This window comes from Streptomyces atratus (genome assembly GCF_900119365.1).
Classification (GTDB): Bacteria; Actinomycetota; Actinomycetes; order Streptomycetales; family Streptomycetaceae; genus Streptomyces; species Streptomyces atratus_B.
Map to the genome: position 1 here is coordinate 1 of NZ_FPJO01000026.1, position 56,780 is coordinate 56,780.

The window sequence follows — 56,780 nt, forward strand, 5'->3', positions numbered from 1 at the left end:
TTCGCGGCGTTCATCTTCTCCGCGTTGGCCGCCTTGCCCTGCGCCTCCTTGTCATCCGGGGGCGCCACCGCCGCGTCCTGCGCCGACTTCGACTCCGTGGCAGCGGGCGCGTGGTGGGCCAGGCGGAGTTTCTTCGCGGCCACATCGGACTTGACCTTGCGGAAGCCGGGGGCCTGGGCCGGGGACGGCTTCACCGGGGCCGTGTAGCGCTGGGCGACCAGGCGGGAGACGGCCCTGTTGCCCGCCGCGCGTTGCAGGTGTTGCAGGTTGCGGGGGGCGGGGGCTGGGCGATCGCCCGGTGGGCGCGCCGGTGCGGTCGTCGTACGGGAGACGTCCGTACGCGGGCCACCTGTACGAGAGGAAGCGTCGCCGGTACGGCCAGAGGCGGGGTCCTTCTCCGGAACCGCCCTCATCCGCCCTCCCGGCCGCACATGTCCCTGTCGGCGTCCCAGGGTGTGCGCGGGGCCCGCGCGACACACAGCGCAGGAGCACCACGGTCGGGGGCAGTGCCCGGCGGTACGCACGGCGCGGGGGCATTGCCTGATCGGGCAGCGGCCGGTGCACGGGTGGGCGGCCGAGTGTCCGTTCCCGGTGATCGCCGCTCTCGCAAGAATTGCGGGCGTTCCCCGGCCAAGGAGAGACTCACATGCCGTCGTACCTGTCCCCGGGCGTCTACGTCGAAGAGATCGAGTCCGGGTCCCGGCCGATCGAAGGGGTGGGCACCTCGGTCGCCGCCTTCGTCGGCTTCGCCCAGAAGGGCCCGATCGACGAGCCGACGCTGATCACCAACTGGAGCCAGTTCGCTGGCACGTTCGGTGACTTCGTCGACGGTACGTATCTGGCGTCGGCCGTGTACGGGTTCTTCTCCAACGGCGGCGGCGTCTGCTACGTGGTGCGCATCGGTGACGGCACCGAACCGCCGGCCGAAGGGGACGACGAACGGAGCGCCGGGCAGCTGCCCGCGGGGTCGGAGACGCAGCTCGGGCCGTACGCGGTGAAGCCCCGCCCCGGTGTGACGGGAGAGGTCACCGTCGAGGTGACCGAGGTGGAGGGGGACGATCCGCCCTCCGACGTCTTCCAGCTGATCGTGAAGCGGGACGGGCAGGTCGCGGAGACGTACCCGGGCGTCACGACCAAGCGCAGCAAGGAGAATGTCGCCACCCGGGTCAACGCGAAGTCGGAGCTCATCGAGATACGCGAGACGGCCCGCGGCGCCGCCCCGGCCAGGCCCGAGCCGCAGAGCGTGACCCTGGCCCCCGCCGCGCCCGCATCGCCCGAGGCCGGGGCGCTGACCCCCGAGCTGTACGTCGGCGACCCCGACCGACGGACCGGTCTCGGTGGGCTCGAAGCGGTCGAAGAGGTCACGACCATCGCCGTACCGGACCTGATGAGTGCGTACGAACGCGGCCTGCTGGACCTGGAGTCGGTGATCGCCGTGCAGCAGGGGCTGATCAGCCACTGCGAGCTGATGGGGGACCGCGTCGCCATTCTCGACCCGCCGCCCGGACTGAGCCCGCAGCAGATCCGCGCCTGGCGCACCGGCCGCGCCAACTTCGACTCCAAGTACGCCACGCTCTACTACCCCTGGATCCGGGTCGCCGACCCCTCGTCCGGGCGCGCCCGGCTCGTCCCGCCGAGCGGCCACATCGCCGGGGTCTGGGCGCGCAACGACGAGTCGCGCGGTGTGCACAAGGCCCCGGCCAACGAGGTCGTGCGCGGGGCGGTCGCCCTCCAGACCCAGCTGACCAAGGGCGAACACGATCTGCTCAACCCGATCGGGCTGAACTGCATCCGGTCCTTCCCCGGGCGTGGCATCCGGGTCTGGGGCGCGCGCACGCTGGCCTCCGACCCCGCCTGGCGCTATCTGAACGTCCGGCGCCTCTTCAACTACCTGGAGGAGTCGATCCTCGCCGGTACGCAGTGGGTCGTCTTCGAGCCGAACGACGACGCCCTGTGGGCCCGTATCCGGCGCACCGTATCGGCGTTCCTGGTCAACGAGTGGCGCAAAGGGGCGCTGTTCGGGCTCACCCCGGAAGAGGCGTTCTACGTCAAGTGCGACCGCGAGACCAACCCGCCGGAGAGCATCGAAGCGGGTCAGGTCATCTGCGAGATCGGGGTGGCACCGGTCAGGCCGGCCGAGTTCGTCGTCTTCCGCCTCTCCCAGCTGACCGGGGGCACCGGCGGCGTCGACGAGTAGCGCCGCCGGGCGCCGGGCCGTAGCAGCGCGGCCGTCCTGAGGTCCACCAAGCGGTAAAAGCGGTAAAGGAGCCTGTTGTGCCACTTCCCGATCTCGACAGCACCGTCGGGGCCTCCTTCGGCCTCGAATTCGACAGCGTCGTCATCAAGCAGATCACCGAGGTCAGCGGTCTGAAGATGGAGCAGGACGTCATCGAGCTGAAGCAGAACACCGCCGACGGCCGCTACGCCATCAAGAAGCTCCCGGGCAGGCCGAAGGCCGGTGAGGTGACCGTGACCCGCGGTCTCACCGAGGACAACAGCTTCGAACGTTGGATCAAGGACTCCCGGTTCGGCCGGATGACCGCGGCCCGCCGCAACGGTGCGGTGATCGTGTACGACCACGAGGGCATCGCCATCAAGCGCTACAAGCTCATCAACGCCTGGCCGAAGTCCCTGGAGATCGGCACCCTCAAGGCCGGTGACACCTCGGTCCTGACGGAGAAGCTCGCGATCACCTACGAGAGCATGGAACTCGACTGATGCGGCGTACGGCTCCGGCCCAGGCCCCTGAGCGGCCGGACGCGCACCTCCCGGCCGGCGGGAGCGGGCGGTCCGGCCAACGGGAGCCGCTCCGTACCGAGTTCACCTTCGAGCTGCCGCGCGGATACGTCGACGACGCGGGTGTCGTGCACCATACGGGCGTCATGCGGCTCGCGACCGCGCGCGACGAACTCGTGCCGCTGCGGGACGACCGGGTGCGGGAGAACTCCGCGTACCTCTCGGTCGTGCTCATCGCCCGGGTCGTCACCCGGATCGGCACGATCGACGACATCCACCCCGGCATCATCGAGGACCTCTTCGCCTCCGACCTGGCTTTTCTCCAGGACTTCTACCGGCGGATCAACGCCGAGGGACACACCCGCGCCGCCGTCACCTGTCCGTCCTGCCAGGAGGAGTTCGCGGTGAATCTCGCCGGTGGCCGCCTGGGGGAATCGTGACGTACGCGGCCGACCTGCTCTACGAGGAGGTCGCGTACCTCGCCTATCACTTCCACTGGCCGCTCGATGAGCTGCTGGACCTGGAGCACCCGGAACGACTGAGGTTCGTCGCACAGATCGCTCGCCTCAACGGGCAGTAGCGAACAGCGCAGGGAGGGCGGGAAAATCCATGGGCCTGATGTCCTGGCTGCGCGGTGGTGGGCGCACGGAGACGAGTACGGGCGCGGAGGCGGGCAGTGCGGGCGCCGCTCAGCCGGCGTCGCCGCGCGAACGGGCCGACCTGTCCGAACTGCCTCCCATCCAGCGGACCCTGGGCACTCAGGACCTGGTCATCGACCCCTCCGGATTCCAGGGGTCGCTCTCCACCCGGCAGGACGCTTCGCTCGGGACACCCCTGGGGCATCTGGTCAGCCCGGACGCGCCCACCGGGCTGGTGCACGGGATCACCACCCCGGCCGCCCCGGTCACCGCGGACCGTCCGTCGCCGGTGCAGCGGTCCGTGGAGCGTTCGGCGGAGCTGCCGGTCGGGGCCCGGTACGCCCCCCTGTCCGTGCCCATGCAGCGCGCCGTCCCGGGTGATGCGCCCGCGATGACGTCGGCCGGGGAGTCGGCCGTGGCGGAGTTGCCGGTGCGCCAACTGGTGGGCGAGCAGCCCCTTGTGACGGCATCCGAATCGGTTGCGCCCGAGCCCGAGCCCGGGCCCGCGGCGCCGAACCCGAACCCGCTCCCGTCCCCGGCTCCGCCCGTTCAACGCTCGGTGATGCCGCCCGCCCCCGGCTCGGTCCGGCGCGCGCCCGGTCTTGGCGCACCCATGTCCGCGCTGCCGCCGACGGCTCAGCGGCAGGCCGCTGTTGAAGGTCCCGGTGCGGAGGCCGGGGGGATTCCGGTTGCCCGGAGCGTGGCGGACGGTGGGGGCAGTGGGGGCGGTGAGGTTTCCGAGGCCGCTCAGGTGCCCGTGACCCCGGAGGCGGAGCCCGACTCCGGTGGGCCCACCGCGCCGCTGCTCGGCGACTCTCCCCTGCTCCCCGCCGCGTCGGACTCCACGCCGCCGGACTCCACACCGCCGGGCCCCGCGCCGGCGGTGCAGCGGACCCCCGCCGTGGAGCCGCAGGTTCCCCTGGCGCCGCCCCCGAGCACCGCTCCGGTCGCGCCGCTGCTCGCCGACCGGCCCGTGACGCTGCAGAACGTGAGCGGTGGCGGGCCGCGGGCCGTACAGCGTTCCGCGGTGGACGGGGTGGCGCCGTCTCCGCCGGCCGGTGCGGGGCCGATGCCGGTGCCAGGTACAGAACCGGTGTCCCTGGCCGATGCCGTTCCGGTGCGCTGGACGTCCGGTGGGGTGGGGGCGCCGTCGATGGCGGCGACACCGTCCGTACCGGCGGCGCTGCAACGTTCCGTCACGGCTCCGGGGCAGGGGACCGGTGCGCCCTCCCCGCCGCTTCACGCCCTTCAGAGGCAGGCAGCCGGGGGGCCGCCGGTGCCTCGTTCACTACCGGGTTCCGGTAGCCGTACCGCACCGTCCGCCGTCCATGCTCCCTCGGCGTCCGGGCCCTCCTTCACCTCGGCCGGTTCGGTCGCCGTGGCCGCCGGGGTGGCGCAGCGGATGGCCGACGGCAGTGTCGTCTTCGGGTCGCCGCCCCCGCCGTACGCGCCGCCCGTCGTCCAGCGCGAGACCGGGACCGAGGAGCCACCACCACCGGATCCGCCCCAGGAGGCCGCGCCCGAACCCGACGCGGAGCCCCGACCGGAACCCGGACCCGCGACCGAGGGCCACGCCGCACCCGGCGCTCCCGGGCACGGCGCCGCCCCAGGAGGTGCGCCCGTCGTCACCGACGAGCTGGTACGCGCCCTGTACCCACCGCTCAGCAGGCTCTTCAAGGCGGATCTGCGGCTGGAACGCGAACGAGCGGGATTCCTCATCAACACCAGGCACTGAGGTCGACACCCGGCACTGAGAACGGCAGTGACAACAAAGGGAAGTGAGAGGTACGCGCCATGGCCACCGCCCAGGAGAACGATCCCGCCGTCAGTGTCTGCTTCGTCGTCACGATCGACGACATCGAGCTCGGATCGTTCAACACATGCGACGGGCTGGGCTGTGAAGTGGTGCTCGAAACCCGGGAGGAGGGCGGCAACAACGGGCATCTGTGGCAGCTGCCGACCCGCCTGAAGTACTCGAACGTCAAGCTGTCCCGGCCGCTGACCAAGGAGACCGAGAAGGTGGCGCGCTGGTTCGCCACCATGACGACCGGGTTCAGCCGCAAGACGGCGCACATCGAGGCGCGGACCGGGGACGGGCAGAAGGTGGCCCAGTGGGGGCTGCTGGAAGTCGTGCCCGTCCGCTGGACCGGCCCCTCCTTCACCCCCGAATCGCCCAAGGTCGCGATGGAGACGATCGAGATCGCCCATCACGGCTATGTGATGGAGGGCTGAGCGTCGTGAGCGGTGCGGGTCCCATCGCCTTCAGTGCCGCCGGTACGTCGGGGGCATCGGCCGCGAAGGCGGGCAAGGGAGGTTCGGCCAGGCCCAAGCTGGAGCACGCCTACCTGGAACTGCGGACCCCGCCGACCGGCGGCGGCCTCACCCCAGGCGGCCCGTGCGGGCGGATCGACTTCCAGTTCAACCCCAAGGAGCTCAGCCTCACCAAGGCGGCCTCCTGGAAGCGGAGTCCGGCCAAGGGTGCGAAGAGCTCCGGCCCGCCGGAGTACCAGGGCTCGCAGCCCAGCAAGCTCACCGTGGAGATGTTCTTCGACGCCAGCGACACCCAGGACACCCGGGTGGTGACCTCCGTGGAGCAGCTCTTCGCGTGCTGCGTGCCGACCGACGAGACCCGGCAGCAGCAGCGTTCCTCGCCGCCGTGGGTGGTCTTCCACTGGGGCGGGCTGACCGGGTTCCCCGGCTACGTCAGTCAAGTACAGGCGAAATACACCCTGTTCACCACGTCGGGCGTGCCGATCCGGGCCGTCTGCCAGGTGACGATGGAGGAGATCAGCGGCGACACCCCGGGCCAGAACCCGACCTCGGGCGCCCTCGCGGCCCGCCGGGTGCACCGGCTGGGCGCCGGGGACTCGCTGCCCTCGCTCGCCCAGCGCGAGTACGGCGACCCGGCGGCCTGGCGGGTGATCGCGGAGGCGAACGGGATCGACGACCCGATGCGGCTGGCCCCCGGACGGCAGCTGCTGCTCCCCGCGCTCGACGAGCTGAGCCGGCTCGAAGAGGGCCGGGACGGAGGGCGGTCCTGATGGCGCAGCCGGGCGTCGCGACGGCGCTGGTGGTGGAGCTCGGCGGCAGTCCGCTGCCGCCGAAGTTCGTGAACACCCTGGTCGAGGGGTACGTCGACGACAGCCGGACGCTGCCCGACCTGTTCCTGCTGCGCTTCCGCGACCCGGACCGGGTGCTGCTGGGCCAGACCGGGCTGAAGATCGGCAGCGAGGTCAGGCTGCTGGCCCGGGCGGGCGGCGACTCGGCACCGAAACCGCTGCTGAAGGGCGTGGTCACCGCCCTGGAGGTGGAGCTCGACGAGACCGGCACCTTCACCGTCGTACGCGGGCTCGACGAGTCGCACCGGCTGTTCCGCGGCCGCAGGGTCGCCAGCTACCAGAACATGACGCTCGCCGACATCTGCGCCCAGGTCGCCCAGCGCGCCGGACTGAAGCCGGGCAAGGTCGACGTGGCCGGTCCGGTGCTCGAACACATCGCCCAGCCCAACGTCACCGACTGGGAGTTCGTCCGCGACCTGGCCGAGGAGGCGGGCGCCCAGGCGTACGTGCTCGACGGACAGCTGCACATCACCCGGCCCGCGGAGGCGAGCGGTGCACCGGACGGCTCGGCGCGCGCCGACCGCAATCCGCTGGTCCTGGAGATGGGCAGCAACCTGCTGCGCTGCCGGGCCGGGGTGTCGTCCGCCGAGCAGGTCTCCGAGGTCGAGGTTCGCGGCTGGGACGTCAAGACCAAGCAGCCGCTCGTCGGGCGGGCGCCCGCCGGGAAGTCGGCGACCCTGGAGCTGGGGGTGAGCGCGGCCGAGGTGTCCGCCCCGTTCGGCGAGGCGCGCTTCGTGGTCACGGACGCGGCGTACGGGGCACAGGCCCAGGTGGACCAGGCGGCGAAGGCCCTGGCCGAGCGGATCGCCGGGTCGTTCGCGGAGCTGGAGGCGGTGATCCGGGGGAACCCGGAGGTGCGGGCCGGCAGCGCGGTGGCGCTCAACGCGGTGGGGGCGCCGTTCGAGGGGCGGTACACGGTCACGTCGTCGCGGCATGTCTTCGACCCGGTGCGCGGTTACGAGACCTGGCTCACCGTCTCCGGCCAGCAGGAGCGTTCGCTGTTCGGGCTGACCGGCGGGGGCCCGGGCTCCGGCGGGTCCGGCGCGGGAGGCGGGGGCGGGTCGCGCTGCGCGGGGCTGGTCAGCGGGACGGTCACCGACACCCAGGACCCGGAGGGCTCGGGCCGGGTCAAGGTGCGGTTCCCCTGGCTGTCGGACGAGTACGCGAGCGACTGGGCGCGCACGGCCCAGTCGGGCGGGACGAGCGGCGGAGAGGCGTTCATCCCCGAGGTCGGGGACGAGGTGCTGGTGGGGTTCGAGCACGGGCACCTGGACCGCCCGTACGTCCTCGCCGGTCTGTACAACGGGAAGGACCGGCCGTCCCAGGGCAGCAGCAGTGGCGGCAGTGGCGGCGGAGGAGGCGGCGGGGGCCCGGCCGGAGGTGGGCCGGGAGGCGCGGCCGATGCCGTGACCGGCGCACCGTCCACCTCGGAACCCACCTCGGGACCCGCCCCGGAATCCGCCCCGGGAGGCTCGCTGGTCGACCCGACCAGCGGGGCCGTCAACCGGCGTTCGGTCGCCTCCAAGAGCGGCAACCAGCTGGAGATCCTGGACGACGCCAACGGCCCGCAGGGCGTACGCCTGCTCACCGGCGACGGAAAGCTGAAGATCGACCTGGACCGCCGGGGCACCGTGATCGTGATCAACAGCGACGGCAGCGTGAACATCGAGGCCAAGCAGCAGGTGTCCATCAAGGCGGCCCGCGGGGTCGCGCTGGACGGCGGGCAGGGAACGCTCGAACTCAGCGGCGACAGCGTCACGTTGAAGTCCCGCAGCGGAGTGAACGTCGACGGCGGGAACGGCGAGGTCAAGCTCTCCACCGGCGGCACGGTCGACGTCCGGGGCGCCCAGGTAGCGGTCAACGGAACGCAGCGCACCGACATCAAGGGCGGCGGCTCCCTGGCCATCAACGCACCCATGGTGCGGATCAACTGACCGCGCGGACGCGCCGATCGAGAGGAACGGACTTCCATGTCAGCAGCCGCGGCGGCAGCCGCACGGGTCGGCGACCCCACCGGACACCCCGGCACGGTCGGGCCCCCCGGCGTCCCGACCGTGCTGATCGGCGGGCTCCCCGCCGCCACGGTCGGCACCCCGCACCTGTGCGCGATGCCGCCGCCCGCGGTGCACGCCCCGTCCGCGATATCGCCGCCCGGCAGCACCACGGTGCTGATCGGCGGGCAGCCCGCCGCACGCGTCGGGGACCGGGCCGCCTGCGGCGCACCCATCGTGTCCGGGTGCCCGACGGTACTGATCGGAGGCTGAGCGTCCATGGGTCAGGAGTTCATCGGCGCGGGCTGGGCCTTCCCGCCGCGCACCGACGCCACCGGTTCCATCGCCCTGGTGCGCGGGGAGCACGAGCTGGAGGAGTCGATCCGGCTGATCCTGGCGACGTCACCGGGCGAGCGGCCGATGCGGCCCGAGTTCGGCTGCGCCGTCAACGACTACGTGTTCGCCCCGGCGGACGCCGGTACGGCCGGGCAGCTCGCGTACGAGGTGCGCCTCGCGCTGGACCGGTGGGAGCCCCGGATCGAGGTCACCGAGGTCGTCGTCCGGTTCGACGAGGTGGACAACGGCGTCCTGTACATCGACATCGGCTACACCGTCCGGGGCGCCAACGACCCCCGGAACCTGGTCTTTCCGTTCTATGTGATCCCGCAGCACGAGGAGGTGGACGGCGCGTGACGCTGCCCAGCCCGTATCTGGACGACCGCCGCTTCCAGGGCCTGGTCGACGAGGCGAAACGGCTCGTCCAGCAGCGCTGCCCCGAGTGGTCCGACCACAATGTGTCGGACCCGGGCGTGACCCTCATCGAGGCCTTCGCGACCATGGTCGACCAGCTCGTCTACCGGGTGAACCGGGTCCCGGAGAAGAGCTATCTGACCTTCCTCGACCTGATCGGGGTCCGGCTCCACCAGCCCACGGCCGCCCGCACCGATGTGACGTTCCGGCTCTCCGCGCCGCAGCCGGAGCCGGTACGGGTGCGGGCAGGCACGGAGGTCGCGACCGTGCGCACGGAGACCGAGGAGGCGGTGGTCTTCACCACCGTCGGGGAACTGTCCATAGTTCCCTGCGAGTTCGCCCACCTCGCCACCTGGCCGACGTCCGGCGACGCCCTGGACCGTACCGAGGAACTCGCGCTCGGCCGGTCCGTGCCCTGCTTCGGCGCCACGCCCGCGCTCGGCGACGCCCTCTACGTGGGCCTGTCCGCGGCCGTCCCGTCGGGAGTCGTCGTGCTGCGGCTGGACTGCTCGGTCGAGGGCGTCGGCGTGGACCCGCTGCGGCCGCCGCTGGTCTGGGAGGCGTGGGACGGCAGCGCCTGGAAGGCCTGCGAGATCGAGAAGGACGACACCGGCGGCTTCAACCGGTCCGGAGAGCTGATCCTGCACCTGCCTCAGGGCCACACGCCCGCCGTCGTCGTACGCCGGACCGGCGGCTGGCTGCGCTGCCGTCTGGTGGAGGCCGCCCCGGGGCAGCCCACCTACATGGCGCCCCCGGTGGTCCGCCGGATCACCGCGTTCACGATCGGCGCGACCGTCGGCGCCGTGCACGCCGAGACGGTGACCGACGAGGTGCTCGGCCCGGCCGAGGGCGTACCCGGCCAGATCTTCACGGTGAGCCGGCCGCCGGTCGTCCCCGGCGACTTCGTCGTCGAGGTCGCGGATTCGGAGGGAGGCCCGCAGGGCACGGAGTGGACCCGGGTCGACGACTTCGCGCACTCCGGCCCCGAGGACCGGCACATCACCCTCGACCCCAACTCGGGGCGGGTCGAATTCGGTCCGGCGGTACGGGAGCGCGACGGCTCGATCCGCCACTACGGCAAGGTGCCGCCGAAGGGCGCCACCGTACGCGTGCGCTCGTACCGCACCGGCGGCGGGCTGCGCGGCAATGTCGCCACCTCCACGCTCCGGGTGCTGCGCAGCGCCATCCCGTACGTGGCCCGGGTGGAGAACCGCCGGCCCGCGCTCGGCGGGGTCGACGGCGAGACGGTGGAGAACGCCCGGGTGCGCGGTCCGATGACACTGCGGACCCTGCGCCGGGCCGTCGTGCCGCACGACTACGAACTGCTCGCCCGGGAGGTCGCACCCGACGCGTCCCGGGTCCAGTGCATCCCGGCCGGCGGGGACTCGGACGTCGAGGCGGGCGGGGTGCGGCTGCTCGTCGTACCGGCCGGGCGCAGCGACGAGCAGGGCCGGATCCAGTTCGACGAGCTGATCCCGCCGCAGCAGACCCTCGCCCTGATCGCGGGCCATCTGGACGAACGAAGGCCCATCGGGGCCCGGTTGGTGGTCGAGCGGCCCTTCTACCAGGGGGTCACCGTGGTCGCCACGGTCCAGGCCCGCCGGGGCGTCGTGCTGGAGCAGGTGCGCGAGGAGGCGCTGACCGCGCTCTACAGCTACTTCAACCCGCTGAGCGGCGGACCGGGCCGCGACGGCTGGCCGTTCGGCCGGCCGATCCAGTCGGGCGAGGCGTTCGCCGTACTGCAGCAGGTGCCGGGCGTGGACCTGGTGGAGGACGTGCGCCTCTTCCCCGCCGACCCCGTGAACGGGCAGCGCGGCGAACCCACCACCAAGATCGCGCTGGACCGGCACGCGCTGGTCTTCAGCTACGAGCACCAGCTCCGGGTACGGGAGGCCTGACCGCCATGCGCACAGCCGTGACCGGCCTGCCGACCCCGCACCCGCTGATCGAACAGCTCCCGGCGGTCTACCTGGAGCAGGACTTCCTGCGCCGGTTCCTCGCGGCGCTCGACGACGTGCTCGCCCCGGTCCTGCTCTCCATCGACAATCTGCCCGCCCACCTCGACCCCCGCAGCGCGCCCGAGGACTTCCTGGCCTGGCTGGCCCAGTGGGTGGCCGTCGACACCCGCGCGGACCAGCCGGTCGAGCAGCGGCGTGCGACGGTGCGCGGCGCGGTCGAGCGGCACAGCCGGCGAGGCACCCGGCGCGGCCTCGTGGAGGCGGTGTTCCTGGAGACGGGGATCGAGCCGGACGTCGTGGAGAGCGGCGGCACGGCGTGGTCGACGACGCCGCACACCCAGTTCCCGGGCGGCCCGCGGCCGTGGGTCACGGTCCGGGTCCGGGCCGCGCAGCCGTACCAGGTCGACCGGGTGCGGCTGGAGGAGCTGATCCGTACGGAGATCCCGGCGCATGTGGGCTTCGACCTGGAGGTCTCGTGATCTGCGAGACGTGCGGCCAGAACAACGCGCCGGGGACGCAGTTCTGTACGTCGTGCCAGGCGTTCCTGGAGTGGGAGGCGCCGCAGAACGGCACCCCGACACCTCCGGCCACCCCCGTACCTCCCGTCCCCGCACCCTCGGCCCCCGCGCCGCAGCCGACACCCCGCCCGCACCCCACCCCTCAGCCCCAACCGGCCCCCCAGCCCCAGCGCCGGCCGCCCGTTCCCGCGCCCGCCGCCCCGCGTCGCCCCGGTGACGATCCGGACGAGCCGGTGCCGGGGCCCGAGGCGCTGCCCGACGTACCGCCCGGCCCGGCGAACACACCCCCGGGCCCGCCGCCCGTTCCGCCGATCCGCTGCCCCAACTGCCGTACGGAGAACGCCCCGGACCGCACCCTGTGCATCCGCTGCGCGCTGCTCCTGGACCCGGGCCCGCCGCCCGATGTCCGGCCTCCCTGGTGGCGCCGGATCTTCCGGCGGCGACCGCGTCGGGCGCCCACCGCGGGCACCCGGCCGAAGCGCCGGCTGTGGCGCCGCCCCGGTCTGGCACTGCCGATCGTGCTGATCGTGCTGGCGTGCGGGGTCTGGTTCGCCCTGCCGCACCTGTCCGGCTGGTTCGGCTTCGCCAAGGACGAGACGGGGACGCCGGAGGCGGTGCCGCCCACCCGGTTCCGGGCCTCCAGCAGGGCTCCGGGGCATCCGGCGGGTGCGGCGTTCGACGGCTTCAACAACCGCTACTGGGCGCCCTCGGCCGCCGGGCCCGACACCGGGGTGGGCCAGTACCTGGAGTGCGACTTCGAGCAGCCCGTACGGGTGCTGAAGCTGGTCGTCTTCTCGGGTACGTCGGCCAAGATGGACGAGTTCCTCACCCAGGCCCGCCCGGCCAGGATCACCGTCCTGCTCACCTCCGCCGACGGAACCAGCGTCACCAAGAAGCTGCGGGTCAAGGACCAGCCGGGCCAGCAGACCTTCGACCTGCGCGGATCGGAGATCGTCAGGGCCCGGCTCACGACCGACACCACCTACGGAGCGGGCCCCGGCCGCCGGCTCGCCGTCGCCGAGATCGAGTTCTTCGGCCGAAGGCCCTGAGGGAGGGGCCCTGACGAGAACTCATTCCGTACGCAGCGCCACCAGGTTGTCCGCCTGCGCGAGGCCGCTCTCCTCGACCACCCCGCGCACGCTCTGCGCCTCGCGCACCGGCGCGAACCGAACCTGCCCGTCGGCGCCCGTGCGGTAGCCGTACACCGCGGGCCGGGGCAGCGAGTTGTACGAGAAGTGCGAGGAGAAGTAGTACGCCCCGGTGTCGTACAGCGCCACCACGTCGCCGGGTTCGACGGCGGGGAGTTCGCGCGCGCTCGCGGTGAGGTCCCCGGCGAAGCAGCAGGGGCCCGCGATGTCGACGATCTCGGCCGGGCCCTGCTTGGGACGGCCGGAGGCGTCGAAGACCCCGACGCGCAGCGGCCAGGAGCCGGGCATGAACACGGTACGGGTGGCGACCTGGGCCCCCGCGTGCGTGACCGCGATCCGCCGCCCGCCGGCGGACTTCGTGTACTCGACGACCGTGCCGATCGTTCCGCTCTTGGCGAGCAGGGAGCGGCCGAACTCGGTGACGAGGGTGTAGCGGCCGTCGAAGAGACCCGGCGCGGCTTCGCGGAGCTCGGCCACGTAGTCGGCGTACGTGGGACGGTCGTCCTCGTCGGCGAAGTTGACGGGCAGGCCGCCGCCGATGTCGATCCCGGTGATCCGGGCGCGGCCCAGCCGGGTGTTGATCCGCTCGGCCAGCTCGTACGCCGCGCGGATGCCCTCGGCGATGAGCGGCAGCGGGCAGCCCTGGGAACCGACGTGCGCGTGCAGCCGGTTGAGCCAGGGCCGGCGCTCGAAGGCCTCGATCACCGCGTCGACGGCCCCCGGGTCACGCAGCGCGACGCCGAACTTCGAGGTCGCGGTCGCGGTGCTCATCGCGCCGATGGCGCCCGCCCCGACCTGCGGGTTCACCCGGAGGCCGATGGGGCCGGAGGCTTCCCGGCCGGACAGCAGGCGGTCCACCCGGGCCATCTCCTGGAAGTTGTCCAGGTTGATCGCGATGCCGTGGGCGAGCGCGAACTCCAGTTCCTGGACCGTCTTCGCGGGGCTGTCGAAGACCAGCCGGTCGTACGTGAACCCGGCGGCAAGGGCCTGCTCCAGCTCCCCGGGCGAGGCGACCTCGCACCCCATCCCCGCGTCCGCCAGCAGCCGCAGCACCGGCACCAGGCCGCACGCCTTGGCGGCGAACGTGTGCCGCACCGGGGCGGGTCCCCCGAACGCCTTGTGCAGCGCCTCCACCGCCGCCAGCACACCGTCCACGTCGAGGAGTCCGATCACGGGCGCGTGCGGACCGAGCAGTCCGTCCTCGACGGCGCGCGCCAGTGCCGCCGTGCGGCGGTCACCGCGCTGCCGGGCCGCCGAGTCTGAAGTCATGCCAACCACCACAACACCCCTTCGTCTGCCACGCCGCCATGTACGGACAGCTTCGGCGCGCAGGGGACGGCGCGTCTTCGACCGACACGACGACGCCCGCCCGATTCCTTTGCCGTACCGGACAGCCGAAGGATCAACGGGAAGCGTTCCCGGGCGGTCAACGGGCAGCGTTCCCCGGCGGCCGGCGGGCCGCGAGCCGCAGCCCGACCTCCGCGAGCAGCCGCACGGCGGGGTCGGCCGGATCGACGCCGAACAGCTCCCGGGCCCGGCGCAGCCGGTACCGCAGGGTGTTGGGGTGCACATTGAGGCGCCGCGCGGCCGTGCCCGTGTCGCAGGAGGCGTCGAGGTAGGCGGCGACCGAATCGCCGTACGCCGAACCGTGCGCCCGGTCGTGCTCCACCATCGCGTGCACCGGTCCCGACAGCGAACCCCACAACGGCTCCACCCGGTCGAGCAGCCGGAGCACCGTCGTCTCGGCGACCACCTCGTCGTACGCCGCGACCGCCGACACCACCTCCCCGGCCGGCCGGCCCTCGGCCCGCTCCCGCAGCACCCGCACCACCAGCTCCGCCGTCTCTCGCGAGGCGGGCAGCCCCGACAGACCCGCCGCCACCGGCCCGGCGCCCGCGAGGACCACGCTGCGCGGCACCGAGCGCGCCGTCGCCAGCAGGGTGCGGGCCGGGCCGGTCTCCCCGTCCCCGGCCGGGACCAGGACGTACAGCCGCCGCCCGGTCCGCGCGGTCACACACCCCGGCCGGTACGCGGCGGCCTGCAGCGCGAGCACATCCAGCACCCGCTGCCCGGCGGTGGCGGTGGACACGGCCTGCTCGTCGTGCACGTCGTACGCCTCCGCGACCACCACCGCGTACGGCCGGTCCGTGGCGACCCCGGCCTCGTGGGCGGCCCGGACGTCCCCGTTCAAAAGCGCGTGCACCGCTCCTTCCCGGGCCCGGGCCGCGGCCCGGCCCCAGGTCTGGTGGTGGGACAGATGCGGCACCGCGGCCCGCGCCGCCGTGCGCAGCGCGGCCGCCGCGTCCTCGGCGAGCGGTTGCCCGTCGGCGGCGGCCCAGATGGAGCCGAGCACCTCGGACCCGTGGCGCACGGCGATGGCCAGCCGCTCGGCGTACCGGGCGTCGGCGGGCAGCCGCACCACGCCGTCGGTGCTCCACAGGGTCCGGAAGAAGCCGCTCTCGCGGAGCTCGACGACCCGCCAGCGGGGGACCTCCTGGCCCAGGATCGTCAGCCGGCGCATCGGATCGGGTTCGTGGTCCAGGCGTGAGTAGGCCAGGACCCGCGACTGCGGGTCCTCGATGGTGATGGCTCCGCCGACCAGGTCCGCCACCGTATTGGCCAGCCCGGACAGATCACCGAGCCGCAGCCCCGCCACCCCGGCCGCCCCGTCGGCCCCGGCCGGGGCGCTGTGCGCCAGAGCGGTCCGCAGGCCGCCGAGCACCTCCGTCCAGCCCTGCCCCGGCCGCCGGGCCAGCAGCGCCGTACGCCCCCGGCCCGCCGCCTCCACCAGCGCCGCCCGCGGGCCCCGGCCGCCCCGCCGCATCACCACGGCGGCGGCCCCGGCCCGGTCGGCGGCGCGCAGCACATCGACGGCCTCGGGCGAGGCGACCTCCACACCGACCGCGAGCAGGATCAGCCCGGTCGCCGCCCAGGTGCCGTCGTCCCGCTCCTCGCCGGGGTCGTGCAGCGCCACACCGGCCACCGGCACGGCGGTACCGCGCGGGGCCACGACGACATCGAGCATCCCGGGGGCGATCAGGCCGAGGATCTGCTCCAGCGAGGGGCCGGTGTCGCGCCGGCCCGGTTCGTGCGTCGGCATCCGCCCATCATGGTCCGCGTCTGCCCATCAGGGTCGGGATCCACCCATCGTGTTCCGGACGACCGGCTTCAGGAACGGAGTCCGTCGAAGGCGACGTTCAGATGACGGGGTCCGCGCAGCACGGCGTTCTGCCGGTACGGGGGCGGGTCCTCCAGCAGGCGCGGGCCGTCGAGCCTGCGGGCGAGTTCGGTCAGGGCGAGTTTTCGGGTCCCTGTTGCCGGAGGCCAGGACGAGCCAGAGGGAGGCGCCCCTGGGGATGGTGGTGCCGGCGATGTCGATGTCCGCGAGGGTGGTGCGCTGCGGGGGCAGTTGCACGGGGGGCTCGAAGCGCAGGAGTTCCTCGACGAGCGGGACGGCCAGCCGGGCGTCCTCGCGCAGCCGGTGGAGGACCTCGGGGTTGCGCAGCAGGGTGAGCATCCCGTTGGTGATGAGGTTGACCGTGGTCACCCGACAGGCTCTCAGCGTGCGAGGGCCGTTCCGGATCCGCGAGCACAGGCGATCCGATGGAGTTATGGAGTCACCGGCTGCCCGACGGGTTCGCCGCGGTGCGTACGAGGATGTGGATGCCGACGACCAGGGCCCACAGCGGGAACGCCAGCTCGGACCAGGCGACGCTGCCCGTCATGAAGAGCAGCGCCAAACCGACGAGGGCGCCCAGAACCGTCAGCGGGCGCGGCAGTACGCCGAGCCGGTACCCGATGGAGGAGGTCGAGAAGATGAAGACCGCGGCCATGCGCATCGAGTAGGTGGTCAGCAGGCCGTACGTGAAGTGCCCGCCGAACAGCCAGAGTTGGCCCCCGGGTTCGGCCCCGGCCGCGTCGGCCGTCGCCAGCAGGCTTCCGGCCGCCGCCGCGGCCCCGAAGAGGGTCGCCACGAAGACCAGTCCGCTGCCCAGGAAGACGGTCGCGAGGAACTTGTCCTCGGCGTCCCCGATGTGTGCGCGTACGGCGCCCATGAACCACAGGAAGGAGATGCCCGCGAACGGGACGAGTTCGAGCGCGGTGCGCACCTCGCGCCGGCGCGAGGGATCGGTGAGCCACTCACCGGTGCCCTTGCCCGGCTCGGACGGGATCGCCAGCCGGATCATGACGATGGCGGCGGCGAGCAGCAGCGCGAAGACGACCCCGGCTGTTCCCGCGGCCCGCGGTGTGCGCAGAGCCTGACCTCGCGTCTTCATGAGCGGTCGTTCGCCTCCTCCGGCTCCGGGGCGGTCGGCGGCCCGACACACCCCGGGACCAGCAAGCACCCGCGCGGGCCCCGGTGCCACCCGGACCGGGCGGGAGGGTGAGCAGCGGCCGGCCGCAGGCCTCGTCGCCGGATCAGCGCGCGAGGCCGGCCGGGCCGCGCAGCCCCTGGAGCACTTCGGCGGCGGAGGGGACGGAGGCCGGGTCGCCGAGTGGGTCCTGGACCCTGTTCGACCTGGCCCTGTTCCAGGACGTGAAGGCCGGACAGGCCGGGTTCCGCGACCAGCTGATCAGCACCTGGGTGGGCTTCGCCGCATCGGGCCGGACGGACTGGCCCCGCTTCCGCGGCGCGGACGGATATGTGCAGACGCCGGCCTCGGACAGCCGGCAGCGCGCGGACTTCGCACGGGACCACCACTACCGGTTCTGGAAGAACCGGAGCCGACCGGGGCGCTCGCGGTCAGCCGGCCCAGCGGCCGGAGAGGAAGGTGACGGCGAAGACGGTCATCAGCGGGGCGGCGACGACGAGGTACGCGGTCTTGACGTGGGGACTTCGCAGGCTCCAGGCGGCGAGACCGGTCCACAGCGGCCACCACAGGAGGGTCGCGCGGGGAACGGAGGTGTACCAGTACGAGGTGCCCAGGGCCCACAGGCTGAGCGCGATGTACGCGGCCTCCGCCCAGCGCCGCCGCCGGAGCAGCAGGCCGCACAGGACGACGCCGACCAGCATGGCGAGGATTTCGGCCTGGCACATCAGGGCGTACCCGGTGGCCTGGGAGTGCCCGAAGGCGGCGTGCCAGGTGTTCTTCCACGCTTCCCAGGGGGCGTGGAAGTCGCGGTACCAGCCGCGCTCCTCGGCGTGCTTCCAGGCCATCCAGTCGGCGGTGTGCGCGTGCAGGTACCAGCTGTAGAGGAACGGCGGCAGGGCGGGCAGCGCCAGCCAGGGCAGACGGCGCCACTGGGAGGGGGTGCGCGCGGTCACCAGGAAGTGCACCGCGAGGGCCGCCGCGAGGAAGAGCCCGCTGACCCGGACGGTGGTGGCCAGGCACGTCAGTACGGCCGCCAGCGGCCAGTTGAGGCGCTGGGCGGCCAGCCAGGCGGGCAGGGCCAGGGCGAGGAAGAGCGCCTCGGTGTAACCGGCGGCCAGGAAGACCGCACACGGGGAGAGCAGGAAGAACAGGGCCGCGCGCTGCCCGGCGGCCTGCGGCAGGTGCAGCCGGGCGATACGGGCCAGGGCCAGCACGGCGACACCGCCCGCGACGAGGGATATCAGCGCACCGGCGGCCGCCCAGCTCGGCACGACGGTGTGCACGGCCCGCAGCAGGAACGGGAAACCGGGGAAGAAGGCCTCCCTGTTGTCCCAGTCGGGCGTCCAGGGACCGGACCGGCCCGGGAAGTAGCCCTGCTGCGCTATGTGCAGGTAGTGCCACCAGTCCCACCGCTGCCACGACGAGAAGAACGAACCGGCATGATGCGTCCCTTCCACGTCGGGGAACAGCCAGCGGGTGCAGTAGGCGGTGGTCCAGATGCCCACCCGGGTCAGCAGGTAGAGCCAGAGCACCTCGCGGTCGGCGGGCCCGAACCGCAGCGGCAGCCGGGCGAAGGGCTTCCTGCCGGATGCCGGGGCGTCGTGTGGCGCGCAGGGAGCGGCCTCGGCCCCAAGGGACGGATGCTCGTGCGGCGGCCGCGGCCGTGGGGGGGTGGAAAGGCTCACAGCACAATCTCCAGCGTTGGTTCAGCGCACACCGAATGGCCCGGTCGGGAATGCGCGGCAGGTCGGTCGGTCGGGAGGACGGGGCGGTCAGGGAGGCGGGAAGGTGACGCTCCGACTGGGCGCCGCCGGCGATGTCGACAGGCTGCCGGAAGGGGTTCTCGTCGGCGGCAGACTGGTCTGCGGCGAGGAGGGCGTGGAGCTCGTGGAGCTCGGCGAGGCCGGCGAGGTCGGCGAGGGGGAGAGCCGGGGCGAGGGAACGGGCGAGGGCGTGTTGGCGGGGGCGGTCGTGCCCGTACCGTCCGGCACCAGCGAGGCCACGGCCGCGCCCGTACCCGAGAAGACCAGGCAGGCCCCGACGGCCAGCGCGACGATCCGGCGCCTGCGCGCTCGCTCCCCGCGCTCGGTGATGTACGAGGTCGGAGCGGAACGCGCGCTGGACTGCCCGGCGGCGGCGGCTTCCTTGAACAGGGACCTCAACGGGTCATGGGCTTCAGACACAGGGCCCCTCCTCGGTACGCGGATCTTGCAGACGATGAGAGAGCGTGGCCCGGCCCCGGGCCAGGTGCGTCTTGACGGTGCTGGCCGCCAGACCGGTCTCCGAGGCGATCTGTTCGACGGTCAGATCGCAGACGTAGTGCAGCGCCAGCGTGCGCCGCTGCTTGGGCGGCAGTTCCCGCAGCGCTTCCACCAGAGCCACCGACTCCGGCCCGGGCGCCTCCACCTGTGGCGGGGCACCACTGCGTTGCCAGGCATCCGCCGCACGACGCCGCACCCGCCACCGGCTCACCGCCAGCCGCCACGCGACCGTACGGATCCACGCCTCGGGCTGCCCGTCACGATCGAGCTGCCGCCGCCGGCTCCAGCCCTTGACGAAAGCTTCCTGCACCACGTCCTGCGCTTCGTGCTGGTCGCCGAGCATCACAAACAGCTGCCCGGTCAGCCGGGCAGCCGTCTGCGCGTAGAACTCTTCGAACTCCTCGACGGTCAACAAACAACTCCTGGATCTCCTCGGTCTCACCGGGCATACGCCCGGCACCCCGCATCCGGACGACACCGGACCCGAAGAAACGGGGTGACGGTGATCACACACCCTCTCGGAGCCGGATCCGGATCCGGGCATACATGAGAAAGAGGTACCAAACCCCTTGACCAACGAGAAATTGGGAGGAGAATCTTCAATACACCAGAAAACCAGAGCGAGCCGCACCGTCGACGGAGACGTTCGTCGGCCGAGTGACCCCCTCGTCGGCTCTGGCCAGGCCCCCGGCAGCTCCTCCGGGCCCGGAGCTTTCAGCGACGGCTGGAAGTCCCGGAACCGAGAAGGACTACCGGGGACTGCATGTGTGGACGGCCATGCGGCCGCGCCCCCGTTCTTCCCCCGCGAACGCGCTCATCGCACCCCGGGGTACGGGATCACCGGTGTTCTCCGTACGGGTCGGCCCCGGCCGCTTCCGCCGCGATTCGGGCGAGCCTGTCCGATAACGACCGCCGCCCGAGGGCGGGTGCGCGGGGGCGGGCGATCACGTCCCGGAGGCAGGGCGCGGGGTGCCGTGGAAGACCTGCTCGGTGTGCCAGGACCGGTGGCGCTCCGCGACCGGGTTCGTGCCCGGCTGCGGGCCGATCAACGGGCGGCCCGCCAGTGCTGTCACGTGCTCGCGGGCTGCCGGGCTCCGCCCGACGAACCTCTGCGAGACCAGGATGCGGTGGCCCTCGCCGACGCCGAGGGCGCCCTTGTCGAACAGCTTGTGGTGCAGTGCGCACAGGCACAGCCCGTTGTCGATGTCGTCCGGGCCGTCGAACGCCCACCAGCGCACGTGCGCGGCCTCCAGCCCGACCGGCACCGCACCGATCCTGCCGTCGTAACCGCAGAAGGCGCACTGGTACTCGTACGCGGTCAGCACCATCTCCCGCATCCGCCGGTCCCGTTGCCGCCGTCCGGCCGGAAGCGGTTCGGACTCCACCGGCACCTGCTCCAGGCCCACCGCCTCGCGCAGCTCGCCGTGGAGCGATGGCGGGAAGTGCTGATCGAGCAGCACCCCGGCGATCCGGCCGAGCAGCGACGGCTCACGTCGCAGGGCTGCGCGCAGCTCCGGTGCCAACCGGCCCGTCGCGCCGGTCGCCCGTAGCTCCAGCACCCCGCTGCCGGGGCTGCCGGGCCCGCGATCGGTACGTACTTCCCACACCCCGTCGCTGACCAGATGGTGGAAGGGATAGGCAGGCGTCGTCCTGTTGGCCGGCCCGTACTCGGTCAGCAGCCGCTTCAGGTCCTCCTCCACCGCGCTGTACCGCAACTCGCCGTCGGCGTCCTCCTGGAACCGGCCGAGGGCGTACAGGAGCAGCAGAGGCTTGTGCGGGGCCCGTATCCCGTTCCCGGTCCATTGCCTCAGCTTCGCGGCACGCTCGACCCAGTCCATGACCGGCGATCGTAGCGAGGTCATCGGGAGGGGGCCGGGCGGCGGTGAACCGCCGCGGGCCGTTCGTAGGGGGAGGACTCAACAGGCCTGCCCCGCAACGCAGTCCGCCGGATCAGGCGGTGGCGTAGTCGGCGAGGGAGGGTTCCAGCAGGTCGAACGCGTGCTCGGCGGCTGCCGCGACCTCGGTGCGGATCCGTGCGGTGCTCCGTCCGGCGAGGGTGAGCTGCTGGATGCGGTCGAAGAGGACGCGGTGGACCGTGCCGAGCAGTCCGGCGGCGGTGCACACGGTGATGTCGTCGCGGGGTACGCCGGTGGCCTCGGCGAGGGTCTCCGCCAGGGCGGCTTCGCGCAGGTCGTGCAGGTCGCGCAGCCGGGTCGTCAGGGTGGGGCTGTCGGCGGTCATGCGGGCGAAGCCGGGGCCGGAGAACCCGGCGACCGGGTCGGTGGCGGCGAGCGCTTCGGTGAAGGCGCGGCGCAGGGCGGCCAGCGCCGACTCACCCGGTCGGCGACCGGACACCGTACCGGCCAGCGAGGTGATGAAGGCGTCCTGCCGGTCCAGGGCCAGGTCTTCCTTGTGCGGGAAGTAGTTGGTGACCGTCTTCTTCGCCACCCTGGCGGCGGCGGCGATCTCGGCGATGGTGGTCTGCTCGAAGCCCTGGGCGAGGAACAGGCGGGTGGCGGCGTCGGAGATGAGCTGACGGCTCTCCTGCTTCTTCGCCTCGCGCAGACCGAGGGGCGGAGCTGGTGGCGCAGTGTGGGTACCCATGGCGCAATCTTACCCTCGTGGTAAGTTTGCCGGAGTTCTTCACCGCCCCTCCCAGCTGCACCGAACACGCCGCAGCCGACACCGTCCTGCTCGCCCGCGGCACCCAGGTACTGCCGTCCCCCTTGGCGGAACCGTGGAGGAGCGGCTCTTCCAGGGCCCGGGGCGAGGGGGCCGACAGAGGTCTGTCCGCGCATCCCGCCTCGACCATCCCGGTGGGAGCGGCCGAACCGCTGCGCGGGAATCGACATACCCGCCGCCGGGGGATCCCTGCTGCCCGCCCTCGGCCCGGTCGCGGACTACCTGCGCCAAGTCGACTCCGGGGCCTGTCATTGGTGGAGGCGGCCGCACGGATCGCCGACTCGTTGGCCGGCGGCTCCGCAGCCGACGCGGCGCCCGCCCGTCGCGGAACGGGACGCCCTCGGCGCACTGCAATGCCCACATCCACAAGACCCCGATCTTCTTCGACGGCCGGCTCACCGGACTGCCGATGGGGGCAGCACCTCCGGCGTCGCCTCGGCGACCAGTACCTCGCCCTCGCTGACCAGCGTCACCGGAGGAAGCGTCGAGCCGCCGGTCTCTTCGGCGAGTTCACGGCCGGCGGCTTGCAGGAGGGTGTCGTCGCAGGGCTCGATGTGGCCGCCGGGCAGCAGCCATTTGTCGGTGGCGTTGTGGAGGATGTGCAGGACACGGCCGTCGCGGCCGACGAGGATCGCGCCTGCTGTGACGTGTCCCGGCAGGGACTTGCGGCTGGTGAGGTCGTCGCCGTCGTCGAGGAGGCCCTGGACGATGTCGATTTTGCGCTTGTCCTCGGGGTGCTGGTCGAGGTACGTGGTGATGGTGGTGCGGATGTGGTTGGCCGTGATGGGCATGGTGATCACCTGTTGAAGTAGGAGAGCCAGGTCGCCGTGATGGCCTCGCGGTCAGGTGCGGGGACCTCGTGGATGCCAGGGCGGAGGTCTCCGCGGGTAAGCATCCTGATTGCGGCGAGGATCTCGGCCTGGATCAGGAAGATGAACGGCCCAACGCTCGCGCCGTGGATGAAGTTGACGGCATTGCCGCCGTTCGCCAGATAGAAGTGATGGTCGGTGGTCTGGTAGCGGGTGACGTGGTCGCCGACGACCGTGCGGGTGTAGACGTCCGACAGGCCGGCAAGGTCGAGTTCGTCCTCGCTGGAGGTGACGGTGGCGACGTAGGCGCCGTTGCGCAGGTGAGAGAAGTCGTCGCCGCGCAGGGAGACCGCGCCGGTCGCGCAGAGCACCAGGCCGGCGCCGATGAGCGCGGTCTCGCGATCGCGTGCGACGGTGAACCCCTGGGACAGGGCCTGGGTGCGGCGTACTGGGTCGATGTCGAAGACGGTGACCTGTACGCCCTTGGCGTGCAGGAGCCGGGCGATGGAGGAGCCGAGCTTGCCGAAGCCGATCACGAGGGCGGGGCGGCCGTGGAGGATGTCGCCGCGGCCGCGCATGACGGCCTCGGTGGAGAACACGACGGACTGGCCGACGAGGTAGTCCTCGGGGTCCTTGAGTGGGGAGCGTGCCACCGAGATGACGGGGCAGGGCAGTTTGTCGAAGACTTCGTAGCGGCGGTGGCCGTTCTCGGTGTCCTCGACGACACCGACCAGGCGGCCGGTGAAGCGGCTGTGGATGTCGGTGAGGGTGGGGGCGAAGTAGCCGCCGACGTCGAGGAGGGAGACGGGTTCTCCAGCGGCCCGGGATTCGAAGTAGTCCAGAGCGGAGTCCGGGTCGGTGAACATTTCGCGGGTCAGGGGGTCGACGGCGACGGTCCGCTCGGTCTCGCGCTGGGCAGCCGGGTGGACGGACTTCGGCTTGGGCAGCACCGCCGTGAGCCGCGTCATCGCGGCAACGGCGCGGACAAACGCGGGGCGCTCGGCCAGGAGGTGGGTGATCAGGAACGACGAGGTCTGCTCGTCGGGGGCGAACTGGACGGCGATCCGGGCGAAGTATGCGTCCAGCTTGGCGCGTTCGAATGTTTCCACGGCAGTTGCCTCTCATCCGTATAACCGGGGCCGTGCAGGGAGTTCCAGGGAGTCAGCAGCTGCGGACAAGCCCGAACAGCAGCCGGTCGGCCCCGCTTGCGGTATCCAGGTAGGTGTCGAGCTGAGAGGCGCCGGCGGACTGCGACAGCGGTTCCAGACCGAGCAGGAGAACGGCTGTGCCAGTGCGGGCGACCAGTGCCGCCCAGTCGGGGCGGCTGGGCAGCCGCAGCCTGCGGGAGGCGCCTGGGAAGTGCGGACCGGTGCCCGGCCCGCTCCAGGCGGCGAGCGAGACCAGTAGCCGCAGCTCGGGGCCTGTCGGAGTGAGGAGGGCGCTCACGCGGTCGTCCCTCCTGCGGTCTTGAAACAGGACCAAACGATCTTTCCGAGCGGTGTGCGGTCTTGCACTCCCCACTCGTCGGCGAGCGCGGCCACCAGAACCAGACCGCGGCAGAGGCGGATGTCGTCGATCCGTTCCGAAAGGCCCCATACGGCCAGGGTCTCGGAGGCGAATTCCCTTGCCTGTCCCACGGATTCGGGGCGGGCCCCGAAGAAGCGCTGCACCGTCTCGATCATTGCTGTCCTCATGACTCTGTCTCCAGGAGGCTTGTGGTTCCCGGGCTGTGGCGGCGGGCCACCGCGGTGGAGGCGGCCGGCGGGCATGCGGTGTGGGCCCGGCGGACCAGAAGCAGCCGGGAACCGACCGCCTTAATCCGCCGACCGCGTTCAGCAGCTATCGCCTTCGGGCCGAGGTGTGACGCGGCCGGGGCGAGCACGCCGTAGACATCCGGCAGGGCCAACACGTCCAGCAGGCCGGTAAAGGCCGCGGAGCCGGGGCCGGCACTCGCTTCGCGTTCGGTGAAGACGCCGGACAGCTCCAGTTCGTGGCTGCGGCAGTACTCGGCGAGCGAGGCGATCAGCGCCTCCTGCCGGGCTTCGGAGACCCGCACCAGCCGGAGGAAGCCGTAGACGACAGGCCCGCTGACCAGGCGATATTCCGTGAGGGGTTCCATGCGGGGGACCGTCCAAAGGGTCGACACGTGGTGACGATCCTGAGCATGGAGGTCCCCGAACTCCTGGCCAATCACCTGCCGTTCCACTTCCGTTCCACTTTCGTCCCGCCGCCCACACGCGTCTGCTTCGATGACGGTGGAAGGGAGTGAGCGTGGCAACCGTGCACCACTGGACCGGCTTGGAGGCCAGGGCACTGCGTCTCGCCCTGCGCTTGAGTGTGCGGGCCTTTGCCGAGCACCTCGGCGTGGCCGTTGCGACGGTCTCGAAGTGGGAGGGCAAGCGTGCCGAAACCGAGCCCAGACCCGACACCCAGGCCATCCTCGACACCGCCCTCGGACGTGCGGACGCCACCGCCCACCTGCGCTTCGAGACGCTCCTGTCGGAGATGGCCAGCACCGTGCAAGGTGCCGGACGACGCGTCACTGCTGCCGGCCCCCGAGCCTGGGAGTACGAATCGTGGGCGGAGGACCTGGACCGCGTCGTGGTCGCGCTCTCCCGTCAGTACTTCGCCTTCGCTGACAGCCTGCTCAGTCGCTGGTTGGTGCGGTTCAACGCTCAGGAACTGGACGAAAAGGGCCTGTACCTTTTCGCCCGCTCGACCGCGCTTCTCGGTGACCTCAAACGCGACCAAGGCTCTGTGCTCGGCCCACTCTCCGCCCAGCACTCCTATGCCGGGGCTCGTGCCGTCTTCACCCAGCTCGACATCCCGCGTCGTGTCGCCCAGCTCGACCTCTCCCTCGCCGTGGTCACGGAAATGTCCGGCAAGCTGGAGATTGCCGCCCGCCACTACGAAACCCTCGCCGTCGACGACCGGCTCTCCCTCCGGGACCGCGCCAGGGCCCGTCTGTGGGTGGGCACGGCGCTGAGCAAGAACGGTCGGCACGACTATGCGACCCGCGTCATGCAGGCCGCGACCCGCGACTTCGAGGACCTCACCGAACCCGACGACTGGTCGGTGGCCCACCAGAAACTCGCCCTCGCCCGCCGTGGCGCCGGTGATCTCACCCAGGCTCTGCACTTCATCGACATCGCCCGCAGCAGCGGAGCCACCGACTCCCCGATGCAACGCGTACGGCTGGACACTGCCCACGGCCACATCCTGCTCTCCGACGCCGCGACCCGGGATGATGGACTCCACATCCTCGATCAGGCCACCCGCACGGCCGCGCAGTACGGACTCGTGCACCAACTGCGCAGCATCGAGGGCATCAAGGCCATGAACGACGGGCCGACCGGCCCCCGGCGACGGTGACCAGGGAGAGACGCGTGAGCGACAACCAGCAGGCCATCACCGAGGACCAGTGGCGCCGGGCCGCGCTTATCTGGGACTACCACCAGATGCACCACCAGCTGCGGCCCGTCGACGTGGCGATCGGGCTGGGTAGCCACGACCTCGGAGTCGCCACCCACTCCGCCGAGCTGTACCGCGCCGGGCTGTTCCCGACCCTGGTCTTCACCGGCGGCAACAGCCCCACCACCGCCAAGGTCTTCCCGCGCGGCGAGGCCGTCCACTTCCGCGAGCACGCCATCGACCTAGGCGTTCCCGCCGAGGCGATCCTGCTGGAACCGGACGCCGGCAACACCGGGCAGAACATCACCCTCTCCCGAGAGGTCCTCGCCGCCGCCGGCATCACCCCGAAGACGGTGCTGCTGGTCTCCAAGCCCTACATGGAACGGCGGTCGTTCGCGACCGCCCGCGAGCTGTGGCCCGACATCGAGATCCTTTGCGCGTCGGAGCCGCTGGAGTTCGACGACTACGTGAAGTCCATCGGCGACGAGAAGCTCGTCCTGGACATGCTCGTCGGCGATCTCCAGCGGGTCATCGAGTATCCGAAGCTCGGATTCGCCATCGAGCAGGAGGTCCCGGAGGACGTGCATGGAGCCTACGAATCCCTCATCCGTGACGGCTTCACCAGCCGTCTCATCTCTTCCTGACCTGCCGGAGCCGGGCGGGCTGTGCGCAATCCACCAGCCCAACCTGTTCCCGAGACTGACCACGCTGGCCAAGCTGTTCGCGGCGGACTACTGGATCGTCCTGGACGACGTTCAGTTCACCCGCCGCGACTACGAGCACCGAGCCCGCCTCGGGGCCCTCGACGAACCAGATCGTCAGCAGTGGCTCACCATCCCCACACGCCTTCCCTACGGGCGGTCGACTCTCATCCGGGACGCGTTGATCGACGATCCCAGCCGAGCCCGCCGGAAAACCGCAGGGGTGCTGCGGCAAAACTACGGAACGAGTCCACACTGGACGGCCCTCACCCGGGTCCTGGGCGAGGTGCTGGACACCTTCGACACCGGCAGGACCGCCGCCGTCGCCGAAGCCTCCACCCGCCTGCTTCTGGACCTACTCGGCTGGCAGGGCCAGATCCTCGCCAGCAGCGATCTGCCCTCCCGGCCGGGACGCTCCCAGCGGCTCGCGGACCTCTGCGCCGTTACCGGCGCCCGCACGTACGTGTGCGGGACCGGCGGCATGGCCTACCTCGACCCGGCGCCGCTCGCCGTCGAGGGCATCGCCGTCATGCCGTTCCAGCCGCCGACGACCAACTAGTCAGGCAGCTCGGCCAGTCCGTAGACGCGCAAGGCGGCCTCCGTGGCGGCCTTCACATCGCGCTTGTCGAAGGCATCCGCGAGGGCGTCTCGGTCGCTTTCGCTGATCGATGCCGGGTCGGGCACGCGGATCTTGCGGAGGTACTGCGCCTGGAACCGAAGGGTTCCCCCGCGCATCTTGACCGCGTATGCCTCCACGAACGCTTCTGCGACCTTGGACAGCAGCAGACCACCGAGTACGCGCATGTCCCAGACGTCCGAGACGATGAAGTAAAGGTTGTGGTGAGGGTACAGCGCACCTTCATCGAGGACCGGATGGATCGTCAGTTTCATGTCCGGAAACAGCAGCTTAGGGCGCCGCGTCAGACGGTGGTCGACCTTATCGATCGTCTTGTACCAGCGCTGAGGCTGCTTGACCGCGACGTATCGCTTGCGGAGCGCAGCACCGTGCTCCTTGAAGTACGAGGCGAGGTGGGGGTAGGCAGTGAGGTCGACCAGGTCACCTTCGGCTGTCCACGGGTTGATCAGGTAGGTGCCGTTCCAGTTCAAGGTGCCGCTGGTGGTGTCACGGACCATGGCCATAGGCAGTAGCCGGTCGCTCTCGACCAAGGTGTCGTCGTCGGTGAGGAAGACCTTGTCGGCGCCGGTGGCGATGCCGATGCCGACGCGGGTCCCGGTCTGGCTGTCCTCCAGGAGCCGGAAACGTGCGGCGAGTTCTTCAAGGAAGGCCAGCCTCGCCGGTGAGGCGGCCGGCCATGAGTCCTCGCCGGGGAACCAATGCGGCATGCGGGCGGCCTGGAACACCGGGGTAGTGATCGACTCCAACGCGTCCTTCACGTACCAGGCGGCGAAGTCGTTGGCCTGAGCGCTGCCGAATGCCCGAGTGGTGTCCGCTGCCACTGCTTCGCCCTGGGGCCGATTCGAGATGATCGTGATCGCTGGATAGGCCGAAACCTGATCCTCGAAGGCATCTACGTCGTGCATGACCAGAGCCAGGTCCATGCTGAAGTGGCTGGTTACCAGCTGTCGGAGACGACGGCCGTACTGGTTCCGCATCCAGCGATCGGCGCAGATGAAGCCGAGCTGCCCACCAGGGTTGAGGCTTCGCAGCGCAACCTCGTAGAAGCCGATGTAGATGTCCGCCCTGCCACCCATCGTGGAGCAGGCGCTGCGGTAGGCAGCCATCCGGTCGTCGGGGACATCTTCGAGACGGATGTACGGGGGATTGCCGACCACGTAGTCCGCTCGGTGGTCTGCATCGGGTTGGAGCAGGTAGTCGCCTTGTTCGACCCAGGCGGCTGCCACCTGGCGGGCTTCCTCAGCCTGCCACCCTTCGCCTGCCAACTGCCTCTCGATGACCGTTCGGCTCTGCTGGACATTGCGGTCCAACAGGTCCAGGGCGCGCACGGCCGCCGTCGCGTCCCCGAGGGGGCGATGGTGCGTACGGCAGGAGGCGCTGATCCGTGACGCGACAGCGACTAGGAAGGCGCCCGATCCGCAGGCCGGCTCGACGAGCTTCACGTCGCAGAGGTCCTTATCGGCTGTGTACCCGATGAGGTCGAGGATCAGTTCGACCACCCAGCGTCGCGTGAAGACCTCACCGTGCTCCACGGCCTCCGCGGGGACAGCAGGAAGGGTGCGGAGGGCGGTGTCGAAGAACAGGGGAGTGGCCACATCTCGACCCTACTAGGGAGAATTTCGGCCGCGTGAGTTATCCACAGGGGCGTAAGTGCTCAGCTGCCGGGTGTGGATCCGGGTTTGCTCGGCCCTGATGCGGTGGACCCGTATGGTGCTCTCACGGTGGCGCGAACAGGAGTGCCCCGTCCGCTGCCGAAATGCGATGGGCAGTTGCCGCTGCGGCGCACTGCTCCTGAAGCTGGGTTCGGATGGCGACGGGAACGATGTCGCGGAGCGAAGGCGGACGGGAGTCCGCCGAGGAAACCCGGTCTGGCCGGCTAACTGAGACCACCAACGTCGAAGGCCCCCGCAGCGAGCTGCGGGGGCCTTCGACGTATTGCCCGGTGAGAGCAATGGCGGAGGATACGAGATTCGAACTCGTGAGGGGTTGCCCCCAACACGCTTTCCAAGCGTGCGCCCTAGGCCACTAGGCGAATCCTCCGCGGCAAACAATACAAGACGTTGAGGAGTGCTCGCGAACCCGTTCCCCTCGGACCTCCCTCGGACCTCTCTCGGGCTCGTGCGCGGGGTCTCCGGTGGGTGGGGGAGTGGACCGGCAGGGGTGGGGATCGGCTAAGGTGGGCGTCAGCCCCTCACGTGGCGCTATCTGACTGAACTCCCCCAGGGCCGGAAGGCAGCAAGGGTAGGTCGGCTCTGGCGGGTGCGTGAGGGGCCCTTGCGTTTCCGGGGCGGTGCTTCGTACGGTCCGGGGCCGGTTGTCGGTCCGCCCGGATAACCTCGTATGTGTGTCGTCCCTTGCGCTGTACCGCCGCTACCGCCCCGAGTCGTTCGCCGAGGTCATCGGGCAGGAGCATGTCACCGACCCGCTGCAGCAGGCGCTGCGGAACAACCGGGTCAATCACGCGTACCTGTTCAGTGGTCCGCGCGGCTGCGGCAAGACGACCAGCGCGCGCATCCTGGCCCGCTGCCTGAACTGCGAGCAGGGGCCGACGCCCACGCCGTGCGGGGAGTGCCAGTCCTGCCGGGACCTCGCGCGCAACGGGCCGGGGTCGATCGATGTCATCGAGATCGACGCCGCGTCGCACGGTGGCGTGGACGACGCCCGTGATCTGCGGGAGAAGGCGTTCTTCGGGCCCGCGTCGAGTCGTTACAAGATCTACATCATCGACGAGGCGCACATGGTCACGTCGGCGGGGTTCAACGCCCTGCTGAAGGTGGTCGAGGAGCCGCCGGAGCACCTGAAGTTCATCTTCGCGACCACCGAGCCCGAGAAGGTCATCGGCACGATCCGGTCGCGTACGCACCACTACCCGTTCCGTCTCGTGCCGCCGGGGACGCTGCGCGACTACCTCGCCGAGGTCTGCGGCAGGGAGAACAGCCCCGTCGAGGACGGTGTGCTGCCGCTCGTCGTGCGGGCCGGGGCCGGGTCGGTGCGTGACTCGATGTCGGTGATGGACCAGCTGCTGGCCGGCGCGGGCGACGACGGTGTGACATACGCCATGGCGACCTCGCTGCTCGGTTATACGGACGGCTCGCTGCTCGACTCGATCGTGGACGCCTTCGCGGCGGGCGACGGGGCCGCGGCGTTCGAGGTCGTGGACCGGGTGATCGAGGGCGGCAACGACCCGCGCCGCTTCGTCGCCGACCTCCTGGAGCGGCTGCGCGACCTGGTGATCCTGGCCGCCGTGCCGGACGCCGGGGAGAAGGGGCTGATCGATGCCCCCGCCGATGTCGTCGAGCGGATGCAGGCCCAGGCGTCCGTCTTCGGTGCCGCGGAGCTGAGCCGCGCCGCCGACCTGGTCAACGAGGGGCTCACGGAGATGCGCGGGGCCACCTCGCCGCGTCTCCAGGTCGAGCTGATCTGCGCCCGGGTGCTGCTGCCCGCCGCCTTCGACGACGAGCGTTCGCTGCAGGCCCGGCTCGACCGGCTGGAGCGGGGCGCCTCCTTCGCGACCACCGGCCCGGGGCCCGCCATGGGGTACGTACCCGGGCCCGAGGCCCTGTCCCACGCACCCGCGCCCGCCGCGCCACCGGCACCCGTCGTGCAGCCCGGTGCGGGACCCGCCGCCGCGCGTGCCGCGGTACGGGGCGAGGAGCCCGCGCCGGTCCAGGCACCGCCGCCCGCCCCCGCCCCGGCCGTGGCCCCGCCCGCGGCCCCCGTCGCCCCGCAGCCGCCGGCCGTGGCCCCGGCTCCGGCGGGCGGTCAGCGTCCCGGTGCCTGGCCCACCGCGGCCGCGCCGGAATCGGGCCGGCGCCCCGGCGGCTGGCCGACCGCTTCCGCCCCGGGCCAGTCGCCCGTTCCTCAGGCCGCCCCGGCCGCCGCTCCGGCCCAGGCCGCGCCCCCGGGGCCGGCCGCCGCCGAGCCGAGTCCGGGTATGGCGCAGGGCGTCGGCCAGGTGCGGAACATGTGGCCGGACATCCTGGAGGCAGTGAAGAACCGCCGCCGGTTCACCTGGATCCTGCTCAGCCAGAACGCCCAGGTCACCGGCTTCGACGGCAGCACCCTCCAGATCGGCTTCCTCAACGCCGGCGCCCGCGACAACTTCGCGAGCAGCGGCAGCGAAGACGTGCTGAGGCAGGCCCTCGCCGAGCGGTTCAACGCGCAGTGGAAGATCGAGGCCGTCGTCGACCCCTCGGGCGGCGCCGGTGCACCCCCGCAGACCGGCGGCGGCCGCCCCGCCGCCCCGCCCGCGCAGCAGTACCAGACCCCCGCACCCCAGCAGAGCTACGAACCCCGCCCGGCCGCTTCTCCGCAGCAACAGCAGCCGAGCCACCAGCAGCCGGGTCACCAGCCGTCGGGTGCCGCGTCCGCCGCGGAGCCCGCACCGCAGCCGTACTCCGCGCCCGAGCCGCCGCGCGCGGTCGCCCCCGAGGACGACACCCCCGAGGCCGACGACCCGGACCTCGTCGACTCGGCGCTCTCCGGGCACGACCTGATCGTCCGCGAGCTGGGCGCCACGGTCGTCGAGGAGTTCACCAACGAATAGCGGGCGGCGGCCGGGGTGCGCCCCGGCGGCCCGAGGCGTCCGCCGCGGCTCCCCGGGGTGTCCACGGAGCGGCGTCCCGTCAAGGGTGCCGCGCCCCGGCGGCTAGGCTGCACCCCGTGAAGGTCCTCGTCATCGGCGGCGGCGCCCGCGAACACGCCCTGTGCCGCTCTCTGTCCCTCGACCCCGACGTCACCGCTCTGTACTGCGCTCCCGGCAACGCCGGTATCGCGGAGGTGGCCGAACTGCACCCGGTCGACGCCCTCGACGGCGACGCCGTCGCGCGCCTCGCCACCGACCTGGGCGCCGAACTGGTGGTCGTCGGCCCGGAGGCGCCGCTCGTCGCCGGGGTCGCCGACTCCGTGCGCGCCGCGGGCATCCCCTGCTTCGGCCCCTCCGGCGAGGCGGCCCAGCTGGAGGGCTCCAAGGCGTTCGCCAAGGACGTGATGGCCGGGGCCGGCGTCCCGACCGCCCGTAGCTACGTCTGCACCACCCCGGCCGAGATCGACGCCGCCCTCGACGCCTTCGGCGCCCCGTACGTCGTCAAGGACGACGGTCTCGCCGCGGGCAAGGGCGTCGTCGTCACCGACGACGTCGAGGCGGCCCGAGCCCACGCCCTGGCCTGCGACCGCGTGGTCATCGAGGAGTTCCTCGACGGCCCCGAGGTGAGCCTCTTCGCGATCACGGACGGCACCACCGTGCTGCCGCTCCAGCCCGCGCAGGACTTCAAGCGCGCCCTGGACGGCGACGAGGGCCCGAACACCGGCGGCATGGGCGCGTACTCCCCGCTCCCGTGGGCCGACCCCAAGCTGGTCGACGAGGTCATGGACTCGGTGCTCCAGCCGACCGTCGACGAACTCCGCCGCCGCGGCACCCCGTTCTCCGGTCTGCTGTACGCGGGCCTCGCGATCACCTCGCGCGGCGTCCGGGTGATCGAGTTCAACGCCCGCTTCGGTGACCCCGAGACCCAGGTGGTCCTGGCCCGCCTGAAGACCCCGCTGGCCGGTGTCCTGCTCGGCTCCGCCAACGGCACGCTCGACGAGCTGCCCCCGCTCAAGTGGCGCGACGAGGCCGCGGTCACCGTGGTCATCGCCTCGCACAACTACCCGGGTACGCCGCGCACGGGCGACCCGATCGAGGGGCTCGACGAGGTGGCGGCGCAGGATGCCCCGCACGCGTACGTCCTGCACGCGGGCACCAGGCGGGAGGGCGACACGATCGTCAGTGCGGGTGGCCGGGTGCTGTCCGTGACCGCGACCGGCAAGGACCTCGCGAGCGCCAGGGAGCGCGCCTACACGGCGGCGGCCCGGATCCGGCTCGACGGCTCGCAGCTCCGCACGGACATCGCCCGGAAGGCCGCGGAGGGCTGAGACGGGTCGCGGAGGGCCCAGACCGTTCTTCCGCATCCCGTACCCGCATCCCGCCCGCGCCCGCGCCCTCGCCGACCCGCTCCGACGCGCCGCTGCCTCAAGGACGGCGGCGCGTCAGCACCTTTGCCCAAAGCCATTCCATCGAGTGACGGCTGAGCCATCCGGATGACGCCCGCCGAGGCCCCAACTAGGGTGCGGCGCAAGCATTCCGGCACTTGGCCCACTGGCATTGCGATGTCAGTGACGGGTGCCACAGTGGGGGAGTGAACAACACCGCCGCGGGGGCAGAGGGGGTGACGTCCGGCCGTGTCCGGTACCGGTACAAGTGAGGAGCTGGGTGCGCCGAGTGCGCGTGCCCGAGCTCATGCCCTGCTGCGCATCCGCGGCAGGGCGACAGCCGCGGCGATCCTGCCGGCGGCGGTGGCCGTCGTGCTGCTCGTGGCGGGCGCCCAGGGCCTCGCCGTGGGCAGCGGCTGGGACACGGCGCGCTGGGCCGTGTCGGTCTGCGCGGTCGTCGTGCTCCTGCTCGCCGCGGCCGTCGGGGTCGCGATCGTACGGGCGAGGCCGGCGGTCAGCCCGACCGTCCCGCTCCCCGAGAAGGCCGCCCCCGATCTCTATCGCCTGGTCAGGGACCTCGCCGACCGGCTCGGGGTTCCCGCGCCCTCGGCCATAGCCCTGACACCCGACTGCGACAGCTGGCTGGAGGACCGCACCCACCCGTCGGCGCAGCCCGCCGCGGGCCCCGGCGCGGATCAGGCGGCGCATTCCGCGGCCCGGACCCGCCGCCGGGTCCAGGCGGCCCCGGTGCTGGTCATCGGATCCCCGTTCCTGTGGTGGATGCGGGTCGCGGAGCTACGGGCGGTGCTCGCCCCGGTCGTCGCGGGCACGGGCCCGTCCGCGCATCCCGACATAGCCGCGGCCCGCCGCTTCGTGCGGGGGCTCGACGGCGCGGTCGCCGATGCCGCCGCACCCGTGCCGGGACCGCTGGCCGGGGTGCGCAGAGTGCCCCGTGCCTTCGTGGGGTGGATCGCCAGGCTGCTGCTGCGCAGTTGTCGCAGTCATGCGGCGGAGATGGAGCGGAGCGTCGCCGCCGCCGCGTCGGTCCGTGCACAGGGTGTGGACCACGGTCTGCGGATCGTCGCCCAGGAGCAGGTCGGCCTCGCCTACGCGGGCTGGGACCGGCTGCTCACCCGGGTCGCCCTGCCCGCCTGGCGGATGGGCCGCTGGCCGTCCCGGCTGGACGCGGGCGTGGTGTCCGCACTCACCGAGCTGTCCCGGCGCGACCGGCTCGCCGACGGATTCGCCTCCCGGCTCGGCGAGCGCCCCGCCTGCGACCTCCTGGAGGAGCCGGGCGCGGCCGACGAGGCGGCATCGCTGCTGGCGGCCCGGCTGTTCCACGGCGGCCCGGCCCGGCCGGGTCCCGACTGGTCGCCGGTCGACTGGCAGCAGTACCCGGACGAGGTCGTCGACCGGAAGTGGCGCACCGATGCCGCGCGCCTGCACCGCGTCCTCGACTCGATGACCGCCGCGCCCGCCCCGGCGGCGGGGCCCGCCATGGGGGTGCCCACGCTGGCCCGTGTCGTCGAGCATCTGGCGGGCCGGGCCGGGGGAGGCGAGGAGCTCGCCGCCGGGATCAGTGCCGCGGTGGCCTGCGAGGAGGAGTCGGCCCAGCAGCACCGGGCCAGTGGCGCGTCCGGTCCGACGGGCGCCCCGGCCGCTGCGGGCACCGGCGGGAATGCCCCGGATCCCTGGGGTCCCGACCCGCTCCCGCTCTTCCTGCTCCAGCCGCCCCGTACGGGTACGGAGCTGCTCGCCGACCACGTCGTGGCGATGGTCTGCTGCGCGGCGGTGGACACGGCCGGCGCGGCGCCCGGCCTCGACTGGCTCGACGGCCCCGCGCTGCTGGTCGACGGCGAGCGCCGGGCGGACCTGGGCAGTCCCGTCCTCAGCCTGGTGGAGGACGGGGACGCGGAACCGCTGCGTACCTGGCTCGCCTCGATCGGCGTACGCACCGACAAGCCCGTGCGCCTCGTCTGACCCGCCAGTCCCGTCCGTCACACCGAACACCCGGAACGGTACGTTCCGTTCACGTCAATTCGCGACGAACGGTGACGGACTGCATGCGTTATGTGATGTGCTGGGGATTGACGCTGACAGTCGGCGCATCGCTGTCGGCGCCCTGATGACGCATGACCACGGGCGATCGACCACCGGCGACCGGCCGTCGGCCACCGACCATCGACTGTTGTCTCGGGGGACTTGAGGGAGGGAAACGGTATGGGGGCGGAGCACATTCGACGGTGGGAGTCGGGTGCCCTCGCGCATGCCGTCTCCGACCCCTTCGGACAGGGCCCCCTGCCCTGGCTGCGCGGCAGTGAGAACTACTTCGACGACACCGGGCAGGTCGTCCCCTGGTACGCCGACCCCGCCCTGGCCCGCGGCTCCACCGACGGCGGCACGCGCACGGCCGACGACGTGCACCGCCAGATCAAGGGCTTCATCTCCACGGGTGCCGCGGCCCCCGGCGAGGCGATCGACTTCCACATCACCGTGGACCCGCCCCAGCAGTTCTCCGTGGACATCTACCGCATCGGTCACTACGGCGGAGACGGCGCCGCCCAGATCACCACGAGCCCCCGGCTCTCCGGCATCGTGCAGCCCGCGCCGCTCACCGCCGACCGCACGGTCTCCTGCCACCACTGGTGGCAGTCCTGGCGGCTGCAGATCCCGAGCTACTGGTCGATCGGCGCGTATGTCGCCGTGCTCACCACGATGGACGGCTACCGCTCCCACATCCCCTTCACGGTCCGCGACGACCAGCCGGCCGATCTGCTGCTGGTCCTGCCGGACATCACCTGGCAGGCGTACAACCTCTATCCGGAGGACGGCCGCACCGGCGCCAGCCTCTATCACGCCTGGGACGAGCAGGGCTGCCTCCTGGGCGAGGAGGACGCCGCGGTCACCGTCTCCTTCGACCGCCCCTACGCGGGCGCCGGTCTGCCGCTCCACGTCGGCCATGCCTACGACTTCATCCGCTGGGCCGAGCGGTACGGCTACGACATCGCGTACGCCGACACCCGCGACCTGCACGCCGGCCGCGTCGATCTGGCCCGCTACCGGGGCCTGGTCTTCCCCGGCCACGACGAGTACTGGTCGGTGCCCATGCGCCGCACGGTCGAACGCGCCCGCGACGGCGGCACCTCGCTGGTCTTCCTCTCCGCCAACACCATGTACTGGCAGGTCGGCCTCGCCCCGTCGCCGTCCGGCGTCCCGGACCGCCTGCTCACCTGCCGCAAACGGCGCGGCCCGGGGAAGCCCGCCCTCTGGCGCGAGATCGACCGCCCCGAGCAGCAGCTCCTGGGGATCCAGTACGCGGGCAGGGTCCCTGACCCCCATCCCCTGGTCGTACGGAACGCCGAGCACTGGCTCTGGGAGGCGACGGGCGCGGGAGAGGGCGACGAGCTCGACGGCCTGGTCGCCGGCGAGGCCGACCGCTACTTCCCGCGCACCGCACTCCCCGAGCACGAGAGCCGCATCCTGCTCGCCCACTCCCCGTACCTGGACAGCGAAGGCGTCAAGCGTCACCAGGAGACATCCGTGTACCGGGCCCCGTCCGGCGCGATCGTCTTCGCCTCCGGCACCTTCGCCTGGTCCCCGGCACTGGACCGCCCCGGCCATGTGGACCCCCGCATCCAGCGGGCCACCGCCAACCTCCTCGACCGCATCTGCAAGCGCGACTGAACCTCGCCCGAACCGCTCCTGGGCCCACAGCAGTCGGCGCCACGGACGCCCCCGCTCCACCCCACCGCACCCCGATACGGGAGAATCGGAACGACTCCTGGATCAACCTACGCGGAGGCAGCGTGTCCGGATTTGTAGAAAAGCCCGAGCCAGTGCAGGTCCCGGGGCTCACCCACCTGCACACGGGCAAGGTGCGCGACCTGTACCGGAACGAGGCGGGCGACCTCGTCATGGTCGCCAGCGACCGCATGTCCGCGTACGACTGGGTCCTGCCGACCGAGATCCCGGACAAGGGCCGAGTGCTCACCCGGCTCTCGCTCTGGTGGTTCGACCAGCTCGCCGACCTGGTGCCCAACCACGTCCTGTCCACGGAGCTCCCCGCCGGAGCCCCCGCGGACTGGGCCGGCCGCACCCTGATCTGCAAGTCGCTGCGGATGGTCCCGGTCGAGTGCGTCGCCCGCGGCTACCTCACCGGCTCCGGCCTCGTCGAGTACAAGGAGTCCCGTACGGTCTGCGGTCTCGCGCTGCCCGAGGGGCTCGTCGACGGCTCCGAGCTCCCGGCGCCGATCTTCACCCCCGCCACCAAGGCGGCCGTCGGTGACCACGACGAGAACGTGAGCTTCGAAGAGGTGGCCCGCCAGGTCGGCGAGGAGACCGCCGACCTGCTGCGCGGCACCACACTGGACGTCTACAGCAGGGCACGTGACATCGCGCGCGAGCGCGGCATCATCCTCGCCGACACGAAGTTCGAGTTCGGTTTCGCCCCCACGGCCGACGGCGGCGAGGAACTGATCATCGCGGACGAGGTGCTGACCCCGGACTCCTCACGCTTCTGGCCCGCCGCCGCCTGGGAGCCCGGCAGGGCCCAGCCCAGCTACGACAAGCAGTTCGTCCGGGACTGGCTGACCTCGCCGGCCTCCGGCTGGGACCGCAAGAGCGAGCAGCCGCCGCCGGCGCTGCCCCAGGAGATCGTGGACGCGACCCGGGCGAAGTACCTGGAGGCGTACGAACTCCTCACCGGCACGCCCTGGCAGTAGGGCCCGCCGAAGGAACACGAAGAAGCCCCCGGCCGGAAGGCCGGGGGCTTCTTGCTGAACCGAGCGGACGACCAGGTTCGAACTGGCGACCTCAACCTTGGCAAGGTTGCGCTCTACCAACTGAGCTACGTCCGCAAGCGCCGAAGCGCGAGGACCACTATACCCATCCACGCTGCCGTGCGAGACGCACCGCGGCATGGCGATTCTCCGCCCCGAGCTTCGAAGCGGCCGCGGAGAGGTAATTCCGCACCGTTCCCTGCGACAGCGACGCCCGCTCCGCGATCTCCGCGACGGGGGCTCCGTCCGCCGCCAGCTCCAGCACCTCGGTCTCGCGCGCGGTCAGCGGAGAGTCCCCGGCGGAGATCGCGTCGGCCGCCAACTCCGGGTCCACGTAACGGTTTCCGGCATGCACGGTGCGGATGATCCCGGCCAGCTGCCGGGCGCTGACGGTCTTCGGAACGAAGGCCCGCACACCCGCCGCGAGCGCCCGCTTGAGGTGTCCGGGCAGGCCGTGGCTGGTCACGATCATCGTCCGGCAACCGGGCAGTTCGGCCCGCAGCGATGTGGCGACACTCACACCGTCGGCGCCCGGCATCTCCAGATCGAGGACCGCCACATCGGGCCGGTGGGCCCGAGCCATGGCCAGCGCCTCCGGGCCGGTCGCCGCCTCCGCGACCACCACGAGGTCGTCCTCCAGGGCCAGCAGCGCGGCCAGCGCGCCCCGGATCAGATGCTCGTCGTCGGCGAGCAGCACCCGTACGGTCGTCATCGTCGTTCCTCCTGAAGGACGGGTGCCTCCCGGGCGGCAGGTGGCTTCTCAAGGCGGGGTGAGGACGCCGCCGGGCCGAGCGGAATCGTCGCCGTGAGCCGGAACAGGCCGTTCCCCGCCGGACCCGCGTCCAGCGAACCGTCGACCACCCGCAGCCGCTCCCGCAGCCCGGCCAGCCCGGAGCCGCCCGGCCCGGAACCGTCGCCCGCCCCGGAACTTCCGTCCGCTCCCGTGGCGGCCACCGCCGCCCCGTCGTTCTCCACCAGCAGCACGGCCGCCTCCGCCGAGGCTCTGAGCCGGATCGTGCAGTGGCGCGGGTCGCCGTGCCGCAGCACATTGGTCGCCGCCTCCCGCACGACCCAGCCGAGCGCCGACTGCACGGGCGCGGGCAGCCGGTCGCCGGTGTCGCCCGTCACTTCGCACTCGATCCCGGCCGCACTCAACACCCCCCGGGCGCCGGCCAGCTCCGTACTCAGATCGGCCTCCCGGTATCCCCGTACGACATCGCGCACCTCCTGTTGCGAGGTGCGGGCTATCCGCTGCACCTCGATCATCTGGTCCACCGCCTCCGGCCTGCCGCGCTGTGCCAGCTCCACGGCCAGTTCGCTCTTCAGCGCGATCACGGCGAGATTGCGGCCCAGTACGTCGTGCAAGTCCCGCCCGAACCGCAGCCGTTCCTCGGCGACCGCGAGCCGGGCCTGAAGATCCCGGGCCTCCTCGGCCTGCCACATCACGCCCAGGCTCCAGGCACTGGGCCGTACGGAGATCAGGACGAGCACGCAGCCGAAGAGCGAGGTCGGCACCACACCGGCCAATGTTCCGCCCCGCACTCCGACCGCGGCGAAGACGCCGATGCTCAGTGCGGTGACGGCGAACGACTGGATCAGGAAGGTGCGGACCGGTACCAGCAGGGTCTGCGTTATCGCGAATGCCACCGGTGCGTTCGAGACCATGATGAGCAGCCCGGGGGCCTCGATCCCGTCCACCGCGGCCATCGTCGCCAGCAGCCCCAGGTTCACCAGCAGCAGCACCAGTGGCGGCAGCTGCCGCCGCCGGGGAAAGACGGCGGTGCCGAGGTAGTGCGCGTACGACAGCTGGACGTTGCGGTTGCTCAGCAGGCACTGCACAAGGCTCACGAGCAGCAGTGCCACGCCCAGGGCGATCGGGAGCGGCTCATGGCGGATGTCCGACTTGAAGGGGGCCAGCTGCCACGCCAGGGTGAAGATCCAGGGGATCACTGAGAGGGTCAGCCGCGAGTAGAGGTCGATCCGCTCCAGCTTGCTGCGCTTCTGCCAGCTGCGGCGCCAGCCCCGCACGAGCACAGACACGGCATGTCCCTCCTCAGCGTCGCGGATCCCAGCGGAACCGCCGTTGCACAGCAAACACGGCGAACGCGGTCCAGGCCAGCCCCGTCAGAGCGGCCACGAGCAGGTCGGAGCCCTCGGCCCCGCCCAGCCAGCCCGTCCGCACGAGCGTCATCACCCCGGTCACCGGCAACAGCTCGCACACGGACGCCATCGGGTCGGGCATGATCTCCAGCGGCACGAAGAGCCCCGAGCCCATCATCGAGATGAAGAACAGCGGGAGGGTGGTGAGCTGCGAGGTCTGCACGGTGCGGGTCACCGCGGAGGTGGCCGCGGCCAGTGCCGCCAGCAGCACCACGCCCAGCAGCAGGCCCGCCACGAGCAGTTCGGGCCGCTGCGGGGCGGCGAGGCCGAAGAAGGCCGTCCCCGCCACCACGATCACGGCGGTCTGGGCCAGAGCCAGCGCGACCGACGGCAGGGCGGTCCCGACGAGGATCTCCCGGTCGGTGACCTCGCCGGTACGCAGCCGCTTCAGGACAAGGTCCTCGCGCCGCGCCACATAGGACGAGACCAGGTTCATGTAGACGGCCTGGATCAGCACGATGCCGATGCCGCCGGTGAGCGCCGCCGCGGCGACGGACAGGCCGGTCCCGTCGAGAACGGACTGCTTCAGCGTCGACTTCATCGCCAGGACCATGGCGGCGGGCATCAGCAGCGAGACGAACACCGCCGTCCGGTTGCGGGCGAGCAGGGCGACTTCGGCGCGCCCGAGGGCGGTCAGCCGGCCCCGGAGCGTCGTGCCGGCCGCCGCGCTCGTGGCGGTCGTACCAGTCGTCGTGCCGGCCGCCGCGCTCCTGCCGGTTGTCGTGGTCGTCATCACGCAGCCACCTTTTCGGACTCCGACGCGCTCTGCGCGATATCGAGAAACGCCTCTTCGAGCGAGGCCGAACGGGCATCGAGCCCGAGCAGCCGGACGCCCGACTCCCTTGCCCAGGTCAGCAGTTCGTCAAGGGACTCCTGCAAGCGGTGGGTACGGATCTCGATCCGGTGGCCCTCGGCGGCGGCCCGCAGCCCCAGTGGAAGCCGGGCCGGCGGTACTCCCTGCGGCAGCTCGAAGCGGATGCGGGCGGGGCGGGCGGCCGTCACCTCGGCGGTGGTGCCCGCCGTCACTATCCGCCCCCGGTGCATGATCGCCAGCCGGTCGGCCAGCGTCTCGGCCTCCTCCAGGTAATGCGTGGTGAGCAGGACGGTGGTGCCGCCGTCCCGCAGCTCGCGGACCAACTCCCAGGTGTCCCGCCGCCCTTCGGCGTCGAGCCCGGTGGTCGGCTCGTCCAGGAACAGCACCTCGGGCCGGCCGAGCAGGGCCAGCGCCAGGTCGAGACGGCGCCGCTCGCCGCCGGAGAGCTGTTTGACCCGCACCCGTGCCCGGTGGCCGAGCCCGACCAGCTCCAGCGCCTCACCGGTCGGGCGCGCGCCGCTGGTGCAGCCCGCCCACATCCGTACCGTCTCGGTGACCGTCAGTTCGGACGGGAAGCCGCCCTCCTGGAGCATCACCCCGATCCGCGGCCGGACGGCGGCGCGCTCGCGGAACGGGTCGTGGCCGAGTACCCGGACCGTGCCGGTGTCGGGCCTGGCCAGGCCCTCCAGCAGCTCGACGGTGGAGGTCTTCCCGGCACCGTTCGTACCGAGCAGGGCGAAGAGCTCGCCGCGCGCCACCGAGAAGGAGACACCGGCCACGGCCTCGAAGCCGCCCGCATAACGCCGCCGCACACCGGCCGCCTCGATCACCGCACCGGAAGCTGAGACGGAGGTGGGGGCGGATGAGGAGGCAGATGTGGCGGGTGCCACAGCCCGGTCCGCGCGGTTGCTTGGAAGGTCTTCGCTGGTCATGCCTACAGATTTCCGCGGGACCGGCGACCAGATCAGTGCGAGCTGTCATCACTGCTCATGACAAACGTCATGTGATGAGGAGCACGGCGAAGGCCCTGGTCGATATCGACCAGGGCCTTCGTTTCGATCAAGAGCGGACGACGAGATTCGAACTCGCGACCCTCACCTTGGCAAGGTGATGCTCTACCAACTGAGCCACGTCCGCATTGCTGCCGCTCATTGTACTCCTCGAAAGGAGGTCCATCGGGCGGTGCGAGCATTACTCTACCTGATCCACCGGAGTGGTCGATATGAGCGCTGCAGAGCGGGTGACAGGAATTGCACACTGCGCCTTCCCCCTGGAAGGGGGATGTTCTGCTACTGAACTACACCCGCACGCTGCGTGAGGTTCGGCTTTGCGGCCTTGCCCCTCGGCGTGCTCCAGACTTTAGCCGACCTGCAGGGGTGTAGCGCAAGTCGGTGCCCGCAGGGTGTCGCCGAAGGGGTCCGCGGCGGCTCCCGGCGGGCGGTGCGGACGGGGCCGGACCGGGCCGGCCGGTCAACTCGCTTCGCGGAACGCCTCGTAGACCTTCTTGGGGATCCGGCCGCGGGCAGGCACCTCCATCCGGTGCGAGCGGGCCCAGGCGCGCACCGCCGCAGGGTCGGGTGCGAGCGAAGTGTGCCGGTACGAGACGGGGGTCTTGCCGCGCCTGCCGACGTTCGTCCGCTTCCGGCCCGCCGCCATGTACGGCGCGAGGGCCTTGCGCAGTTTCTTTGCATTGGACTGATTGAGGTCGATCTCGTACGACTTCCCGTCCAGGGCGAAGCTGACCGTTTCCGCCGCGTCTCCCCCGTCGATGTCGTCGGAGAGCGTGACCACTACGCGTTGAGCCACGGATATCGGTCCTTTCCTACGGTATCGGCGCGTCCGATGTGCACCGATACCGGCCTTCCGGCTGCCAGGCGGATACGGCGTCGACGGTTGCCGACTGTTTAGGGTCAATGCTGCATTCCCCGGTAATCATTTGTACAGCGGTGGGCGCCGCATTGTGAAGCCCACCCAATTACCTCCGCGTGTCAGCCTTCTATGTGTGCTGCTGGTGAGGATCTTTTTTTGCAGGACTTTCCCCATGTGTTGTCCCGTCCGATATCTGGGCGTGATCAAGGGTTCTGGATATCTACCCGCGTAGAATTTCCGGCCAGGTACGCTGAGGGGACCTGCGGGGGTCTGGGGAGCCCCCCGGAGAAACAGCCGCACCACACCAAACCGGGAGTGCCAGTGGCACGCGTCGTAGTCGACGTCATGCTCAAGCCCGAGATCCTCGACCCGCAGGGACAGGCGGTGCAGCGCGCACTGCCCCGTCTCGGCTTCGAGGGAATCGCGGACGTACGTCAGGGAAAGCGTTTCGAGCTCGAGGTCGAGGGGCCGGTCGACGACGCCGCCCTCAGCCGTATTCACGAGATGGCCGAGACTTTCCTCGCCAACACCGTCATCGAGGACTTCACCGTGAAGGTGGAGAAGGCCGAGGAGTCGAAGTGACTGCTCGTATCGGAGTCGTCACCTTTCCCGGCACGCTCGACGACAAGGACAGCCTGAGGGCCGTACGGGTCGCGGGCGCCGAACCCGTATCGCTGTGGCACCGCGACAAGGACCTGCACCAGGTCGACGCGGTCATCCTGGCGGGCGGCTTCTCCTACGGCGACTATCTGAGGGCCGGCGCGATCTCCCGCTTCTCGCCGGTCATGGAGACCGTCATCGAGCAGGCGAAGGCAGGGATGCCGGTCCTCGGCATCTGCAACGGTTTCCAGATCCTGACCGAGGCGCATCTGCTGCCCGGCGCGATGCTGCGGAACAACCACCTGCACTTCATCTGCCGCGACCAGAAGCTGCGCGTCGAGAACGCGGAGACCGCCTGGACCTCGGACTACTCCGCGGGCCAGGAGATTTCTGTACCGCTCAAGAACATGGACGGGCGTTACGTCGCCGACGAGCGCGTGCTCGACGAACTGGAGGCGGAGGGCCGGGTCGCCTTCCGCTACCTGGACATGAACCCCAACGGCTCGCTGCGCGACATCGCCGGCATCACCAACGCCGCGGGCAATGTCGTCGGCCTGATGCCGCACCCGGAGCACGCCGTCGAGCCGCTGATCGGAACCGGCCGCACCGACGGTCTCGGTTTCTTCACCTCGATCATCAAGAAGCTGGTCAACGCATGAGCCTGGATACGGTCAAGCACGCGGCCGAGACCCCGGACGTCGCGCAGCCCTGGAAGGAGCTCGGCCTCAAGGAGGACGAGTACGCCCGGATCCGCGAGATCCTGGGCCGCCGTCCCACCGGCGCCGAACTCGCCATGTACTCCGTGATGTGGTCCGAGCACTGCTCGTACAAGAGCAGCAAGGTCCACCTCAAGCAGTTCGGCGAGAAGGTCCCCGTCAACGACGCGATGCTCGTCGGCATCGGCGAGAACGCCGGTGTGGTCGACGTCGGTCAGGGTTACGCGGTCACCTTCAAGGTCGAGTCGCACAACCACCCCTCGTACATCGAGCCCTACCAGGGCGCGGCGACCGGCGTCGGCGGCATCGTCCGCGACATCCTCGCCATGGGCGCCCGTCCGGTCGCCGTCGTCGACCCGCTGCGTTTCGGTGCGGCCGACCACCCCGACACCAAGCGCGTCCTGCCGGGCGTCGTCGCGGGCATCGGTGGCTACGGCAACTGCCTGGGTCTGCCGAACATCGGCGGCGAGGTCGTCTTCGACGCCTGCTACCAGGGCAACCCGCTGGTCAACGCCGGCTGCATCGGTGTGATGAAGCACGAGGACATCCACCTGGCCAAGGCCTCCGGCCCCGGCAACAAGGTGATCCTCTACGGTGCCCGCACCGGCGGCGACGGCATCGGCGGCGTCTCCGTGCTGGCCTCGGAGACCTTCGAGTCGACCGGCCCGGCCAAGCGCCCGGCCGTCCAGGTCGGCGACCCGTTCCAGGAGAAGCTCCTCATCGAGTGCACCCTGGAGATCTTCAAGGAGAAGCTCGTCGCGGGCATCCAGGACCTCGGCGGCGCCGGGCTCTCCTGCGCCACGTCCGAGCTGGCCTCCGCCGGATCCGGCGGTATGCGCGTCGAGCTGGACACCGTGCCGCTGCGCGACTCCTCCCTCTCGCCCGAGGAAATCCTCATGAGCGAGTCGCAGGAGCGCATGTGCGCGATCGTCGAGCCGCAGCACGTCGAGCGCTTCCTGGAGATCTGCGAGAAGTGGGACGTCATCGCCACCGTCATCGGTGAGGTGACCGAGGGCTCTCAGCTGGAGATCTTCTGGCACGGCGAGCAGATCGTCGACGTGCCGCCGCGGTCCGTGGCCCACGAGGGCCCGACGTACCACCGTCCGTTCGCCCGCCCGTCCTGGCAGGACGCGCTGCAGGCCGACGACGCGGGCAAGCTGGCCCGGCCGGCGAACGGCGCGGAGCTGCGCGAGCAGGTCCTCAAGCTGGTCGCCTCGCCGAACCAGGCGTCGAAGTCCTGGATCACCGACCAGTACGACCGGTTCGTGCAGGGCAACACCGTGCTCGCGATGCCCGAGGACGCCGGCATGGTCCGGATCGACGAGAAGTCGAACCTGGGCGTGGCCATGGCGACCGACGGCAACGGCCGGTACGCCAAGCTCGACCCGTACACCGGTGCGCAGCTCGCGCTGGCGGAGTCGTACCGCAATGTCGCCGCCTCCGGCGCCAAGCCGCTGGCCATCTCGGACTGCCTGAACTTCGGTTCGCCCGAGGACCCGGACGTCATGTGGCAGTTCGCCGAGGCCACCCGTGGTCTCGCGGACGGCTGCCTGGAGCTGGGCACCCCGGTCACCGGCGGCAATGTGTCGCTGTACAACCAGACCGGTGAGACGGCGATCCACCCGACGCCGGTCGTGGCCGTGCTCGGCGTGATCGACGACGTCAACCGGCGTACGCCGGTCGCCTTCGCGGAAGAGGGCCAGCTCCTCTACCTGCTGGGCGACACGCGTGAGGAGTTCGGCGGGTCGGCCTGGTCCGAGGTCGTCCACGGTCACCTCGGCGGCATGCCGCCCGAGGTGGACCTGGGCCGCGAGAAGCTGCTCGGCGAGATCCTGATCTCGGCCTCCCGCGACGGCATGATCGACGCGGCGCACGACCTCTCCGACGGCGGTCTGATCCAGGCGGTCACCGAGTCCTGCCTGCGCGGCGGGAAGGGTGCCCGGCTGGTCGTGCCGGACGGTCTGGACGCGTTCACGTTCCTCTTCTCCGAGTCGGCGGGGCGCGCGGTCGTCTCGGTGCCGCGGAGCGAGGAGCTCCGCTTCAACGACATGTGCGGTGCGCGGGGTCTGCCCGTCGCCCGGATCGGTGTCGTGGACGGCGAGGAGATCGAGATCCAGGGCGAGTTCAGCATTCCGCTGAGCGAGCTGCGTACGGCGCACGAGGCGACCATTCCGGCTCTGCTCGCCTGACGTACCTGTTCCTGACGAGGACGGCCCCGCCCCGTTTCATGGGCGGGGCCGTCCTCGTACGGTCCGGGTGCGGAATTCCGGCGGAATTCGGTTTCATCGGTGGAGCGGAGTGAGTGACTGCGGCGTGGTGAATTCGGCGGCATTCACGGCCGCCATTCCGATCGCCATCGGGACCAGACAGAGCCGGCCCATGGTGCCGAGTACGTCGCAGAGCTTCCCGTACAGCGGCAGCGCCGCGGTCGCGGCGAGCTGATAGGCGGCGATCAGCCAGGGGATCTTGTCGACGCCGTGCACCGGGTCGAGATCGCTGGCGATCGGCACGGTCGCCGCCGAGACGATGTTGGTGTCGAGCACGGCCAGCAGGATCGTGGCGATGCAGAGCACGAACCCGATGACGCGCTGACGGTCGGTCATGACTGTGGGTCTGGCTGCTGACATGACGGGGCTCCCCTCCCGGGCGGCGTGATGCCGCCGCGGCCGGGCGCCACCACGACCCAAGAAAATGTACTGAGTCAGGAATTAATCCGGGATTAACATTCATCCTGGTACAGTGACGCCATGACCGAGGGGATGAGCCTGCGCGAGCGCAAGAAGCTCCAGACACGGCACCGCCTGCTGGCCGCGGCCACCGCACTCTTCGCCGAGCGCGGCTTCGACAAGGTCTCGGTCGCCGAGATCGCGGAGGCGGCCGAGGTGTCGAAGATGACTGTCTTCAACTACTTCGCCGGCAAGGAGGACTTGGTCCTCGCTCCCATGGAGGAGCACATCGGCGATGTCGCACGCGCGGTGCGGGACCGGGCCTCCGGCGAGTCCGTCCTGGCCGCCGTGCGCGGACAGTTCCTGGCCTGCGTCGAGCGCCGCGATCCCTCGGTCGGCATGAGTGACGCGCCGGTGGTGCTCAGGGTGCGCCGGCTGATCGTGGAGACCCCGGCGCTGCTCACCCGGGCCCACGCGTTCTCCATGCGCTCCTTCGACCTGCTCGCCGAAGCCCTGGTCGAGGAGGGGGAGGAGCCGGCCATCGCCCGGGTCGTGGCCGCCCAGCTGATCGGTACCCGCAACGCGCTCATACAGGCGAACCAGTTGCGGTTGCTGGCCGGGGAGTCGGCGGACGCGGTCGCACCGGACGCCGTCGCGCTCGCCGAGCGGGCTTTCGGCCTGCTCGCCGACGGCCTGGCCGACTTCGCGACCCGCCCCTGAGACGGCCGGGGGCGTCCACCGTGTCCTAGGCTCCCGGACATGCCGCCGTCCCAGAAACGTGCCCGCCGCTACGACCCGGCCAGGACCCGCAGCGCGGTCCTGGCGCAGTTCGCCCATGCCCGGGAAGCCGTCCGCACCCTGACGCCCGGACAGCTCGCGCTGCCGACCCGGCTCGGCGACTGGACCGTGCGCGAACTGGCCGTGCACCTGACCACGGCGCTCTCGGCCGTCACCCGGAATCTGGAGCTGCCGGAACCCGCTGCGGCGAAGCCCGACCTGACACTCGTCGAGTGGCCGTTCAGGACCGCGGACCGGGCCGCGCGCATCGCGGACGACACCAGGGCGCTCGCGGTGGACCGCCCCGACCTGGACGCTCTGTACGAGGAGGTCGCGGGGCGGTTCGAGGAACTGGTGCCCGGGGCCGGCGACGAGCGGCTGCTGCCGACGCGGGCCGGGGTGATGCGGCTGGCCGACTTCCTCGTCACCCGTACCGTCGAACTCGTCGTGCACACCGGCGATCTGAACGAGGCGGCCGGCCTCGACATCCCGTACGACCGGCAGGCCCTCGCCGCCTGCACCCGGCTGCTCGCCGACGCCCTCGCGGAGAAGGCGCCGGGCGGCTCGGTCGAGGTGCGGGTCCCGCCGTTCGCCGTCGTCCAGTGCGTGCCGGGCCCCCGGCACACCCGCGGTACGCCGCCCAATGTCGTCGAGACCGACCCGCTCACCTGGATCCGGCTCGCCACCGGGCGCACGGAGTGGGCGCGGGCGCTCGACGAGGCGAAGGTCGCCGCAAGCGGGGAGCGGGCCGACCTCGCCGCCCTGCTGCCCCTGATGGAGTGAGCTCGCGGGACCCCGGCTCGGCTCAGGACCCCGTCGGGTACGGCAGCAGTCCGGCGTCGGTCCGCTCCCAGGACGCCCTCGGCTCGGCCGGCAGCTCCGGCTCGGCGGCCGACCGGTCGGCCTGTTCGCGCTGGTCGTGGGCGAGCTGGAACAGCTGGTCCTTCCCGCTCCTGCCCCGGTAGGACGTCCAGTCGCCCCGGCGCAGCGCCGGTTCCCCGCGCACCCGCCAGAACAGATCCCGCTCCCGGGGTCGCTCGTCCCGCAGCAGCTATCCGGCGAGGCTGATGCCGTCCAGCGGATACGCGGGGCCGGGCCGGGCGGCTGCGGCTGCGCGCAGGGCTGTGGAAGGGGGAGGAGGGGTTGCGAGTGCGCAGACCGGGGCGCGGCGGGCCGGCGGAAGCGGTATCGGCCGCCGGGCGGGCGGTGAACCGGGGAAGCAGGGGCAGCCGAGGGCACGCCGACGGAATCAGGCGCAGCGACAGATGGCGCTCGCGACACGTCCCGGATCGACGTGCCGGCGCTCCACGAGCGTGACCGAGCGGTCACCGAGAGGCTGGGTCTGCATGGTGCAGGAGCCTGCCACCAGCCATGCGCCTGTCCACGGCGGTCTCGCACTGCGGACCCTCCGCCCGGGCCGACGGCGCCACGCCGAGGGGGTCCGGGGGCCGCATCGCGGCCGTCACGGTGTGAGGCTCGCCACGAAACGCGCGTTCGGTCGGGCTCCGCACCGGACCGCCGAGCGCCTCACCGAGCGCCACCATCCGGCCCGGCGGACCACCCGGCCCGGATGGCCGGAACCCGACGGTAACCGGGCGCTGATCCGGGCGACCGCCGCCCTGTGGCCCGATCCGGACTCCACCGCAGTGCGAGGATGATCACTCCGCGTAACTGCCCGGAGCCGTCCCCGAACCGCCCCTGGGAGCGCTTCCCCGGTGGTCCGGCCCGGTATCCCGAATTCGGACCAGTGGTCGATCTCGCCTACACTCGGTGGTGTGCCTCGTGGTGATGGACGACTCAACCACGACCTGCTCCCCGGAGAGAAAGGCCCCCAGGACGCTTGCGGCGTCTTCGGTGTCTGGGCTCCGGGCGAAGAGGTCGCCAAGCTCACCTATTTCGGACTGTATGCCCTGCAGCACCGTGGACAGGAGTCCGCGGGCATCGCAGTGAGCAACGGGTCCCAGATCCTGGTCTTCAAGGACATGGGACTGGTCTCGCAGGTCTTCGACGAAACGTCTCTGGGATCTCTCCAGGGCCATATCGCGGTCGGTCATGCCCGCTACTCCACCACCGGTGCCTCGGTGTGGGAGAACGCGCAGCCGACGTTCCGTGCGACCGCGCACGGCTCGATCGCCCTGGGTCACAACGGCAATCTGGTCAATACGGCCCAGCTCGCCGAGATGGTCGCCGGCCTTCCCCGCAAGGACGGCCGCGCCACCCAGGTCGCCGCGACGAACGACACCGACCTGGTGACCGCGCTGCTCGCCGGCCAGACCGACGACGACGGCAAGCCGCTCACCATCGAGCAGGCCGCCGCGAAGGTGCTCCCCGATGTCAGGGGCGCCTTCTCCCTCGTCTTCATGGACGAGCACACCCTCTACGCCGCCCGTGACCCGCAGGGCATCCGCCCGCTGGTCCTCGGCCGGCTGGAGCGCGGCTGGGTGGTGGCCTCCGAGTCCGCCGCCCTCGACATCTGCGGTGCCAGTTTCGTCCGCGAGATCGAGCCGGGCGAGCTCGTCGCCATCGACGAGAACGGCCTGCGCACCTCGCGGTTCGCGGAAGCGAAGCCCAAGGGCTGTGTCTTCGAGTACGTCTACCTGGCCCGCCCCGACACCGACATCGCCGGGCGCAACGTCTACCTCTCCCGGGTGGAGATGGGCCGCAAGCTGGCCGCCGAGGCCCCGGTCGAGGCCGATCTGGTCATAGCGACCCCGGAGTCCGGCACCCCCGCCGCCATTGGTTACGCGGAGGCCAGCGGCATTCCGTTCGGCGCCGGCCTGGTGAAGAACGCGTACGTCGGCCGGACCTTCATCCAGCCGTCCCAGACCATCCGGCAGCTGGGCATCCGCCTCAAGCTGAACCCGCTCAAGGAAGTCATCAAGGGCAAGCGCCTGGTGGTCGTCGACGACTCGATCGTCCGCGGCAACACCCAGCGCGCACTGGTCCGGATGCTCCGCGAGGCCGGCGCCGCCGAGATCCACATCCGGATCTCGTCCCCGCCGGTGAAGTGGCCCTGCTTCTTCGGCATCGACTTCGCGACCCGCGCCGAGCTGATCGCCAACGGCATGACCGTCGACGAGATCTCCACGTCGATGGGCGCGGACTCGCTCGCGTACATCTCGCTCGACGCCATGGTCGAGGCGACGACGATCGCCAAGCCGAACCTCTGCCGCGCCTGCTTCGACGGTGAGTACCCCATGGAGCTCCCGGACCCGGAGCTGCTCGGCAAGCAGCTGCTGGAGACCGAGCTGGCGGCAGGCCCGGCGGCGACCGCCGCGTCCGACGCACTGCGTCGTCCGTGACGGCCCAGCCGCACACCTCCGGCCACCAGCCCCGTATTTCCACACGAAAGATCCCAGGCAATGTCTGAGACAACAGGTGCTTCCTACGCGGCAGCGGGCGTCGACATCGAAGCCGGCGACCGTGCCGTCGAGCTGATGAAGGAGTGGGTGAAGAAGACGCAGCGCCCCGAGGTCGCGGGCCTCGGTGGCCTCGGCGGTTTCGCCGGCCTCTTCGACGCCTCGGCCCTCAAGCGCTACGAGCGTCCGCTGCTCGCCTCCGCCACCGACGGCGTCGGCACTAAGGTCGACCTCGCCCGCAAGATGGGCGTGTACGACACCATCGGCCACGACCTCGTCGGCATGGTCGTCGACGACCTGGTCGTCTGCGGCGCCGAGCCGCTCTTCATGACCGACTACATCTGCGTCGGCAAGGTGCACCCCGAGCGCGTCGCGGCCATCGTGAAGGGCATCGCCGAGGGCTGCGTCCTCGCGGGCTGCGCCCTGGTCGGCGGCGAGACCGCCGAGCACCCCGGCCTCCTCGGCCCGGACGACTTCGATGTCGCCGGCGCCGGTACGGGTGTGGTCGAGGCCGACCTGCTGCTGGGCCCGGACCGTATCCGTAAGGGTGACGTGGTGATCGCCATGGCGTCGTCCGGTCTTCACTCCAACGGGTACTCGCTCGTCCGGCACGTGGTCTTCGACCGGGCCGGCTGGTCGCTGGACCGGCAGGTCGAGGAGTTCGGCCGCACGCTCGGCGAGGAACTCCTGGAGCCCACCAAGATCTACTCGCTGGACTGCCTGGCGCTCACCCGCACGACCGAGGTGCACGGCTTCAGCCACATCACCGGCGGCGGCCTTGCCAACAACCTGGCCCGGGTCATCCCGGACGGACTGCACGCCAGGGTCGACCGCTCCACCTGGACGCCCGGCGCGGTCTTCGACCTGGTCGGCCGCACGGGACAGGTCGAGCAGCTGGAGCTGGAGAAGACGCTGAACATGGGCGTCGGCATGATCGCGATCGTCCCGGCCGAGTCCGTGGACGTGGCACTGACGACACTGGCCGACCGCGGGGTCGAGTCCTGGGTCGCGGGCGAGATCACCGAGCGTGGGGCACACACCTCGGGTGCGGAGCTCGTCGGCGGGTACGCGCGATAGACACGGGCGGGCACACCGGGGCGAACCCGGTGTCCGCTACATCCTCGGCCGCCGGGATCCCAGCAGATCCGGCGGTCGGGGAAGGCTTCGGGGAAACCGGCTCCCGCACAGGCGGCCGGACCGGGCCGGGGCAGCACAGAACCCGGTCCGGGACAGGCCCGGACCGGGTTGATGTGTCAGCGCGAGGTCAAGCGCCGCGGCGCTGTGACGACGGACCGGACTTGTCGTCCTCGTCCTCGTCCTCGTCGTCGTTGTACAGATCCGCGTACTGTGCGTACGGGTCATCTTCCTCGTCGTCGTCCTCGAACGGCTCTGCGTTCGGTGGCTGACTCGAAGGCGATGCGCCCAGCTCATTGGCCAGACGCGACAGGTCAGTCCCGCCGCTGCTGTACTTCAGCTGGCGGGCGACCTTTGTCTGCTTGGCCTTTGCCCGGCCGCGCCCCATGGCTCGACCCCCTCGGTGACGGGGCTCGACGGCCCCAGAGTCTTGACACGCGTTCATGTTTCAGGACGGACTCTCGGTTGAGAGACCGTGCCCGTAGGGCTTTAACGGTACCTGCTTCCGCGGCCATACGGTACGCCGCCCGCATCACGCGCCCCGGAAGGAGACCGGCGAGAAGCCCCGTCCTCGCTGGTCAACTGCGATTTTAACCTCTTCTTGGCATGCGACCCGCCGACCGGCGTGAGTCTTGTCTCGCCGGTCGGCGGGTCGACGGTCCACGGTGGTGAGGACGCGGGGTGACGCGTCCGCCACCGTCAGCGGCGGCGGGCTTCGGCCATCCGCTGTTCGGCGATCCGGTCGGCCGCGGCGGCCGGCGGAATGCCGTCGTCCTTCGCACGTGCGAATATGGCCAGCGTGGTGTCGAAGATCTTCGACGCCTTGGCCTTGCACCGGTCGAAGTCGAAGCCGTGCAGCTCGTCGGCGACCTGGATGACACCGCCCGCGTTCACCACGTAGTCGGGCGCGTACAGGATCGCCCGGTCCGCGAGGTCCTTCTCCACGCCGGGATGCGCGAGCTGGTTGTTGGCCGCACCGCACACCACCTTGGCCGTGAGCACCGCGACGCTCTCGTCGTGCAGTGCGCCGCCGAGCGCGCACGGGGCGTAGATGTCGAGGCCCTCGGTACGGATCAGTGCGTCGGTGTCCGCGGCGACGGCGATCCGGGGGTGCTTCCCGGTGATCCGGCGTACGGACTCCTCCCGCACATCCGTGATCACGACCTCCGCGCCGTCCGAGAGCAGATGCTCGACCAGGTGGTGACCGACCTTGCCGACCCCGGCGACCCCCACTTTTCGGCCACGCAGCGTCGGGTCGCCCCAGACGTGCTGCGCCGAGGCCCGCATGCCCTGGAAGACACCGAACGCGGTGAGGACCGAGGAGTCGCCGGCGCCGCCGTTCTCGGGGGAGCGGCCCGTGGCCCAGCGGCACTCGCGGGCGACGACATCCATGTCGGCGACATAGGTGCCGACGTCGCAGGCGGTCACGTAACGCCCGCCGAGCGAGGCCACGAACCGGCCGTAGGCCAGCAGCAGTTCCTCCGACTTGATCTGCTCGGGGTCGCCGATGATGACGGCCTTGCCGCCGCCGTGGTCGAGGCCGGCCATGGCGTTCTTGTACGACATGCCGCGCGAGAGATTCAGGGCATCCGCGACGGCCTCCTCCTCGGAGGCGTACGGATAGAAGCGGGTGCCGCCGAGGGCCGGGCCCAGGGCGGTGGAGTGGATGGCGATGACGGCCTTGAGGCCGCTGGCACGGTCCTGGCAGAGCACGACTTGCTCGTGGCCACCCTGTTCCGAGTGGAACAGGGTGTGCAGGACGCCGTCGGTCACATCGGTCACTGTGGTGACTCCCAAGTACGAAGCGGCGAGGACCCTCCTGAAGGTGGGGAGGGCCGCGGACCGGCCGTCACGGCCGGTCCGACTGGGCACGAGGGTAAGTCCTACGCGGACGTAGATCTGTTCCAGTGCTCAGGATCACCCCCCGGCGGAGTACGGGCGTGACACGATCTGCTGCATGTCGGTGGTGTCTTCGGTGCTCGTCCCTTATGCGTCCTATCTCCGGGTGTACGAGCCGCTGGCCGCCTTCCCGGAGCCCGAGCGCGCCCACTGGGCGCGGTACGCCGGGCGGGCCCGGATGCCCACGGCACAGGACGAACTGCGCCGTTCGCTGGCCGATTTGGTGGCCACCCCGCCGGCCGCCGTGCCGGTGCACGAGAGCGGGGACGCGTTCGTCGCCGAGGTCGACGGGGTGGTGTGCGTCTGCCCGTGGCGGACCAGGCTGCGCGGCTGGCTGGCGCTGGAGGAGCTGACGGAGATGTTCCCCGCGCCGGTGCTCGACGCGGTGCTGCCGCCGGTGGTGCGCGGGCAGGCGGTGGTGGACCACGAGCGGTGGGCGGAGCGGAACCCGGACGCCCGGCCGTGGATCCGTACCTCGGTGTGGCAGGTGCCGGTGCGGTGGTTCGTGCTCTTCTCCGACGAGGAACGGGAGTACGTGGAGGCGGGTGAGGACGGTGCGGGGCCCGTGCTGCGGTACCGGACGCCGATGGTGCAGGCCCGCCGCCGGCTGGCCCGGGGGCTGAAGACGCTGCGGGATTCGGTGGACGAGGGCGGGCTGACCGAGGGGCTGGTGGACGTGGGGCGCTGGCTGGAGGAGTTCCATCCGCGTGCGCTGGTCGAGCTGGACTACGGCGGTCTGGTGCACGCGCTGCCGGCGGAGCAGCTCGCCGGGGACCGGTCGGCCGCCGATGTGGCCGAGGGGCTCGCGGCGCTCCGGACCGGCGACACCGAGGGGGCGGGCGAGGCGTACAGCCGGCTGGCGGAGCGCTGGCGTTCCGTAAGGGATCGTCAGTTCGCGAACTGACGGGGCGATATCGGCGTCTGTCCCTGTGTCCTGTGTGACGCGTGGGAACGAAGAGGCGGAAGCGTACTCCTGTGGCCTTGGGACCTACGTCCCGAACCGGGCCTTTGCCTCAAGCGTGATGGATAGCACTAACTGGGCCCTTGCGCCCTTCCCTACTCCTCATGCCAAAATAGGACAAGGAGCCCGGGGAGGGTTCCGTCCGCCCAACTAAGGGCGGAATGCTCGACATTGCACTCTATGGGGGGTCTGATGGCTCCTGATCGCTCTGTGACTGATCGTCACGGCGGAGTGACTGTCCGCTATGGCATGGTCCATCGGCTTCCGTCGCTGATGAGCACCTGGGAGGGCAATTCCATCGGTTTGGCCGACGCGGCTGGACGGATGGTGTAGTTGTAGTGCCGAGGACAAGCCGTTCGTCCTATAACCGACTCGGCCCGCGTCCGTCATTTCGGGCAACGCGGGTCAAGGTGCAGAATTTAGAGGAAAGAACCGAGATTGTTCGGTTCTCCCGAGGAGGCCGCTCATGACCGCTCGCACCCCTGATGCCGAGCCGCTGCTGACCCCGGCTGAGGTTGCCACGATGTTCCGCGTGGACCCGAAGACGGTTACCCGCTGGGCCAAGGCGGGCAAGCTCACGTCCATCCGCACGCTCGGTGGACATCGCCGGTACCGCGAGGCAGAGGTCCGCGCACTGCTTGCGGGTATTCCGCAGCAGCGCAGCGAGGCCTGACACACCCCTGTCACGCCGCAACAACCGGGCTTCCGGGTCCCCCAACCCGTACAGGCCCGCCCATGGCTCCAAATGACGGGCGCCCGCCCCAACGGGCGCCATACCTGTGCAATACGGGTGCGTCATTCGATCGCGCTGGACTCCGCCGGGTCCAGCGCGATCTTTTTTGTGCCCACGTGCCGGTATCCACGCGGCCCCGGAGGCCGGGCGCGGCTGCCGGGGGTGCCGGGGGTGTCGGAACCGCGCGTCCGGTCGGGTACGGCCGGGGCGACGTGCGGGCCTGAGCGGGTCTGTTCGGGAGTGTTCCGGACTCCCCGGCAAGGCCGGGCCGGGGTGGTTGGAATGGTCCCCGAGTGCTCCCGTCCGGGCAGTGCAATTGCACATATTAAATTCGCCAGTTGTAGGAAGGGTGTAAAGTCACCCTTTCGCAAAACTCTTTCGGTGACTCCCGTCACATCTCGCGAGTCTTGTCAGATACGAGCCTGCCACCGCCGGGAAGCGGAAAGCCTCGCCATTGGTCACCCTCCCGGGGGACTTTCGTCCTCGGCTCCCAGGGCGCCGTCCTGGCGCCCCGGGAGCGGGGTCGGCGGCCCGGGGGTGGAATCGGTCCGGCGGGCCGTCACGGGCTCCATGGCGAGCCGCAGGAGCCGATGGCGGACCGGGCAGTGGCGGGTGAGGTGGCCGGAGCCGGAAGCGGCTGCCAGGTGGGCGTGCGGGAGCGCGCGGGTCTCG

51 protein-coding genes, 4 tRNA genes, 1 other RNA gene and 5 pseudogenes (1 of these 61 running past the window's edge) are annotated in these 56,780 nt (G+C 71.3%); 31 read left to right on the top strand and 30 right to left on the bottom strand.

Going from position 1 to position 56,780, the window contains the following annotated elements:
• A pseudogene (locus BT364_RS41845) lies at positions 1 to 413 on the bottom strand (hypothetical protein); the annotation flags it as partial.
• A gap of 233 nt (positions 414 to 646) precedes the next feature.
• Between BT364_RS41845 and BT364_RS30885 the strand changes: the two are divergent.
• The 13 genes from BT364_RS30885 (at position 647) to BT364_RS43460 (ending at position 12,759) form a co-directional block, all read left to right on the top strand.
• The gene (locus BT364_RS30885; protein ID WP_072488538.1) at positions 647 to 2,197 is read left to right on the top strand and encodes a phage tail sheath family protein; all 1,551 of its coding nucleotides are present in this window, start codon (positions 647 to 649) and stop codon (positions 2,195 to 2,197) included.
• Between the two features lie 77 nt (positions 2,198 to 2,274).
• Positions 2,275 to 2,718, top strand: coding sequence for a phage tail protein (locus tag BT364_RS30890; RefSeq protein WP_072488539.1), 444 nt, complete (start codon positions 2,275 to 2,277; stop codon positions 2,716 to 2,718).
• Positions 2,718 to 3,176 (top strand): hypothetical protein, encoded by a 459-nt coding sequence (locus BT364_RS30895; protein WP_072488540.1) that lies wholly within the window; start codon positions 2,718 to 2,720, stop codon positions 3,174 to 3,176. Before BT364_RS30890 ends, BT364_RS30895 begins: the two co-directional genes overlap by 1 nt.
• Positions 3,173 to 3,316 carry a DUF6760 family protein gene (locus BT364_RS41850; RefSeq protein ID WP_093896703.1) on the top strand — a complete coding sequence of 48 codons (144 nt, stop codon included), beginning with the start codon at positions 3,173 to 3,175 and terminating at the stop codon, positions 3,314 to 3,316. Before BT364_RS30895 ends, BT364_RS41850 begins: the two co-directional genes overlap by 4 nt.
• Positions 3,317 to 3,345: 29 nt before the next feature.
• Positions 3,346 to 5,109 (top strand): hypothetical protein, encoded by a 1,764-nt coding sequence (locus BT364_RS41855; protein WP_072488541.1) that lies wholly within the window; start codon positions 3,346 to 3,348, stop codon positions 5,107 to 5,109.
• 59 nt (positions 5,110 to 5,168) lie between these two features.
• Positions 5,169 to 5,606 (top strand): phage tail protein, encoded by a 438-nt coding sequence (locus tag BT364_RS30905; RefSeq protein WP_072488542.1) that lies wholly within the window; start codon positions 5,169 to 5,171, stop codon positions 5,604 to 5,606.
• A gap of 5 nt (positions 5,607 to 5,611) precedes the next feature.
• Positions 5,612 to 6,415, top strand: coding sequence for a CIS tube protein (locus BT364_RS30910; RefSeq protein ID WP_072488543.1), 804 nt, complete (start codon positions 5,612 to 5,614; stop codon positions 6,413 to 6,415).
• Complete coding sequence (locus BT364_RS30915) at positions 6,415 to 8,427, top strand: VgrG-related protein (RefSeq protein WP_072488544.1); 2,013 nt, start codon at positions 6,415 to 6,417, stop codon at positions 8,425 to 8,427. Before BT364_RS30910 ends, BT364_RS30915 begins: the two co-directional genes overlap by 1 nt.
• Before the next feature lie 36 nt (positions 8,428 to 8,463).
• On the top strand, positions 8,464 to 8,757 hold the full coding sequence (locus BT364_RS30920; protein WP_072488545.1) for a PAAR domain-containing protein: 294 nt from the start codon (positions 8,464 to 8,466) through the stop codon (positions 8,755 to 8,757).
• Between the two features lie 6 nt (positions 8,758 to 8,763).
• Positions 8,764 to 9,177, top strand: coding sequence for a GPW/gp25 family protein (locus BT364_RS30925; protein WP_072488546.1), 414 nt, complete (start codon positions 8,764 to 8,766; stop codon positions 9,175 to 9,177).
• On the top strand, positions 9,174 to 11,132 hold the full coding sequence (locus BT364_RS30930; protein WP_072488547.1) for a putative baseplate assembly protein: 1,959 nt from the start codon (positions 9,174 to 9,176) through the stop codon (positions 11,130 to 11,132). The genes BT364_RS30925 and BT364_RS30930 overlap by 4 nt, the downstream gene beginning before the upstream one ends.
• 5 nt (positions 11,133 to 11,137) lie before the next feature.
• A complete protein-coding gene (locus BT364_RS30935; protein ID WP_072488548.1) occupies positions 11,138 to 11,671 on the top strand; it encodes a phage tail protein in 534 nt (177 codons plus the stop codon).
• Positions 11,668 to 12,759: a discoidin domain-containing protein gene (locus BT364_RS43460; protein WP_256260292.1), complete on the top strand. Its 1,092-nt coding sequence runs from the start codon at positions 11,668 to 11,670 to the stop codon at positions 12,757 to 12,759. The genes BT364_RS30935 and BT364_RS43460 overlap by 4 nt, the downstream gene beginning before the upstream one ends.
• 21 nt (positions 12,760 to 12,780) lie before the next feature.
• Here the strand turns inward: BT364_RS43460 and BT364_RS30945 are convergent, their stop codons facing one another.
• From BT364_RS30945 to BT364_RS31010, 14 genes and pseudogenes are all read right to left on the bottom strand, one after another.
• A complete protein-coding gene (locus tag BT364_RS30945; RefSeq protein ID WP_072488549.1) occupies positions 12,781 to 14,127 on the bottom strand; it encodes a type III PLP-dependent enzyme domain-containing protein in 1,347 nt (448 codons plus the stop codon).
• A 157-nt stretch (positions 14,128 to 14,284) separates the two neighbouring features.
• The gene (locus BT364_RS30950) at positions 14,285 to 15,958 is read right to left on the bottom strand and encodes a PucR family transcriptional regulator (protein ID WP_072488550.1); all 1,674 of its coding nucleotides are present in this window, start codon (positions 15,956 to 15,958) and stop codon (positions 14,285 to 14,287) included.
• A gap of 68 nt (positions 15,959 to 16,026) precedes the next feature.
• A pseudogene (locus BT364_RS30955) lies at positions 16,027 to 16,402 on the bottom strand (cytochrome P450); the annotation flags it as partial.
• Between the two features lie 73 nt (positions 16,403 to 16,475).
• Positions 16,476 to 17,135: a hypothetical protein gene (locus tag BT364_RS30960; RefSeq protein ID WP_072488552.1), complete on the bottom strand. Its 660-nt coding sequence runs from the start codon at positions 17,133 to 17,135 to the stop codon at positions 16,476 to 16,478.
• A gap of 467 nt (positions 17,136 to 17,602) precedes the next feature.
• Positions 17,603 to 18,856 (bottom strand): mannosyltransferase family protein, encoded by a 1,254-nt coding sequence (locus BT364_RS30965; RefSeq protein WP_079179701.1) that lies wholly within the window; start codon positions 18,854 to 18,856, stop codon positions 17,603 to 17,605.
• Between the two features lie 87 nt (positions 18,857 to 18,943).
• Positions 18,944 to 19,354 (bottom strand): hypothetical protein, encoded by a 411-nt coding sequence (locus BT364_RS30970; RefSeq protein WP_072488553.1) that lies wholly within the window; start codon positions 19,352 to 19,354, stop codon positions 18,944 to 18,946.
• A complete protein-coding gene (locus tag BT364_RS30975) occupies positions 19,347 to 19,844 on the bottom strand; it encodes a SigE family RNA polymerase sigma factor (RefSeq protein ID WP_072488554.1) in 498 nt (165 codons plus the stop codon). Before BT364_RS30975 ends, BT364_RS30970 begins: the two co-directional genes overlap by 8 nt.
• Positions 19,845 to 20,376: 532 nt before the next feature.
• The gene (locus BT364_RS30980) at positions 20,377 to 21,270 is read right to left on the bottom strand and encodes a phosphorothioated DNA-binding restriction endonuclease (RefSeq protein ID WP_072488555.1); all 894 of its coding nucleotides are present in this window, start codon (positions 21,268 to 21,270) and stop codon (positions 20,377 to 20,379) included.
• Positions 21,271 to 21,382: 112 nt separating this feature from the next.
• The gene (locus BT364_RS30985) at positions 21,383 to 22,036 is read right to left on the bottom strand and encodes a TetR/AcrR family transcriptional regulator (protein WP_072488556.1); all 654 of its coding nucleotides are present in this window, start codon (positions 22,034 to 22,036) and stop codon (positions 21,383 to 21,385) included.
• A gap of 473 nt (positions 22,037 to 22,509) precedes the next feature.
• On the bottom strand, positions 22,510 to 22,905 hold the full coding sequence (locus tag BT364_RS30990) for an NUDIX domain-containing protein (RefSeq protein ID WP_256260293.1): 396 nt from the start codon (positions 22,903 to 22,905) through the stop codon (positions 22,510 to 22,512).
• 5 nt (positions 22,906 to 22,910) lie between these two features.
• On the bottom strand, positions 22,911 to 24,032 hold the full coding sequence (locus tag BT364_RS30995) for an adenosylhomocysteinase (protein ID WP_072488557.1): 1,122 nt from the start codon (positions 24,030 to 24,032) through the stop codon (positions 22,911 to 22,913).
• Between the two features lie 52 nt (positions 24,033 to 24,084).
• A complete protein-coding gene (locus BT364_RS31000) occupies positions 24,085 to 24,369 on the bottom strand; it encodes a hypothetical protein (protein ID WP_256260294.1) in 285 nt (94 codons plus the stop codon).
• The gene (locus BT364_RS31005; protein ID WP_371268668.1) at positions 24,366 to 24,617 is read right to left on the bottom strand and encodes a hypothetical protein; all 252 of its coding nucleotides are present in this window, start codon (positions 24,615 to 24,617) and stop codon (positions 24,366 to 24,368) included. Before BT364_RS31005 ends, BT364_RS31000 begins: the two co-directional genes overlap by 4 nt.
• The gene (locus tag BT364_RS31010; protein ID WP_072488560.1) at positions 24,614 to 25,042 is read right to left on the bottom strand and encodes a hypothetical protein; all 429 of its coding nucleotides are present in this window, start codon (positions 25,040 to 25,042) and stop codon (positions 24,614 to 24,616) included. Before BT364_RS31010 ends, BT364_RS31005 begins: the two co-directional genes overlap by 4 nt.
• 152 nt (positions 25,043 to 25,194) lie before the next feature.
• Here BT364_RS31010 and BT364_RS31015 point away from each other — a divergent pair, with 152 nt between their 5' ends.
• The 3 genes and pseudogenes from BT364_RS31015 to BT364_RS31025 form a co-directional block, all read left to right on the top strand.
• Complete coding sequence (locus BT364_RS31015) at positions 25,195 to 26,295, top strand: helix-turn-helix domain-containing protein (protein ID WP_072488561.1); 1,101 nt, start codon at positions 25,195 to 25,197, stop codon at positions 26,293 to 26,295.
• Positions 26,296 to 26,309: 14 nt separating this feature from the next.
• Positions 26,310 to 26,978 (top strand): YdcF family protein, encoded by a 669-nt coding sequence (locus BT364_RS31020; RefSeq protein WP_072488562.1) that lies wholly within the window; start codon positions 26,310 to 26,312, stop codon positions 26,976 to 26,978.
• Positions 26,920 to 27,588: pseudogene (locus tag BT364_RS31025) on the top strand (WbqC family protein); the annotation flags it as partial. The gene BT364_RS31020 and the pseudogene BT364_RS31025, both read left to right, overlap by 59 nt.
• A gap of 2 nt (positions 27,589 to 27,590) precedes the next feature.
• On the opposite strand, the gene BT364_RS31030 reads toward BT364_RS31025, so the two are convergent.
• Both BT364_RS31030 and BT364_RS31035 read right to left on the bottom strand, forming a co-directional pair.
• On the bottom strand, positions 27,591 to 29,267 hold the full coding sequence (locus BT364_RS31030; RefSeq protein WP_079179704.1) for an Eco57I restriction-modification methylase domain-containing protein: 1,677 nt from the start codon (positions 29,265 to 29,267) through the stop codon (positions 27,591 to 27,593).
• Positions 29,268 to 29,624: 357 nt separating this feature from the next.
• Positions 29,625 to 29,712 (bottom strand) — tRNA-Ser (locus tag BT364_RS31035).
• A gap of 143 nt (positions 29,713 to 29,855) precedes the next feature.
• On the opposite strand from BT364_RS31035, the gene ffs reads away from it, so the two are divergent.
• The 6 genes from ffs to BT364_RS31065 all read left to right on the top strand — a co-directional run bounded on the left by ffs (position 29,856) and on the right by BT364_RS31065 (position 38,363).
• An RNA gene (gene ffs, locus BT364_RS31040) (signal recognition particle sRNA small type) lies at positions 29,856 to 29,950 on the top strand.
• 66 nt (positions 29,951 to 30,016) lie between these two features.
• Positions 30,017 to 32,218 (top strand): DNA polymerase III subunit gamma and tau, encoded by a 2,202-nt coding sequence (locus BT364_RS31045; RefSeq protein WP_072488563.1) that lies wholly within the window; start codon positions 30,017 to 30,019, stop codon positions 32,216 to 32,218.
• A 116-nt stretch (positions 32,219 to 32,334) separates the two neighbouring features.
• Complete coding sequence (gene purD / locus BT364_RS31050; RefSeq protein WP_072488564.1) at positions 32,335 to 33,585, top strand: phosphoribosylamine--glycine ligase; 1,251 nt, start codon at positions 32,335 to 32,337, stop codon at positions 33,583 to 33,585.
• A gap of 306 nt (positions 33,586 to 33,891) precedes the next feature.
• Positions 33,892 to 35,622, top strand: a complete 1,731-nt coding sequence (locus tag BT364_RS31055; protein WP_072488565.1) for a M48 family metalloprotease — start codon at positions 33,892 to 33,894, stop codon at positions 35,620 to 35,622.
• A gap of 240 nt (positions 35,623 to 35,862) precedes the next feature.
• Complete coding sequence (locus tag BT364_RS31060; RefSeq protein WP_072488566.1) at positions 35,863 to 37,326, top strand: N,N-dimethylformamidase beta subunit family domain-containing protein; 1,464 nt, start codon at positions 35,863 to 35,865, stop codon at positions 37,324 to 37,326.
• 122 nt (positions 37,327 to 37,448) lie between these two features.
• Positions 37,449 to 38,363, top strand: a complete 915-nt coding sequence (locus tag BT364_RS31065; protein ID WP_072488567.1) for a phosphoribosylaminoimidazolesuccinocarboxamide synthase — start codon at positions 37,449 to 37,451, stop codon at positions 38,361 to 38,363.
• 62 nt (positions 38,364 to 38,425) lie between these two features.
• Here the strand turns inward: BT364_RS31065 and BT364_RS31070 are convergent.
• The 8 genes from BT364_RS31070 to BT364_RS31105 form a co-directional block, all read right to left on the bottom strand.
• Positions 38,426 to 38,498, bottom strand: a tRNA-Gly gene (locus BT364_RS31070).
• Between the two features lie 22 nt (positions 38,499 to 38,520).
• Positions 38,521 to 39,132 carry a response regulator transcription factor gene (locus tag BT364_RS31075; RefSeq protein ID WP_072488568.1) on the bottom strand — a complete coding sequence of 204 codons (612 nt, stop codon included), beginning with the start codon at positions 39,130 to 39,132 and terminating at the stop codon, positions 38,521 to 38,523.
• A complete protein-coding gene (locus BT364_RS31080; RefSeq protein ID WP_072488569.1) occupies positions 39,129 to 40,454 on the bottom strand; it encodes a sensor histidine kinase in 1,326 nt (441 codons plus the stop codon). Before BT364_RS31080 ends, BT364_RS31075 begins: the two co-directional genes overlap by 4 nt.
• Before the next feature lie 19 nt (positions 40,455 to 40,473).
• Positions 40,474 to 41,313 carry an ABC transporter permease gene (locus BT364_RS31085; RefSeq protein ID WP_072488570.1) on the bottom strand — a complete coding sequence of 280 codons (840 nt, stop codon included), beginning with the start codon at positions 41,311 to 41,313 and terminating at the stop codon, positions 40,474 to 40,476.
• Positions 41,313 to 42,326: an ABC transporter ATP-binding protein gene (locus BT364_RS31090; RefSeq protein ID WP_079179705.1), complete on the bottom strand. Its 1,014-nt coding sequence runs from the start codon at positions 42,324 to 42,326 to the stop codon at positions 41,313 to 41,315. Before BT364_RS31090 ends, BT364_RS31085 begins: the two co-directional genes overlap by 1 nt.
• A 132-nt stretch (positions 42,327 to 42,458) precedes the next feature.
• Positions 42,459 to 42,531 (bottom strand) — tRNA-Gly (locus BT364_RS31095).
• Positions 42,532 to 42,629: 98 nt separating this feature from the next.
• Positions 42,630 to 42,701, bottom strand: a tRNA-Gly gene (locus BT364_RS31100).
• 163 nt (positions 42,702 to 42,864) lie between these two features.
• Positions 42,865 to 43,200 carry a histone-like nucleoid-structuring protein Lsr2 gene (locus BT364_RS31105; protein ID WP_177328302.1) on the bottom strand — a complete coding sequence of 112 codons (336 nt, stop codon included), beginning with the start codon at positions 43,198 to 43,200 and terminating at the stop codon, positions 42,865 to 42,867.
• A gap of 384 nt (positions 43,201 to 43,584) precedes the next feature.
• On the opposite strand from BT364_RS31105, the gene purS reads away from it, so the two are divergent.
• From purS to purL, 3 genes are read left to right on the top strand one after another with little or no spacing between them, the layout of a single operon-like run.
• On the top strand, positions 43,585 to 43,845 hold the full coding sequence (gene purS, locus BT364_RS31110; protein ID WP_176729353.1) for a phosphoribosylformylglycinamidine synthase subunit PurS: 261 nt from the start codon (positions 43,585 to 43,587) through the stop codon (positions 43,843 to 43,845).
• A complete protein-coding gene (gene purQ / locus BT364_RS31115; RefSeq protein ID WP_072488574.1) occupies positions 43,842 to 44,522 on the top strand; it encodes a phosphoribosylformylglycinamidine synthase subunit PurQ in 681 nt (226 codons plus the stop codon). The genes purS and purQ overlap by 4 nt, the downstream gene beginning before the upstream one ends.
• Complete coding sequence (gene purL, locus BT364_RS31120) at positions 44,519 to 46,768, top strand: phosphoribosylformylglycinamidine synthase subunit PurL (protein ID WP_072488575.1); 2,250 nt, start codon at positions 44,519 to 44,521, stop codon at positions 46,766 to 46,768. Before purQ ends, purL begins: the two co-directional genes overlap by 4 nt.
• Before the next feature lie 195 nt (positions 46,769 to 46,963).
• On the opposite strand, the pseudogene BT364_RS31125 reads toward purL, so the two are convergent.
• Positions 46,964 to 47,182: pseudogene (locus tag BT364_RS31125) on the bottom strand (MFS transporter); the annotation flags it as partial.
• 144 nt (positions 47,183 to 47,326) lie between these two features.
• Here BT364_RS31125 and BT364_RS31130 point away from each other — a divergent pair.
• On the top strand, positions 47,327 to 47,965 hold the full coding sequence (locus tag BT364_RS31130; RefSeq protein ID WP_072488576.1) for a TetR/AcrR family transcriptional regulator: 639 nt from the start codon (positions 47,327 to 47,329) through the stop codon (positions 47,963 to 47,965).
• A gap of 39 nt (positions 47,966 to 48,004) precedes the next feature.
• On the top strand, positions 48,005 to 48,805 hold the full coding sequence (locus BT364_RS31135) for a maleylpyruvate isomerase family mycothiol-dependent enzyme (RefSeq protein ID WP_072488577.1): 801 nt from the start codon (positions 48,005 to 48,007) through the stop codon (positions 48,803 to 48,805).
• A 22-nt stretch (positions 48,806 to 48,827) separates the two neighbouring features.
• Here the strand turns inward: BT364_RS31135 and BT364_RS31140 are convergent.
• Positions 48,828 to 49,127 (bottom strand): annotated as a pseudogene (locus tag BT364_RS31140) (twin-arginine translocation pathway signal protein); the annotation flags it as partial.
• A 670-nt stretch (positions 49,128 to 49,797) separates the two neighbouring features.
• Here BT364_RS31140 and purF point away from each other — a divergent pair.
• The gene (gene purF, locus BT364_RS31145; protein WP_072488608.1) at positions 49,798 to 51,324 is read left to right on the top strand and encodes an amidophosphoribosyltransferase; all 1,527 of its coding nucleotides are present in this window, start codon (positions 49,798 to 49,800) and stop codon (positions 51,322 to 51,324) included.
• Positions 51,325 to 51,384: 60 nt separating this feature from the next.
• Complete coding sequence (gene purM / locus BT364_RS31150; protein ID WP_072488578.1) at positions 51,385 to 52,458, top strand: phosphoribosylformylglycinamidine cyclo-ligase; 1,074 nt, start codon at positions 51,385 to 51,387, stop codon at positions 52,456 to 52,458.
• 187 nt (positions 52,459 to 52,645) lie between these two features.
• Here the strand turns inward: purM and BT364_RS31155 are convergent, their stop codons facing one another.
• Positions 52,646 to 52,903, bottom strand: a complete 258-nt coding sequence (locus tag BT364_RS31155; RefSeq protein WP_072488579.1) for a DUF3073 domain-containing protein — start codon at positions 52,901 to 52,903, stop codon at positions 52,646 to 52,648.
• Between the two features lie 311 nt (positions 52,904 to 53,214).
• A complete protein-coding gene (locus BT364_RS31160; RefSeq protein ID WP_072488580.1) occupies positions 53,215 to 54,297 on the bottom strand; it encodes a Leu/Phe/Val dehydrogenase in 1,083 nt (360 codons plus the stop codon).
• Positions 54,298 to 54,472: 175 nt separating this feature from the next.
• Here BT364_RS31160 and BT364_RS31165 point away from each other — a divergent pair, with 175 nt between their 5' ends.
• Entirely contained in the window at positions 54,473 to 55,318 is an 846-nt protein-coding gene (locus BT364_RS31165; protein WP_072488581.1) for a DUF8083 family protein, read from the top strand.
• Positions 55,319 to 55,841: 523 nt separating this feature from the next.
• Positions 55,842 to 56,048: a developmental transcriptional regulator BldC gene (gene bldC / locus BT364_RS31170; RefSeq protein ID WP_003949541.1), complete on the top strand. Its 207-nt coding sequence runs from the start codon at positions 55,842 to 55,844 to the stop codon at positions 56,046 to 56,048.
• Between the two features lie 518 nt (positions 56,049 to 56,566).
• On the opposite strand, the gene BT364_RS31175 is transcribed toward bldC, so the two are convergent.
• Positions 56,567 to 56,780, bottom strand: the 3' portion of a protein-coding gene (locus BT364_RS31175; protein WP_371268669.1) for a DUF6274 family protein. The gene runs 5 nt beyond the window's last position; only the last 214 of its 219 coding nucleotides appear in the window; its start codon lies off the right edge, out of view; it ends in the stop codon at positions 56,567 to 56,569.

Coding starts and splice junctions, on each gene's coding strand:
- BT364_RS30885 (WP_072488538.1), top strand. CDS start 647: ATGCCGTCGTACCTGTCCCCGGGCGTCTACGTCGAAGAGATCGAGTCC.
- BT364_RS30895 (WP_072488540.1), top strand. CDS start 2,718: ATGCGGCGTACGGCTCCGGCCCAGGCCCCTGAGCGGCCGGACGCGCAC.
- BT364_RS41855 (WP_072488541.1), top strand. CDS start 3,346: ATGGGCCTGATGTCCTGGCTGCGCGGTGGTGGGCGCACGGAGACGAGT.
- BT364_RS30905 (WP_072488542.1), top strand. CDS start 5,169: ATGGCCACCGCCCAGGAGAACGATCCCGCCGTCAGTGTCTGCTTCGTC.
- BT364_RS30915 (WP_072488544.1), top strand. CDS start 6,415: ATGGCGCAGCCGGGCGTCGCGACGGCGCTGGTGGTGGAGCTCGGCGGC.
- BT364_RS30920 (WP_072488545.1), top strand. CDS start 8,464: ATGTCAGCAGCCGCGGCGGCAGCCGCACGGGTCGGCGACCCCACCGGA.
- BT364_RS30925 (WP_072488546.1), top strand. CDS start 8,764: ATGGGTCAGGAGTTCATCGGCGCGGGCTGGGCCTTCCCGCCGCGCACC.
- BT364_RS30935 (WP_072488548.1), top strand. CDS start 11,138: ATGCGCACAGCCGTGACCGGCCTGCCGACCCCGCACCCGCTGATCGAA.
- BT364_RS30945 (WP_072488549.1), bottom strand. CDS start 14,127: ATGACTTCAGACTCGGCGGCCCGGCAGCGCGGTGACCGCCGCACGGCG.
- BT364_RS30950 (WP_072488550.1), bottom strand. CDS start 15,958: ATGCCGACGCACGAACCGGGCCGGCGCGACACCGGCCCCTCGCTGGAG.
- BT364_RS30960 (WP_072488552.1), bottom strand. CDS start 17,135: ATGAAGACGCGAGGTCAGGCTCTGCGCACACCGCGGGCCGCGGGAACA.
- BT364_RS30980 (WP_072488555.1), bottom strand. CDS start 21,270: ATGGACTGGGTCGAGCGTGCCGCGAAGCTGAGGCAATGGACCGGGAAC.
- BT364_RS30985 (WP_072488556.1), bottom strand. CDS start 22,036: ATGGGTACCCACACTGCGCCACCAGCTCCGCCCCTCGGTCTGCGCGAG.
- BT364_RS30990 (WP_256260293.1), bottom strand. CDS start 22,905: ATGCCCATCACGGCCAACCACATCCGCACCACCATCACCACGTACCTC.
- BT364_RS31005 (WP_371268668.1), bottom strand. CDS start 24,617: ATGAGGACAGCAATGATCGAGACGGTGCAGCGCTTCTTCGGGGCCCGC.
- BT364_RS31010 (WP_072488560.1), bottom strand. CDS start 25,042: ATGGAACCCCTCACGGAATATCGCCTGGTCAGCGGGCCTGTCGTCTAC.
- BT364_RS31060 (WP_072488566.1), top strand. CDS start 35,863: ATGGGGGCGGAGCACATTCGACGGTGGGAGTCGGGTGCCCTCGCGCAT.
- BT364_RS31075 (WP_072488568.1), bottom strand. CDS start 39,132: ATGACGACCGTACGGGTGCTGCTCGCCGACGACGAGCATCTGATCCGG.
- BT364_RS31085 (WP_072488570.1), bottom strand. CDS start 41,313: ATGACGACCACGACAACCGGCAGGAGCGCGGCGGCCGGCACGACGACT.
- BT364_RS31090 (WP_079179705.1), bottom strand. CDS start 42,326: ATGACCAGCGAAGACCTTCCAAGCAACCGCGCGGACCGGGCTGTGGCA.
- purL (WP_072488575.1), top strand. CDS start 44,519: ATGAGCCTGGATACGGTCAAGCACGCGGCCGAGACCCCGGACGTCGCG.
- BT364_RS31130 (WP_072488576.1), top strand. CDS start 47,327: ATGACCGAGGGGATGAGCCTGCGCGAGCGCAAGAAGCTCCAGACACGG.
- BT364_RS31135 (WP_072488577.1), top strand. CDS start 48,005: ATGCCGCCGTCCCAGAAACGTGCCCGCCGCTACGACCCGGCCAGGACC.
- purM (WP_072488578.1), top strand. CDS start 51,385: ATGTCTGAGACAACAGGTGCTTCCTACGCGGCAGCGGGCGTCGACATC.
- BT364_RS31155 (WP_072488579.1), bottom strand. CDS start 52,903: ATGGGGCGCGGCCGGGCAAAGGCCAAGCAGACAAAGGTCGCCCGCCAG.
- BT364_RS31165 (WP_072488581.1), top strand. CDS start 54,473: ATGTCGGTGGTGTCTTCGGTGCTCGTCCCTTATGCGTCCTATCTCCGG.
- bldC (WP_003949541.1), top strand. CDS start 55,842: ATGACCGCTCGCACCCCTGATGCCGAGCCGCTGCTGACCCCGGCTGAG.